At 73.7% G+C, this 57,671-nt stretch carries 43 protein-coding genes (2 of these 43 only partly in view); 26 read left to right on the forward strand and 17 right to left on the reverse strand.

Annotated elements, in window-relative coordinates:
- A protein-coding gene (locus tag H7H31_RS23440; RefSeq protein WP_187063215.1) for an ATP-binding protein crosses the window boundary here: on the reverse strand, nt 1-2,018 show its 5' portion. The gene continues 112 nt to the left of window position 1, outside the view; 2,018 of the gene's 2,130 nt are visible here — the first part of the coding sequence; it begins with the start codon at nt 2,016-2,018; the stop codon falls past the left edge of the window.
- Nucleotides 2,019-2,247: 229 nt separating this feature from the next.
- A complete protein-coding gene (locus H7H31_RS23445; RefSeq protein ID WP_187063206.1) occupies nt 2,248-3,894 on the reverse strand; it encodes a carboxyl transferase domain-containing protein in 1,647 nt (548 codons plus the stop codon).
- A 116-nt stretch (nt 3,895-4,010) separates the two neighbouring features.
- Between H7H31_RS23445 and H7H31_RS23450 the strand changes: the two genes are divergently transcribed.
- From H7H31_RS23450 to H7H31_RS35180, 4 genes are all read left to right on the forward strand, one after another.
- Nucleotides 4,011-4,637: an SACE_7040 family transcriptional regulator gene (locus tag H7H31_RS23450; RefSeq protein WP_187063216.1), complete on the forward strand. Its 627-nt coding sequence runs from the start codon at nt 4,011-4,013 to the stop codon at nt 4,635-4,637.
- Between the two features lie 348 nt (nt 4,638-4,985).
- On the forward strand, nt 4,986-6,230 hold the full coding sequence (locus H7H31_RS23455) for a helix-turn-helix domain-containing protein (protein ID WP_187063207.1): 1,245 nt from the start codon (nt 4,986-4,988) through the stop codon (nt 6,228-6,230).
- 276 nt (nt 6,231-6,506) lie between these two features.
- On the forward strand, nt 6,507-6,905 hold the full coding sequence (locus tag H7H31_RS23460) for a hypothetical protein (RefSeq protein ID WP_187063208.1): 399 nt from the start codon (nt 6,507-6,509) through the stop codon (nt 6,903-6,905).
- Nucleotides 6,902-7,183 (forward strand): DUF7848 domain-containing protein, encoded by a 282-nt coding sequence (locus H7H31_RS35180; RefSeq protein ID WP_443728874.1) that lies wholly within the window; start codon nt 6,902-6,904, stop codon nt 7,181-7,183. Before H7H31_RS23460 ends, H7H31_RS35180 begins: the two co-directional genes overlap by 4 nt.
- Nucleotides 7,184-7,281: 98 nt before the next feature.
- Here the strand turns inward: H7H31_RS35180 and H7H31_RS23465 are convergent, their stop codons facing one another.
- Nucleotides 7,282-7,524 (reverse strand): helix-turn-helix transcriptional regulator, encoded by a 243-nt coding sequence (locus H7H31_RS23465; RefSeq protein WP_187063209.1) that lies wholly within the window; start codon nt 7,522-7,524, stop codon nt 7,282-7,284.
- 416 nt (nt 7,525-7,940) lie between these two features.
- On the opposite strand from H7H31_RS23465, the gene H7H31_RS23470 reads away from it, so the two are divergent.
- Both H7H31_RS23470 and H7H31_RS23475 read left to right on the forward strand, forming a co-directional pair.
- The gene (locus tag H7H31_RS23470; protein ID WP_187063210.1) at nt 7,941-9,098 is read left to right on the forward strand and encodes an acyl-CoA dehydrogenase family protein; all 1,158 of its coding nucleotides are present in this window, start codon (nt 7,941-7,943) and stop codon (nt 9,096-9,098) included.
- Between the two features lie 19 nt (nt 9,099-9,117).
- Complete coding sequence (locus H7H31_RS23475) at nt 9,118-10,014, forward strand: acyl-CoA thioesterase (RefSeq protein ID WP_187063211.1); 897 nt, start codon at nt 9,118-9,120, stop codon at nt 10,012-10,014.
- A 51-nt stretch (nt 10,015-10,065) separates the two neighbouring features.
- Here the strand turns inward: H7H31_RS23475 and H7H31_RS23480 are convergent, their stop codons facing one another.
- Nucleotides 10,066-10,875: a phosphatase gene (locus H7H31_RS23480; protein WP_187063212.1), complete on the reverse strand. Its 810-nt coding sequence runs from the start codon at nt 10,873-10,875 to the stop codon at nt 10,066-10,068.
- Nucleotides 10,876-11,279: 404 nt separating this feature from the next.
- Between H7H31_RS23480 and speB the strand changes: the two genes are divergently transcribed.
- The 4 genes from speB (at nt 11,280) to H7H31_RS23500 (ending at nt 18,115) form a co-directional block, all read left to right on the forward strand.
- Nucleotides 11,280-12,254 (forward strand): agmatinase, encoded by a 975-nt coding sequence (gene speB, locus H7H31_RS23485; RefSeq protein ID WP_187063213.1) that lies wholly within the window; start codon nt 11,280-11,282, stop codon nt 12,252-12,254.
- Between the two features lie 649 nt (nt 12,255-12,903).
- On the forward strand, nt 12,904-13,293 hold the full coding sequence (locus H7H31_RS23490; protein ID WP_187063214.1) for a hypothetical protein: 390 nt from the start codon (nt 12,904-12,906) through the stop codon (nt 13,291-13,293).
- Between the two features lie 5 nt (nt 13,294-13,298).
- The gene (locus H7H31_RS34660; protein ID WP_187118072.1) at nt 13,299-16,556 is read left to right on the forward strand and encodes a substrate-binding domain-containing protein; all 3,258 of its coding nucleotides are present in this window, start codon (nt 13,299-13,301) and stop codon (nt 16,554-16,556) included.
- Nucleotides 16,557-16,696: 140 nt separating this feature from the next.
- Nucleotides 16,697-18,115, forward strand: a complete 1,419-nt coding sequence (locus H7H31_RS23500) for an extracellular solute-binding protein (RefSeq protein WP_232110043.1) — start codon at nt 16,697-16,699, stop codon at nt 18,113-18,115.
- A gap of 24 nt (nt 18,116-18,139) precedes the next feature.
- Here the strand turns inward: H7H31_RS23500 and map are convergent, their stop codons facing one another.
- The gene (gene map / locus H7H31_RS23505) at nt 18,140-18,907 is read right to left on the reverse strand and encodes a type I methionyl aminopeptidase (RefSeq protein ID WP_187063247.1); all 768 of its coding nucleotides are present in this window, start codon (nt 18,905-18,907) and stop codon (nt 18,140-18,142) included.
- 186 nt (nt 18,908-19,093) lie between these two features.
- Between map and H7H31_RS23510 the strand changes: the two genes are divergently transcribed.
- Nucleotides 19,094-19,381 carry a helix-turn-helix transcriptional regulator gene (locus tag H7H31_RS23510; RefSeq protein WP_176161771.1) on the forward strand — a complete coding sequence of 96 codons (288 nt, stop codon included), beginning with the start codon at nt 19,094-19,096 and terminating at the stop codon, nt 19,379-19,381.
- A 252-nt stretch (nt 19,382-19,633) separates the two neighbouring features.
- Nucleotides 19,634-23,941, forward strand: a complete 4,308-nt coding sequence (locus H7H31_RS23515; RefSeq protein WP_187063239.1) for an ABC transporter ATP-binding protein — start codon at nt 19,634-19,636, stop codon at nt 23,939-23,941.
- A 61-nt stretch (nt 23,942-24,002) separates the two neighbouring features.
- Here the strand turns inward: H7H31_RS23515 and H7H31_RS23520 are convergent, their stop codons facing one another.
- The gene (locus tag H7H31_RS23520; protein ID WP_187063240.1) at nt 24,003-24,461 is read right to left on the reverse strand and encodes a hypothetical protein; all 459 of its coding nucleotides are present in this window, start codon (nt 24,459-24,461) and stop codon (nt 24,003-24,005) included.
- A 168-nt stretch (nt 24,462-24,629) separates the two neighbouring features.
- Here H7H31_RS23520 and H7H31_RS23525 point away from each other — a divergent pair, with 168 nt between their 5' ends.
- The gene (locus tag H7H31_RS23525) at nt 24,630-26,081 is read left to right on the forward strand and encodes a S28 family serine protease (protein ID WP_187063241.1); all 1,452 of its coding nucleotides are present in this window, start codon (nt 24,630-24,632) and stop codon (nt 26,079-26,081) included.
- Nucleotides 26,082-26,200: 119 nt separating this feature from the next.
- Here H7H31_RS23525 and H7H31_RS23530 read toward each other — a convergent pair whose 3' ends face one another.
- The gene (locus H7H31_RS23530) at nt 26,201-27,109 is read right to left on the reverse strand and encodes a LysR family transcriptional regulator (RefSeq protein ID WP_187063242.1); all 909 of its coding nucleotides are present in this window, start codon (nt 27,107-27,109) and stop codon (nt 26,201-26,203) included.
- Between the two features lie 188 nt (nt 27,110-27,297).
- Here H7H31_RS23530 and H7H31_RS23535 point away from each other — a divergent pair, with 188 nt between their 5' ends.
- Nucleotides 27,298-28,326, forward strand: coding sequence for an EamA family transporter (locus H7H31_RS23535; RefSeq protein ID WP_187063243.1), 1,029 nt, complete (start codon nt 27,298-27,300; stop codon nt 28,324-28,326).
- Here the strand turns inward: H7H31_RS23535 and H7H31_RS23540 are convergent.
- Both H7H31_RS23540 and H7H31_RS23545 read right to left on the reverse strand, forming a co-directional pair.
- Nucleotides 28,283-29,161, reverse strand: a complete 879-nt coding sequence (locus H7H31_RS23540) for a sugar phosphate isomerase/epimerase family protein (RefSeq protein ID WP_187063244.1) — start codon at nt 29,159-29,161, stop codon at nt 28,283-28,285. The two genes, H7H31_RS23535 and H7H31_RS23540, sit on opposite strands and share 44 nt — an antisense overlap.
- A 309-nt stretch (nt 29,162-29,470) precedes the next feature.
- Nucleotides 29,471-30,646, reverse strand: a complete 1,176-nt coding sequence (locus H7H31_RS23545) for a LacI family DNA-binding transcriptional regulator (RefSeq protein ID WP_187063245.1) — start codon at nt 30,644-30,646, stop codon at nt 29,471-29,473.
- Between the two features lie 714 nt (nt 30,647-31,360).
- Between H7H31_RS23545 and recD2 the strand changes: the two genes are divergently transcribed.
- Together recD2 and H7H31_RS23555 are read left to right on the forward strand one after the other, a co-directional pair.
- On the forward strand, nt 31,361-33,652 hold the full coding sequence (recD2, locus tag H7H31_RS23550; RefSeq protein WP_232110044.1) for an SF1B family DNA helicase RecD2: 2,292 nt from the start codon (nt 31,361-31,363) through the stop codon (nt 33,650-33,652).
- Between the two features lie 102 nt (nt 33,653-33,754).
- Entirely contained in the window at nt 33,755-35,044 is a 1,290-nt protein-coding gene (locus H7H31_RS23555; protein WP_187063246.1) for a citrate synthase, read from the forward strand.
- 233 nt (nt 35,045-35,277) lie between these two features.
- On the opposite strand, the gene H7H31_RS23560 is transcribed toward H7H31_RS23555, so the two are convergent.
- From H7H31_RS23560 to H7H31_RS23590, 7 genes are all read right to left on the reverse strand, one after another.
- Nucleotides 35,278-35,841, reverse strand: a complete 564-nt coding sequence (locus H7H31_RS23560; RefSeq protein WP_187088719.1) for a TetR/AcrR family transcriptional regulator — start codon at nt 35,839-35,841, stop codon at nt 35,278-35,280.
- Nucleotides 35,842-36,214: 373 nt separating this feature from the next.
- On the reverse strand, nt 36,215-37,759 hold the full coding sequence (locus tag H7H31_RS23565; RefSeq protein WP_217202186.1) for an MFS transporter: 1,545 nt from the start codon (nt 37,757-37,759) through the stop codon (nt 36,215-36,217).
- Nucleotides 37,760-38,665: 906 nt separating this feature from the next.
- Entirely contained in the window at nt 38,666-38,923 is a 258-nt protein-coding gene (locus H7H31_RS23570; protein WP_187061307.1) for a heavy-metal-associated domain-containing protein, read from the reverse strand.
- A gap of 401 nt (nt 38,924-39,324) precedes the next feature.
- Nucleotides 39,325-39,525: a helix-turn-helix transcriptional regulator gene (locus H7H31_RS23575; RefSeq protein ID WP_176161759.1), complete on the reverse strand. Its 201-nt coding sequence runs from the start codon at nt 39,523-39,525 to the stop codon at nt 39,325-39,327.
- A gap of 188 nt (nt 39,526-39,713) precedes the next feature.
- On the reverse strand, nt 39,714-40,730 hold the full coding sequence (locus tag H7H31_RS23580; RefSeq protein ID WP_187061308.1) for a Gfo/Idh/MocA family protein: 1,017 nt from the start codon (nt 40,728-40,730) through the stop codon (nt 39,714-39,716).
- Between the two features lie 72 nt (nt 40,731-40,802).
- Nucleotides 40,803-41,822, reverse strand: coding sequence for a Gfo/Idh/MocA family protein (locus tag H7H31_RS23585; RefSeq protein WP_187061309.1), 1,020 nt, complete (start codon nt 41,820-41,822; stop codon nt 40,803-40,805).
- 191 nt (nt 41,823-42,013) lie between these two features.
- Nucleotides 42,014-42,937, reverse strand: coding sequence for a sugar phosphate isomerase/epimerase family protein (locus H7H31_RS23590; RefSeq protein WP_187061310.1), 924 nt, complete (start codon nt 42,935-42,937; stop codon nt 42,014-42,016).
- A 275-nt stretch (nt 42,938-43,212) separates the two neighbouring features.
- On the opposite strand from H7H31_RS23590, the gene H7H31_RS23595 reads away from it, so the two are divergent.
- The 5 genes from H7H31_RS23595 (at nt 43,213) to H7H31_RS23615 (ending at nt 50,045) form a co-directional block, all read left to right on the forward strand.
- On the forward strand, nt 43,213-44,268 hold the full coding sequence (locus tag H7H31_RS23595; RefSeq protein ID WP_187061311.1) for a 5-dehydro-2-deoxygluconokinase: 1,056 nt from the start codon (nt 43,213-43,215) through the stop codon (nt 44,266-44,268).
- Between the two features lie 139 nt (nt 44,269-44,407).
- Nucleotides 44,408-45,295 (forward strand): Cgl0159 family (beta/alpha)8-fold protein, encoded by an 888-nt coding sequence (locus tag H7H31_RS23600; protein WP_187059538.1) that lies wholly within the window; start codon nt 44,408-44,410, stop codon nt 45,293-45,295.
- A 238-nt stretch (nt 45,296-45,533) separates the two neighbouring features.
- On the forward strand, nt 45,534-46,544 hold the full coding sequence (iolB, locus tag H7H31_RS23605; RefSeq protein ID WP_187118073.1) for a 5-deoxy-glucuronate isomerase: 1,011 nt from the start codon (nt 45,534-45,536) through the stop codon (nt 46,542-46,544).
- Nucleotides 46,541-48,418: a 3D-(3,5/4)-trihydroxycyclohexane-1,2-dione acylhydrolase (decyclizing) gene (iolD, locus tag H7H31_RS23610; RefSeq protein WP_187059843.1), complete on the forward strand. Its 1,878-nt coding sequence runs from the start codon at nt 46,541-46,543 to the stop codon at nt 48,416-48,418. The genes iolB and iolD overlap by 4 nt, the downstream gene beginning before the upstream one ends.
- A 133-nt stretch (nt 48,419-48,551) precedes the next feature.
- A complete protein-coding gene (locus H7H31_RS23615; RefSeq protein WP_187059622.1) occupies nt 48,552-50,045 on the forward strand; it encodes a CoA-acylating methylmalonate-semialdehyde dehydrogenase in 1,494 nt (497 codons plus the stop codon).
- Nucleotides 50,046-50,192: 147 nt separating this feature from the next.
- Here the strand turns inward: H7H31_RS23615 and H7H31_RS23620 are convergent, their stop codons facing one another.
- Complete coding sequence (locus tag H7H31_RS23620; RefSeq protein WP_187060016.1) at nt 50,193-52,853, reverse strand: GDSL-type esterase/lipase family protein; 2,661 nt, start codon at nt 52,851-52,853, stop codon at nt 50,193-50,195.
- Between the two features lie 392 nt (nt 52,854-53,245).
- Here H7H31_RS23620 and H7H31_RS23625 point away from each other — a divergent pair, with 392 nt between their 5' ends.
- From H7H31_RS23625 to H7H31_RS23640, 5 genes are all read left to right on the forward strand, one after another.
- Nucleotides 53,246-53,734, forward strand: a complete 489-nt coding sequence (locus H7H31_RS23625) for an iron chaperone (RefSeq protein WP_187060017.1) — start codon at nt 53,246-53,248, stop codon at nt 53,732-53,734.
- Between the two features lie 321 nt (nt 53,735-54,055).
- Nucleotides 54,056-54,544, forward strand: coding sequence for an ATP-binding protein (locus H7H31_RS23630; protein ID WP_187063631.1), 489 nt, complete (start codon nt 54,056-54,058; stop codon nt 54,542-54,544).
- 381 nt (nt 54,545-54,925) lie between these two features.
- Nucleotides 54,926-55,054 carry an LPFR motif small protein gene (locus H7H31_RS34665; protein WP_254391327.1) on the forward strand — a complete coding sequence of 43 codons (129 nt, stop codon included), beginning with the start codon at nt 54,926-54,928 and terminating at the stop codon, nt 55,052-55,054.
- A 273-nt stretch (nt 55,055-55,327) separates the two neighbouring features.
- Nucleotides 55,328-56,635 (forward strand): ATP-grasp domain-containing protein, encoded by a 1,308-nt coding sequence (locus tag H7H31_RS23635; RefSeq protein WP_232110045.1) that lies wholly within the window; start codon nt 55,328-55,330, stop codon nt 56,633-56,635.
- Nucleotides 56,636-56,698: 63 nt separating this feature from the next.
- Nucleotides 56,699-57,671, forward strand: the start of a protein-coding gene (locus tag H7H31_RS23640) for a CocE/NonD family hydrolase (RefSeq protein ID WP_187063632.1). The gene runs 1,172 nt beyond the window's last position; only the first 973 of its 2,145 coding nucleotides appear in the window; its start codon is at nt 56,699-56,701; the stop codon falls past the right edge of the window.

The raw sequence follows: 57,671 nt of genomic DNA on the forward strand, positions 1-57,671 counted from the left end.
ACGTCCAACTCGGTGACCGTGCCGTCGTGGGCGGCGGCGATGACGTGCTCCATCTTCATCGCCTCCACGACGAGCAGCCCCTGCCCGGCGCTGACCCGGTCGCCGACGGCGGCCTTGACCACGGTGACGGTGCCCGGCATCGGCGCGGTCAGCGCGCCGGCCCCGGCGCCCGCGACCCCGCCGCGCAGCGCGGCCTCCACCGGGTCGTGGTCGGTGACCCGCCAGGCGTCGCCCTCGCGGGCCAGCCACGAGCCGGCCGCCCCGGCCTCGGCGGCGTGCGTGAACGCGTACGTCACGCCCGCCCACTCCACGAGCGTCCGGGACGCGCCGGACAGCTCGCCGGTCGCCGCGCCCGTCGGGAGCAGCCGGGCCGCGACGGGCTCCGCGTCGCCCACCGTGACCTCGGCGTCGTGCGCCCGGCCGCGCACCCGCACGGTCACCGGGTCGTGGCCCGGCACGCGCAGCGGATGCGCCGTCGGCGCGTCGCGCCCGCCCAGCCGCCAGCCGGTGGGCACCGAGAACGGGTCCGTCCAGGCGCCCGGCTCCGCCGCCGGCTCCAGGGCCGCCTGCCGCAGCAGCGCCGCCGCCCCGTACACCTCCGGCGGTATCGACGCCGGCGTCAGGGCGGCCGCCTCCCGGTCCACCAGGCCCGTGTCAAGGGCGCCGGCGACCACGTCGGGGTGGGCCAGCAGCCGGCGCAGGAAGCCGGTGTTGGTGTCCAGACCGAGGATCGTCGTCTCGGCGAGCGCCGACCGCAGCCGCCGCAGCGCGGTGGCGCGGTCCGGTCCGTACGCGATGACCTTGGCCAGCATCGGGTCGTACGCCGTGCCGACCTCGGTGCCGGCCGACAGGCCGGAGTCGACCCGCACGCCCTCGCCGGTGGGCTCGCCGAGGGCCGCCACGGTGCCGGCCGAGGGGAGGAAGTCCACCCGCTCGCCGTCGGCCGTGGCGCGCACGGTCTCGGCGCAGATGCGGGCCTCCACCGCGTGCCCGGTCAGCGTGATGTACCGCTGCGAGAACGGCAGTTGCTCGCCGGCCGCCACCCGGAGCTGCCACTCGACCAGGTCCAGGCCGGTGACCAGTTCGGTGACCGGATGCTCGACCTGGAGCCGGGTGTTCATCTCCATGAAGAAGTAGTCGCCCGGGCCCTGACCGTCCCCGCCGCCCGACCGCGCGTCGCCCGGCACGATGAACTCGACCGTGCCCGCCCCGGTGTACCCGCACGAGCGCGCGGCCTGCACCGCGGCCTGGCCCATCGCGGACCGGGTGGCCTCGTCGAGGAACGGGCTCGGCGCCTCCTCGATGATCTTCTGGTGGCGGCGCTGGAGCGAGCACTCGCGCTCGCCGAGGTGGATGACGTTGCCGTGCCCGTCGGCCAGGATCTGGATCTCGATGTGCCGGGGCTGGTCCACCCAGCGCTCCACCAGGAGCGTGTCGTCGCCGAAGGAGCCGCGCGCCTCGCGGCGGGCCGCCGCGATCTCGTCGGCCAGCAGCGCCTCGTCCCGCACCAGCCGCATGCCCTTGCCGCCGCCGCCCGCCGAGGGCTTGAGCAGCACCGGGGTGCCGATCTGCCGGGCCGCCTCGATGAGTTGCTCGTCGCTGAGGCCGCTGCCCGACGAGCCGGGCACGACCGGCACGCCCGCCGCCCGCACCGTCTCCTTGGCCCGGATCTTGTCGCCCATCAGCTCGATCGCGTCGGCCGGCGGGCCGATGAAGACCAGCCCCGCGTCGGCGCACGCGCGGGCGAACGCGGCGTTCTCGGCCAGGAACCCGTACCCCGGGTGTACCGCCTGGGCGCCGCTGCGCGCCGCCGCGTCCAGCAGCCGCTCGATGGACAGATAGCTCTCGGCCGCCGCCGCCGGGCCGATCCGCACGGCCGTGTCCGCCTCGCGCACGTGCCGGGCGTCCGCGTCCGCGTCGCTGTAGACGGCCACCGACCGCACCCCGAGTTCGCGCAGGGTACGGATGACCCGGACCGCGATCTCGCCTCGGTTCGCGACCAGCACCGTGTCGAACATCGCCGCTGTCACCCGCTCCGCCTCCCGCCCGGCCGCGCGGCCGGGGCTGTGGTGGGCCGCCACCTGACCGGCGGCCCGCTGTGTCGTCTGAGTGCCCGCCCGGGCGCCACCCGCCGGGGTCCGCGCCCCGCCCGTCGTCGGCGCGGTGCCGGCCGGGCCGGGGGCAGCGCCCGTCGTGGGGTCTGCTGTGGGCTCCGCCGTGGGGTCCGTACGCGTCATGACGCTCCCCTCACATCCGGAAGACGCCGTAGCCGGTGGCCGCGTCCGCGCTCGCGAAGCCGGGGGTGCCGGGCAGCGGCGCGTTGGCGCAGGCGGTCAGGGCCAGGCCGAGCACGGTGCGGGTCTCCAGCGGGTCGATGACCCCGTCGTCCCACAGCCGCGCCGTGGCGTAGTACGCGTTGCCCTGCGCCTCGTACTGGGCGCGGACCGGGGCGCGGAAGGACTCCTCGTCCTCCTGGCTCCACTGCTCGCCGCGCGCCTCCAACTGGTCCCGCTTGACCGTCGCGAGGACCGAGGCGGCCTGCTCGCCGCCCATCACCGAGATCTTGGCGTTGGGCCACATCCACAGGAAGCGCGGCCCGTAAGCCCGCCCGCACATCGAGTAGTTGCCCGCCCCGTAGGAGCCGCCGATGACCACCGTCAGCTTCGGCACCCGGGCGCAGGCCACGGCCATCACCATCTTGGCGCCGTGCTTGGCGATGCCGCCCGCCTCGTACTGCTTGCCGACCATGAAGCCGGAGATGTTCTGCAGGAAGACCAGCGGGATGCCGCGCTGGTCGCACAGCTCGATGAAGTGGGCGCCCTTCTGGGCGGACTCGGAGAAGAGGATGCCGTTGTTGGCGATGACGCCGACGGGGTGGCCGTGGATGCGCGCGAAGCCCGTCACCAGCGTCGTGCCGAACTCGGCCTTGAACTCCTGGAACTCCGAGCCGTCCACCGTGCGGGCGATCACCTCGCGCACGTCGTAGGGCGTACGCGAGTCCGTCGGCACCGCCCCGTACAGCCCCGCCGGGTCCACCGCCGGCTCCCGGACCGGCTCCACCGACCAGGGCAGCGGGCCGCGCTCGGGCAGCGTGGAGACGATGGAGCGCACGATGCGCAGGGCGTGCGCGTCGTCCTCGGCGAGGTGGTCGGTGACCCCGGAGGTCCTGGAGTGCGTTTCGCCGCCGCCCAGCTCCTCCGCCGTGACGACCTCGCCGGTGGCCGCCTTCACCAGCGGGGGGCCGCCCAGGAAGATCGTGCCCTGGCCGCGGACGATGACCGCCTCGTCGCTCATGGCCGGCACGTACGCGCCGCCGGCCGTGCAGGACCCGAGGACCGCGGCGATCTGCGGGATGCCCGCGCTGGACATCCGGGCCTGGTTGTAGAAGATCCGGCCGAAGTGGTCGCGGTCGGGGAAGACCTCGTCCTGCATCGGCAGGAACGCGCCGCCGGAGTCCACCAGGTACAGGCACGGCAGCCGGTTCTCCAGGGCCACCTCCTGCGCCCGCAGGTGCTTCTTGACCGTCATCGGGTAGTACGTGCCGCCCTTGACGGTGGCGTCGTTGGCGACCACCACCACCTCGCGGCCCGCGACCCGGCCCACGCCCGCGATGACGCCGGCGGCCGGCGCCGCCCCGTCGTACATCCCGTCCGCCGCGAGGGGCGCCAGCTCGAGGAAGGGCGAGCCCGGGTCCAACAGCGTGTCCACCCGGTCGCGCGGCAGCAGCTTGCCGCGCGCCGTGTGCCGCGCGCGGGCGCGCTCGCCGCCGCCCAGCCGCGCCGCCGCGAGCTTCTCGCGCAGTCGCGCCGCCAGCTCCCGGTGCGCCGCCTCGTTGGTCCGCCAGGCGTCAGACGTCGGATCGACGCTGCTGGCCAGCACTGGTGCCTGCCCCATGCCGTCGAGCTCCCTTGCTCGTGAGTGTGAGCCGTGGTTAATGAGCGTTAACTGTGCCTCTCAGGTTAACGGCCACTAACGTCGCTGTCTAGAATGGAAGGGTGAGCGAACCAGCCCTGACCACGCAGGCCCCCGCCCCCACCCGGCGGGAGCAGATCCTCGCCGAGGCCGCCCGGCTCTTCGCCGAGCGCGGCTTCCACGGGGTGGGGGTGGACGAGATAGGCGCCGCGGTCGGCATCAGCGGCCCCGGCCTCTACCGACACTTCGCGGGCAAGGACGCGATGCTCGCCGAACTGCTCGTCGGCATCAGCGAGCGGCTGCTCGCCGGCGGCAAGCAGCGCGTGGCCCGGGTGATGCGGTCGGCGGAGCCCCCGGCGGGGGGCGCGGCCGGGCCCGCGGCGGACCCCGCGGCCGTGCTCGACTCGCTCATCGACGGGCACATCGACTTCGCCCTCGACGACCGCCCGCTGATCACGCTGCACGACCGCGAGCTGGGCCAGCTCCGGGAGAGTGACCGCAAGCTGGTGCGCCAGCTCCAGCGCCAGTACGTCGAGCTGTGGGTGGACGTCGTCCGCGCGCTGCGCCCGGACGCCTCGGAGGGCCAGGCCAGGGCCGCCGTGCACGCCGTGTTCGGACTGCTCAACTCCACGCCGCACCTGGGCGCGGCCCACTCCCTGCCCGGCCGCTCCGCCACCGCCGCCCTCCTGCGCCGCCTGGCCCACGGGGCGCTGGGGGCGCTCTAGCCGCCCTGGCCGCTCCCGTAGGCTCGTCCCCGTGCGGGTGTGCCGCGTGGAGCGGCCGGGTCGTACGCCCGCCACCCGCCCCTCGTCCCGAATGTCGCGGGTTCGAGTCCCGTTACTCGCGCGCCCGGGGCGCTCCGTGGCGTGGGTGGCCGGGCGGCCCGATGGGCAGGATGTCGAGCCGCTCGAGCTTGGTGCCGGCGGCGCGCTGGAGGGCAGGGAGGGCGTGAGGCGGGTCCACGGCGCCGGAAGCGCATGCGGCGTCAACGCGGCGGCCCTCGCCAGTGTCGGCCAGGGGTTGTTGGTGCGTACCGTTTCGAATGCGACCACGAAACGGAGGGTGCCGCGAGTATGCCGTCCCAGCCTGCCCCCGATCACATCGGCGCGCGTGTACGTATCGCCCGCCTCGCCGCCGGCCTCACCCAATCCGCGATGGGTGACTTCCTGGACCGATCCGAGCACTGGGTGCAGGATGTCGAGGCTGGCCGGCTCGCCCTCGACCGGTACAGCTTGATCATCGCCATTGCCGACCTCACCGACGTCGACATCGTCTGGCTTCTCGGCCAGCCGTACCGGCTGCGCCACAGCCCCGAGCAGGCGCACGCCTACGTACCTGCCCTGCGCTCGGGTCTGCGTCGTTCGGGGCTCATCCTGTCCGGGCATCCGGGCCTGGCTCCGCAGGCCGTGCCCGCAGACACGCGGTCTTTACGTGAGCGCACCGTGACGGTGAACCTTCGCCGACAGGCCGCCGACTTGCCGGCGGTCGCCCGCCTCCTGCCGGCCCTGGTCGAGGACCTGAACACGGCGCTACTCGTGGAAGAGGGAGTCGGCCGGGCGAGGACGCTACGGCTGATGGCCGACGCCGCCCGCACCGCCCGCATGTGCCTCAACAGCTTGGGCTACCCCGATCTGGCATGGGTGGCGGCCGAGGTCGCCGCCGGCTGCGCCACCGCCCTCGACGACCCGGCCGTGAAGGCCGCTGTCGCCTGGGACCGGTGTGGCGCACTGCTCCACCAGGCCGCCATCCCCGAGACGCTGGCCGTCGCAGAGGCGGCCCTGCGTGACCTGGAACCGCTCGCCAGCCGCCCCCACCCCGAGCCCGCGGTGCTGTCCCTGCGCGGAGCGCTGATGCTGCGCGGCGCGATCGCCGACGCTCGCGGATCGCGCCCCGACGGCGCCTGGGCCCGCATCCAGGAAGCGTTGGCGGACGCCGACCGGCTCGGCCCGACCTGGCACGACATCGACGCGCAGACCGTCTTCGGCCGGGGAACGGTCGCCGTGCACGCGGCCGAGGTCGGCGTGGAAGTCGAGGAACCGGACCGCGGACTGACCGCCGTCCCGGAAGCCGACATCAGCGCGGTGCCGTCGAAGGAGCGGCGCACGCACTACGAGATCGACCGCGCCAGGGCGTACCGAAAGATGGGCAAGCTGTCGGCGGCGACGCTGACGCTCCGGGCTGCCGGCCAGGGCGCGCCCTACTACACGTACGCCGACCCCATGGCGCGAGCACTGGTCGCCGACCTCGCGCACGTCGGCGTGCCCTCCCAGGCGGCGGTCCTGTCCTCGCTGATCAGGAACATGGAACTGGTGCGCTAGCCGTCACTGAGAAGAGCCCCCGGGATTCCTGGGGGTCGAGTCGAGCCGGATACGCGAAGCTTCATATGTGAAGCACCACGCCGGACGATCACCATGGGAGACAGCATGGACGCGCTGCTACCGGCCACCTGTGACGCCATCACATACGCCCGCGCGTACACCGAACGCCTCGGGTGGCCCGTAGCGCCCGGGCATCGGTACCGCCCTCGCCGGGGCTGCACCTGCGGGGTCCCGGAGTGCCCCACCCCCGGGGCGCATCCGCCCGCGCGCTGGACCGTGGCCACCAGGGCCGACGAGCTGCCCGAGGAGGAGTTCGGTCAGCCGGGGGTCGGGGTGATCGCTCCCGCTCTCGGCTTCGGCGCGGTCACTCTGCCCCGGGCGATCGGCATGATGGCGATGGTCTCGATCGACCGGCGGATGCGGGCCCCGTGCCTTGTCGGTCCCGACTCCGTCACCCTGCTGGTGCAGCCGGGCACCGCGTCGGTGCTCGGCAGCGTGTCGGCGGCCACGGTGCTCACGGGCGCGGGCGAGTGGCTGGCCCTGCCGCCCTCGCACGGCATGCGCTGGGACACGCCCCCTTGGGACGAGCGCACCGGCCACCCGCTGGCACTCCCGCACGGGCACTCCCTGGTGCGGGACGTGCGCGAAGCAGTGCGCATCGGGAGTGGCGAGTGACGCGCAGCCCCCATCGCTACGTCGAGATGGTGATCGACACCGACGAGAGCCGCCCTCCGTCAGCAGTCCGCGCCGCGTGTGTCACATGCGGCGAGCGGTCACCGGAACCCGAGGAGGGGCAGGATCTGGAGCGGCAGTACGTCGCCGCTCAGGACTGGTGCGCACGTCACACGGGCCGCGATCACGCCGACGGCCGCCACACTCGGTTCACTGCGACCGCCGTCCTGCGCTGGGTCGTCACTCCCACGGAGGACATAGGCCCGCTCGCCGGCTCCTGAGCCGGCCGGCCATGGCGTGCGAGGCGCGCCCGCCCCGCCTTCGCCACAGCCGGCCCCAGGCCGCCGCCGCGCCCGCCCCGAGGTCGGCGGCGGCCGACCTACTCGCTGTCGCGTACGAGGTCGGTGAGCGAGACACCGAGGCCATCGGCGATGAGGGCGAGCACATCGATGGTGGCCGCGTGCGTCGCCAGCTCCGTCCGGTACATCGTCTGCCTGCTGATGCCGGCGCGCTCGGCCAGATGCTCTTGCGACCAGCGGCGCTCCTCCCGCAGGGCCCGGATACGCGCGCCGACCCGGTGGCGGGTGGCATGGGCGCGGGCGTGGCGGGGATCGTCTTGCACGCATGCAAGCCCAGGGCACCAAGATCGCTATGTCTGCATCACATATGAAGCAATAGTCGTCGTAAGGCAACGCAGGCTCCGTCGCAGGACGCCACCCTTAGGCGTCCCGCGGTGCTCCCGTACGCTCCCCCTCGCGGGGGGCGGGCGTGTCGGGCGGAACGGCCGGGCTTCATGTCCCGCAACCCCGTTGCGCCTCTCGTATGTCGCGGGTTCGAGTCCCGTTACTCGCGCGCCCGGGGCGCTCCGTGGCGTGGGTGGCCGGGCCGTCGCCACGGCACCCCCTGGACAGCCCCCGCAACCCGCAGGTAACTTTTCTGAGCGAGCGCTTAGTCAACCTGCGGGGCCGGCGACCGTGCCCGCGCGAGCCCCGGGCGGGTGTCGGCCGGGGGAGGGTTTTGCCGCACTGAGGAGGCAGCGTGCGCCGTACGGTGTTCAACGAGGACCACGAGGCGTTCCGGCAGACGATCCGCGACTTCGTCGCGGCCGAGGTCGTGCCGGTCTACGACCAGTGGATCGAGGCCGGCCAGGTCCCCCGCGAGTTCTACAAGAAGCTCGGCGAGCTGGGCGTCTTCGGCATCGAGGTGCCCGAGGAGTACGGCGGGGCCGGCGAGACCAGCTTCAAGTTCCACGCGGTCATCACCGAGGAGTGCGCCCGGGCCGGTGTCAGCTTCGGCGGCTCCAGCGTGCACACCGCGCTGTGCCTGCCGTACCTGCTCGCGTACGCCACCGAGGAGCAGAAGCGGCGCTGGCTGCCGCCGTTCGTGACCGGCGAGATGATGACGGCCATCGCCATGACCGAGCCCGGCACCGGCTCGGACCTCGCGGGGATGAAGACGACCGCCAAGCTGTCGGCCGACGGCACGCACTACGTGCTCAACGGCGCCAAGACGTTCATCACCGGCGGCGTCCTCGCCGACCGGGTCATCGTCTGCGCGCGCACCGCCCAGCCGACCCCCGAGGACCGGCGGGCGGGCATCACGCTGCTCGTCGTGGACGCCAGGTCGAAGGGGTACGCGGTCGGCCGCAAGCTCGACAAGCTGGGCCTGAAGACCTCCGACACCGCCGAACTCTCCTTCTCCGACGTCAGGGTGCCCGTCGAGGACCGGCTCGGCGAGGAGGGCAAGGCGTTCTCCTACCTCGGGCAGAACCTGCCGCAGGAGCGGCTGGGCATCGCCGTCGGCGCGTACGCTCAGGCCGCGGCGGCGATGGAGTTCGCCAAGCGGTACGTGCGCGAGCGCGAGGTCTTCGGCAAGCCGGTGGCCTCGTTCCAGAACACCAAGTTCGTGCTGGCCGACTGCAAGGCCGACGTGGACGCCCTGCAGGCGGTCGTGGACCGCGCGCTGGACGCGCACGACGCCGGCGAACTCTCCGCCGCCGACGCCGCGTCCGCCAAGCTGTTCACCACCGAGCGCGCGGCCGTCGTCATCGACAAGTGCCTGCAACTGCACGGCGGGTACGGCTACATGATGGAGTACCCCATCGCCCGCCTGTACGCGGACACCCGCGTCAGCCGCATCTACGGCGGTACCAGCGAGGTCATGCGCTCCATCGTGGCCAAGTCCATGGGCCTGTAGGCGGGTTCGAGCGACCGCCATGAGCGAAGCACTGGAGGACCTGCTCGCCCTGCTCGACCTGGAGCGGATCGACCGGGACATCTTCCGCGGCACCAGCCGCCCGTCTCTCGTGCCGAGGGTGTTCGGCGGGCAGGTGGCCGCCCAGGCGCTGGTGGCCGCGGGCCGCACGGTGCCGGCCGACCGCCCGCCGCACTCGCTGCACGCCTACTTCCTGCGCCCCGGCGACCCGGGCGCCCCGATCGTGTACACCGTCGACCGCATCCGTGACGGGCTGTCCTTCACCACCCGGCGCGTGGTCGGCGTCCAGCACGGGCGGCCGATCTTCCACCTCTCCGCCTCCTTCCAGCAGGTCGAGGACGGCCTGGAGCACCAGGCGGAGATGCCGGCCGCGCCCGACCCGCTGACCCTGCCGACCACCGAGGAGATGCTGGCCCAGCACGCGGACCGGTTCCCCGATCCCACGGTGCCGCCGCGCCTGGCGGCGGCCCGGGCGGCGGTGGACCTGCGGTACGTGGCCGACCCGCCGTTCGTCAGCGCCGGCCAGGTGCGCGAGCCGCGCTCGCGGGTGTGGTTCCGGACCAACGGCAAGTTGGCCGGCGCGCATGACGACCCGCTCCTGCACGTGTGCCTGGTCACCTACGTCTCCGACATGACCCTGCTGGACTCGATCCTGCTCGCGCACGGCCGGGGCGGCTGGGTGATCGGGGACGTGGTGGGCGCCAGCCTGGATCACGCGATGTGGTTCCACCGCCCGTTCCGCGCGGACGAGTGGCTGCTGTACGACCAGGAGAGCCCGTCCTCCTCCGGGAGCCGCGGGCTCGGCCAGGGCCGCATCTACACCGCCGACGGGCGGCTGGCGGTCTCGGTGATCCAGGAGGGGCTGATCCGCACGCCCCGCGCCCCGCGCCGGCCGTAACCCCGGGTCCGGGCCGACGGTGCCGCGCGGGGGCTGACGGGGTGCTGGTGGTTACGGGAGCGCCGCCAGGCCCGCCGCGTCGAGCAGGTAGGCCGTCATCGGGTCGTAGAAGCGCGGGTTGGTGACGTGGTCGTCCAGTGGCACCGTGACCGCCAGCGTGCCCTCGGCCTCGCCGATGAAGAGGGCCGGGTCGTTGCAGTCCGCGTAGCCGACGGCGTCGATGCCGCGCTGGCCCGCGCACCCGGCCCAGCCGTGGTCGGCGACCACCAGGTCGGGCAGCGGGCGGCCCTCCCTGGTCAGGCCGTCCAGGATGGCGGCCATCGGCTCGGGGGAGTGGGTGTGCCAGAGCGTGGCGCCGCGCTCCAGCATCGCCACGTCCGCGAACTGGAAGACGAACCCCTCGTCGGCCTGGAGCCCGCCGGGGATCTCCACGATCTCGCAGCCCGCCGCGCGCAGCCCCGCCGCGACGCCGCGGTGCACGTCGATGAGGCCACCCGGGTGACCGGTCGCGAACAGCACGCGGCTCTGGCTCTCCGCGGCCTTGCGCAGCACGGCCGCCTTGCGGTCCAGCGCGTCCACCGTGAGCTGCGGGTCGATGGTGTCCTGGCCCGTGCGGTACTCGGGGTCGTCGATCACCCCGCACCGCTCGGCCATCACGGCCAGCACGTCCTGTTCGTCGCTCCAGCGGTCACCGAGTTCCAGACCGAGCCAGTAGTGACGGTCGCCGTTTGCCAGCTTGCGGTAGTGGGAGAGGTTGTTCTCGCGTGGGGTGGCGACATTGCCCGCGATGCGGGTGCGCACCAGATGGTCGACCAATGCGGCCCGGTCGGGCACGGGGCTGGGTATCGGCATGCTGACCATTGTGCCGCGCGCGGCCCGAGATGGGCTGAACGTCTGATCAATACGCGGCCTCATCGGGCCGGGGCGCGCCCCGCGCCGGGCGGCGCCGGCGCTCGCATGACCGGCGTCATGGACACCGTGGCGTAAACGACCCGGGGCCCGCTTCGAAACGTACATGTCGGAGCGGAGCGCGCGGGTCGTACCCTCCAGAAGCCGCGCCGGTACGCCGGTGGGTCACCCCTCCACAGCGTCCGCGCGAGTCCGCCGGCGCGGACGCCGGAGGCACGCGCGCGGGGGCGCTGCGCGGGGGAGACCCGGGCCGGCCCGCGCGACCCGCGAGCTACGCCGTCCGGATGAGCCACGTCGCCGCAAGAGCCGCGCGCCCGACCGGGCCGCGCCGCCCCCAAGACAGGAGAGGCCGTCGTATGAGCAGCGCCACCCCGGAGCCCGTGGGCCCCGTCGACTCGTCCCGCGTGCCCCGTTTCGCCGGGCCCGCCACCTTCGCGCGGCTGCCCCGCCTCGACGAGGTGGGCGGCGCGGCGGACGTCGCCGTGGTCGGCGTCCCGTTCGACAGCGGGGTCTCCTACCGGCCCGGCGCGCGGTTCGGCGGCAACGCGATCCGGGAGGCGTCGCGGCTGCTGCGCCCGTACAACCCGGCGCAGGACGCGTCGCCTTTCGCGCTCGCACAGGTCGCCGACGCGGGCGACATCGCGGCCAACCCGTTCCACATCAACGAGGCCGTCGAGACCATCGAGGCCGCGGCCGACGACCTGCTGGCCACCGGCGCCCGGATGATGACCCTGGGCGGTGACCACACCATCGCGCTGCCGCTGCTGCGTGCGGTGGCCAAGCGGCACGGCCCCGTCGCGCTGCTGCACTTCGACGCGCACCTGGACACCTGGGACACCTACTTCGGCGCCGAGTACACCCACGGCACGCCGTTCCGGCGCGCGGTCGAGGAGGGCATCCTCGACACGTCCGCGCTCTCGCACGTCGGCACGCGCGGCCCGCTGTACGGCAAGAAGGACCTGGACGACGACGCCAAGATGGGCTTCGGCATCGTCACCTCGGCCGACGTGATGCGGCGCGGTGTGGACGAGGTCACGGACCAACTGCGGCAGCGCATCGGCGACCGCCCGCTGTACGTCTCCATCGACATCGACGTGCTCGACCCGGCCCACGCCCCCGGCACCGGCACCCCGGAGGCGGGCGGCCTCACCTCCCGCGAGCTCCTGGAGATCCTGCGCGGCCTGGCCGACTGCCACCTCGTCTCGGCCGACCTGGTCGAGGTGGCCCCGGCGTACGACCACGCGGAGATCACCTCGGTCGCGGCCTCGCACACGGCGTACGAGCTGACGACGATCATGTCCCGCCAGATCGCGGCGGGCCGCGCGGAGTAGCCGCCTGGCGGCGGGCGGGCGGGCGGTTCCCGGGCCGGGCCTGGGGGATTCCGACTGCCCGCCGCCTGGCCGTGCCCCGCTCGCCCACCGCGCCGCGCCGGCAGGCGGACCTACCTCGGGACCAGGTCGTCGTCCCGCGCTCCGCCCCAACGTGTCCCCGCCCCCGACGACCGGCCGATGGAATGAGGCGCCGCCGGCCCGGGTTCGCCGCGAAGGTGGAATTTCCCCGCGGCGTGGATCGGAATCGTACTTTCCCTTTAACGGGAAAACAGTGACGGGCGAATGGCAGAGCGATTCCGCGCGGGACCGGGCCGGAGGCCGGGCGGTGCGCGAGTCGGAGTCGGAGCGGTGCGCATTGCGGCACGCCTTCTTTCCGGTGGTCGGGCGATGTACCGTACGAGATCGGCCAGTGGCGGCGACATCGCTGCTCAGGACGGGTAACTCAGGGAACGCGGGGGCCACTTGCGTCACAGGGGGAACGTGCGCAACAACGTGCCAGTGATCGGGGCTTTTCCGTCGCCGCGCATTCCGCGCGCCCGGCGATAAGGTGGCCGCGAATGCGCGACAAACGCCCCACCGTAACAGCATGGTTACGTTCTTCGGCGCACTTCTCTGAGATCTCATAAGGGCGGTGCGAGTATGGGCGCTTATGACGCAGAGAAATGAGCAGCGGCGACCAGCGTTGCGGCTCCGGCTGAGTGGACCCGACACCGATCGGGAGACGGCCGCGCTCCGCGCGTGGCTGGAGCGGGAGCAGCTCCTTGAGCAGTGGACGCGGCAGGGCGCGGTCCGCATCGAGATGCGGACGGTTCCCGTCGAGGACGGCGACGGCCACCCGATGGGCGACGCGAACGAGTTGTTGATCGTGGCGCTGGGCCTGCTGGCCCAGCCGGCCCTGGCCGACCTGTACGACGCGGTCAAACGGGGCGTCAGGACCTGGAGCGAGAACCGCCATCAGGTGGAAGGCGGCACACCGCCCCAGGTCATCGACGAGTGGACGGACGACGCCTCGGACTCCGATGCGGAGGGCGGGGAGTAGGGCTCATGCCGGCATGCGACCCCCGGGGCGGGGGCAACCGGGCGCTGCTCGTAGGTGTGCCCGAGTACGCGCACAAGGCCGGGAAGTACCCCGGCGTGGTGCCGGGCGACCTGCTCGCGGTCCGCACCAGCCTCGTGGAGTTGGCCGCGACGCTGCGGGCCGGCGGCGTGTTCGCCCCGGGCGCTGGTCGCGACCGCCTCGACCACGTCGGTGAGGGCCACGACGGTGCCGGCTTCGCCGGTGAGGGCCACGCCGGTGAGGGTCACGACGGTGCGGGTCGCGACGCTCGCGACGGTGGGAGCGGTGCCGGTGGCGGCGGGTGGGGCGCCGGCGTCGTGTCGGTGGAGCCGTCCGGCACGGACGACTTCCACGTGCTGCTGGGGCAGGCCGCCGCCGAGACCCGGGGCGTGTTGCTGTTCTACTTCGCCGGGCACGGCGCCGTCCCGTTCTCCGGTGACGAGCTGTGGCTGCAACTGCCCGGGGCCCGCACCGTGCCGGGCGAGCAGCAGGTCTTCGTCGGTTCGGTCCCGCTGACCACGGTGCTCAGCGTGCTGGCCACCTCGCCGGCGCGGCAGATCGTGGTGATCCTGGACTGCTGTTTCGCGGGCAACGCCGCGCGCGTCCTGGAGGGGTTCGAGCAGCGGCGGCGGTTCTTCCTGGTGGCCGCGGTCCAGGCGAACCGACGGATCGACGCCGGGCCGGCGGAGACACCCACGCCGTTCACGGAGGCGCTGCTCGACGTGTTACGCGGCGCGGCCCCGGGGCGCCCCGTGACCTTCTCCACCCTCGGCCCCGCGCTGCGGAAGCGGATGGCCGGCCACCGCACCCTCTCGGGCGAGCCGTGGGTGCCGCAGCTCCGACAGGGCGACCCCGACGCGGACGTCGTGCTGGCCCGCGCCGACGACGAGCCCGTCCCCGCGCCCCCACCCGACGCGACCCGCCCACCCGCCGTACGACAGGACGCGCGCCAACCCGCGCCTTCGGCCCCACCGCCGCCCGACCTCGACCTCGATCCCGATCCCGATCCCGTCGCCGTCCCCGATCCCGGCCGCAATCTCGACCCCGATCCCGGCCGCGATCTCGACCCCGATCCCGGCCGCGATCTCGACCCCGACCCCGGCCGTGGCCTCAGCCCCGCCCCCGGGGCCTCCCCCCAGCCCGCGAGCGCCCAGCCCGCGGGCCCGCACCCCACGGGCGCCGAGCCCGCCCTGGCCGAGCCCGCGACCACCGGCCCCGCGACGACCGGCCCCGTGACCACCGGCCTCGCGACGACCGGCCCCGCGACCACCGGCCCCGCGACGACCGAGCCCCCGACAGCGGAACCCTCGCCAGCCGAGCCCTCGCCGCCCGGCGGTCGGACGCGCCGGCGCTGGACGCCCCGCCCCGCACCGCGCAGGGCGGGCCGCCGCTGGGCGGGCCGCCGCTGGTCGCGCCCGCGCTGGTCGCGGCGCTGCGCGGTGGCCACGTCGGCCGCCGCCGCGGCGCTGGCCCTGCTGGGGACGCTGCTGCACGCGGCCGGCGACGGCCCCGCCGCGCGGGCGTGCGCCCCGCCGCAGGAGTTGCGCGTGTTGACCGATCCCGATCTGCACCGGGTCGTGCGCGACGCCGCCCAGGCGTACACCCTCTCCCGGGCGAACCACCCGGACGGGGCGTGCGCCCGGGTCGGGATCACCGTGTACGCGGCCCGTACCTCGGATGTGATCACCGCCTTCCACGACCTGTCCAACGTGTGGCAGAAGCCCCCGGGCCAGGCCGCCCGCCCCACCGACGGCGCTCCGACCGACGGCGCCAGCGCCACGGGCGCGCCCACGGGCGGCGCCTCCGCCGGCGCCGCCGGTGAGGGCGCTGAGCCGTCCGCCGCGCCGCTGGACCCGCAGCGCGACGTGGGGGCCCAGCCCGACCTGTGGATTCCGGCGAGCGCGGCGGATGTGGAGCGCGCCCAGCAGGCCAGTCAGGACGTACGGTTCGGCAACCAGTCACGCCCCATCGGCTACTCGCCCACGGTCCTCGCCCTGCCCGCGCCGCCCGGCAGCCGCGAGACGGGCCCGCGGAGCGGCCGGCTGGCGGACCTGGTCGACGCGTTCCTGGACGGCGGGGACGGCCGGCACGTACGGCGGCCCGATCCCGAGTCGGCCGACGCGGCCCTGTTCGCGACGCGCGCGCTGTACGGGGTCCAGCAGGCGGGCGCCGTGGAGCGGCGGTTGACGCACGCCGGGCCGCTGGCCCCCGACGGGGCCGGGTTGCTGTGCGCGCTGGCCGGGGACCGGGAGGCGGACCGCCGCACCGCCGCGGTGGTGCCCGAGTACCTGCTGCGCTCCGGCGCCCTGGAGTGCGGGGCCCAGACCCGGGTGCCGCGCCGGGTCGTCTACCCGGACGACGTGCCGGCCCTGGCCCCGGTGACCGTCTCGCTCGCCTGGGAGGGGGCGGACCAGGACTCCGCTACGGCGGACGTTCGCGCCGCGGGGATCGGGAGCTTCAGCGACTGGCTGGTCGGCTCCGAGGGGCAGCACACGCTCCGGGAGGCCGGCTTCTGGAGCAAGGACGAGGAGCCGCCGCCCGGCGGCGAGCGCGTGACCGGCGGGCCGGGCGTGCTGCCGTCGCGCACCGGGCCCACCGGCGCGGACCTCGGCCGCGTCCTGGAGCGCTACCGCGCGGCGAGCGGCCCCGGGCGCGTCCTCTACCTGCTCGACACCTCCCCGTCCATGACCGGCGTGTGGGACGACCCGGACGGCGGGCCGGCGCTGCTCGCGCGCTCCATGGAGGGGCTCGGGCCCCGGGACGAGTACGGCGCGTGGCGGGTGGCCGCGCCCGACGGGGCCGAGCGCCCGTACGACACCGGCCTGTTGGCGTTCGGCACGCACGAGGACCGGGCCACCGCCGAGCGCGAGCTGATGGAGCGGGTACGGCCGACGGAGCACGAGGCCGACCCGTACGGGGCGCTGCGGGACGCGGTCGCCGAGGTGGCCCGGCGCGGCGCGGGCGACGAGCGGCCCGGCGTGGTCGTGCTGCTCACCGACGACGAGGACAACGGGCGTAAGGGCGCGCGGGTGGACCTGGCCGGCCTGTTGGCGGCGGTGCGCGAGCACGGGGTGCCGGTGGCGGTGGTCTCCTTCAGCAGTCGCGGCTGTGACGCGGGCCAGCCGGACCGGCGGATCGCCGACGCCTCCGACGGCAGCTGCCTCGACCAGCGCGACGACCAGATGGCGGGGCTGCGCGACGCGGTGGCGCAGACCGCCGAGGGCGATCAGGGGGACGCCGCATGAGGAGACCACGGCGCACGGGGCGCGGCGTCGGCCGGCCCGGCGCGGCGCGCGCCGGGCGCGAGGGGCGTGCGACGCGGGCCGGGCACGCCGGGCGCGTGGGCCGGCCGCGGCCGGTGGCCCCGCTCGCAGCGCTCCGGACGGTGTTGGCAGTGTTGGTGGTGTTGGCGGTGTTGGCCACGGTCGGCGGCTGCACGGCGGGGGACGGCGGGTCGGGCGACGGGGCGGACGACGGCGCCTTCACCAGCGACGGCGACCCCAACGCCATCGTCATCGCCAGCGGCCGGGACATCACCGGCCGTGGCGGGGTGCGGCAGCAACTGGTCGACGCGTGGAACGAACGCAGCCGGCGCTCGGGGTCCCCGTTGCGGGCCCGGCTCGTGGAGCTGCCGGGCACCGCCGACCAGCAGCGCAGCCAGTTGCTCGGCGCGCTCCAGTCGGGCAGCTCGCACTACGACGTCGTCAACCTGGACGTCACCTGGGTGCCGGAGTTCGCCGACGGGCACCTGGTGCGCGAGCTGGACGACGCGCTGCTGGACGGCGACGTGCTGCCCTCCGTCGCGGCGACCGGTCGCTGGCGGGGCTCGACGTACGCCGTACCGTTCAACAGCGACGTCGGGCTCCTCTACTACCGCCCCGACTACCTCAGGGCCGCCGGCGTCAACGTGCCAGGGCTGGGCCCCGAGCCCACCACCTGGGTCGGCTTCAGGAACCTCAAGCAGGCGGTGCTGCGCGCGCACGGCCGAGGCGAACTCCCCGCCGCGTACGCGATGCCGTGGACCACCCAACTCAGCTCGTACGAGGGGCTCACGGTCAACGGCATCGAGGCGTTCGCCACGGTGGGGGCCAGCGGCGGCGACGCCCCGTTGGTGGACGACGAGGGGCGCTACGTCGGCACCGAGGAACAACTCCGCCTCGGGCTCGGTGAGTTCACCCGGCGTATCGACCGCGCGTACACCCTGGACAGCGCGCAGGAGTCCGACGAGGCCCGGCTGCTGGCCGACTTCGCCGCCGGCAAGACGGCCTTCCTGCGGCACTGGCCGTACGCGTACGGGGTGCTCCACCAGGACCTGCGGGACGGGCGGCTCGGGCTGGCCGCGCTGCCGGGCAAGGCCGTGCTCGGCGGGCAGAACCTCGCCGTCACGCGGCACGCGCCGGCGCAGAACCTCGACGCCATCGAGGACCTGCTGCGCTTCCTGACCGGCCGGAACAGCGAACGGTGCCTGCTCGAAGCGGGCTTCGCCGCGACCCGGGCGAGCGCCTACGAGGAGGGCGGGGCGCGCTGTCCGCGCGGCCCGGCGCGTTCGGCCACGTCGTCCCCCACGGGCGAGGACGCCGACCCGATGCCGCGCACCGAGGACGGGCGGCCCCGGTCGTACGCCGTCGTGCGCAAGGCCCTGCACAGCGCGGTGCTCCGCCCCCGCACCCCGTTGTACGGCGCGTTCACCCAGGTGTTCGCCGACCACCTCAGCCAGCTGACCGGTGACGATCCGGACGCGCCGGAGAAGGTGGCGCGCGATCTGCACCGCGCGCTGCGACGCGCGCTGCCCGCCGACCGGTGAGCCGGCGCCCGCGCCGGGTGCGCCTCAGGGCAGGGTGAGGACGCGCGGCCCGTCGTCCGTGATGGCCACCGTGTGCTCGCTGTGGGTGGCGCGGCTGCCGTCGGTGGTGCGCAGGGTCCAGCCGTCCGGGTCGGCCACGTACGCGCCCGAGCCGCCGGCCAGGAACATCGGCTCCAGCGCGAGGACGAGGCCGTGCCGCAGCACGTAGCCCCGGCCCGGTCGGCCCGTGTTGGGCACGGGCGGGTCCTCGTGCATCTGGCGGCCGATGCCGTGGCCGCCGAAGTCGTCGGGGATGCCGTAGCCGGCGGCCCGGCCGACGCTGCCGATGGCGTGCCCGATGTCGCCCATGCGCGCGCCCGGCACGGCCGCCGCGATGCCCGCCGCCAGGGCCGCCTCGCCGGCCTCGATCAACCGCAGGTCGGCGGGGCGCGGGGTGCCCACGGTGAAGCTGACGGCGGCGTCGCCGGCCCAGCCGTCCACGATGGCGCCGCAGTCGATGCTGACCAGGTCGCCGTCGCGCAGCCGGTAGCCGTTCGGGATGCCGTGCACGATCGCGTCGTTGACGGACGCGCAGATCACGGCGGGGAACGGGCTCGGCGCGAACCGTGGCTGGTAGTTCAGGAACGGGGAGCCCGCGCCCGCGTCCCGCAGCACGTCGCGCGCCACCTGGTCCAGCTCGGTCAGCCGTACGCCGATCGACGCCGCCTTCCGCACGGCGCCCAGCGCCTGCCCGACGACGCGGCCGGCCTCGCGCATCGCGTCCAGCTCGCCGTCGGTCTTGATCTCCACCATCTCCGCAAGGCCCTTCATGAGTGGGTACGGCGGCCCGGCGCCGGGGCCCGCCCGCGCCGGCCCGGCCCGCTGTCGAGGAGCCGCAGGCACGACGGAGGGGGCGTCGCCGGTTCGCGGCACACCAATTTCAATACCGTTATAACTATACCGGCTAGCTTTACCGGTGGCGGTACTAGAATGGCCCGCATGGTGCGCACACCCCTCACTCCGCTGGAACGCGAGCGCGGTCGTCACCTCGGCGCGCTGCTGCGCCAGGCGCGCGGCGAACGCAGCATGACCGACGTCGCCGCCGCGGCCGGGATCTCCGCCGAGACCCTGCGCAAGATCGAGACCGGCCGGGCGCCGACCCCCGCCTTCTTCACCATCGCGACGCTCGCCGTGACCCTCGGGCTGCGGCTGGACGATGTGGCGGCGCACTGCGCCGCCGTGGAGCTGGCCGCCGACGAGTCGCCCGTGGGCGCCGCGGCGGCCTAGCGCCGCGCCGGCTCATCGCCCGTCCGCCGCCGGACGGCCCCGCCGGCGACCCCCGCCCGTGGCCGGTGCGCGGGCGGGGTCCTCGTGGCGCGCCCGTATGGGGGCGCGGCCGGGCGCGCGCGGGGGCGCGGGCGCGTTCATCGATCACTTGTGCGCCTCCCGTGCACGCGCCGCTTTGTAACGGCGGAATGAAATCCGCACGCCACGGCGTTGCAGCCTTCCGGTGATGACCATGAGACGGGGAGGCCGGGAGTGACAGCGACAGCCGCGACGACCAGCGCAGGGCAAGAGGGCTGGGCGCGCAGACTGACCCGTTACTGCTGGCGGTACCGGCGCAACGTGGTCCTCGCGCTCGGCGCGTCCCTCGCCGGAATGGCCGTCACGGCACTCGTGCCGCTCGTGCCGAAGCTGATCATCGACGACGTGATCGTCGCCGGCGACCGGCCGCTGGCCCCCTGGGCGGTGCTGCTGGTCGTCGCCGCCCTCGCGATCTACGGGCTGACCTACCTCCGCCGCTTCTACGGCGGCCGGCTCGCCCTCGACGTGCAGCACGACCTGCGGACCGAGATGTTCCAGTCCATCTCGCGCCTCGACGGCCGCCGACAGGACGAGCTGAGCACCGGTCAGGTGCTCGGCCGTGGCACCAGCGACCTGCAACTGGTGCAGGGCCTGCTGTTCATGCTCCCGATGATGATCGGGAACGTGCTGCTGTTCATCATCTCGCTGGTCGTCATGGTGGTGCTGTCCCCGCTGCTGACCGTGGTGGCGCTGGCCGTGGCCCCCGCCCTGTGGTTCATCGCCTCCCGCAGCCGCGACCGCCTCTTCCCCGCCACCTGGTACGCGCAGGGGCAGGCGGCGGCCGTGGCGGGCGTCGTGGAGGGCGCGGTCACCGGCGTCCGGGTGGTCAAGGGCTTCGGCCAGGAGGAGCAGGAGACCGGCAAGCTCCGCCAGGTCAGCCGCCGACTGTTCGCCGCCAGGATGCGCACCATCCGCCTCAACTCCCGGTACACGCCGGCGCTGCAGGCCGTGCCCGCGCTCGGGCAGGTCGCCATGCTCGCGCTCGGTGGCTGGATGGCCACCCGTGGCGAGATCACCCTCGGCACCTTCGTCGCCTTCTCCACCTACCTGGCGCAGTTGGTGGGCCCGGTCCGGATGCTGACCATGATGCTGACCGTGGGCCAGCAGGCCCGCGCGGGCGTCGAGCGCGTCTTCGAGCTGATCGACACCGAGCCCGGCATAGCCGAGCGGCCGGATGCCCGCCAGTTGCCCGCCGACGCGCCCGCGACGGTCGAGTTCGACCACGTCACCTTCGGCTACGGCGCCACCGAGGACGCCCCAGGCGAGGACGCGAGCACCACGGACGCCACCGCCGGCGCGGGCGCCGCCGCGGGCGACCCGGACGCCGCGAAGGAGACGGACCCCGACGCGCCCGGCCCCGGGCCACGGCCCGTGCTGCGTGACGTGTCGCTGCGCATCGAGTCCGGCGAGACGCTGGCCGTCGTCGGCGCGTCCGGCAGTGGCAAGTCCACCCTGTCGCTGCTGCTGCCGCGCTTCTACGACGTGAGCGGCGGCGCGGTCCGCATCGGCGGGCACGACGTGCGCGATCTGACCTTCGACTCGCTGCGCGCCGCCATCGGCCTGGTGCCGGAGAACAGCTTCCTCTTCTCCGACAGCGTGCGCGAGAACATCGCGTACGGGCTGCCCGAGGCCACCGACGAGCAGGTCCGCACGGCCGCGCGGGCCGCGCAGGCCGACGGCTTCATCAGCGAGCTGCCGGACGGCTACGCCACCAAGGTCGGCGAGCAGGGCCTGACCCTCTCCGGTGGCCAGCGCCAGCGCATCGCCCTGGCCAGGGCGATCCTCACCGACCCGAGGCTGCTGGTCCTGGACGACGCCACATCGGCCGTGGACGCCCGCGTGGAGCACGAGATCCACGAGGCGCTGCGCGGCGTGATGGCCGGGCGGACGACGCTGCTCATCGCCCACCGCCAGTCAACGCTGGCGCTGGCCGACCGGATCGCCGTGCTCGACCGGGGCCACCTGGTCGACGTCGGCACGCACGACGAGCTGACCGAGCGCTGTGCGCTCTACCGCCGCCTGCTGACCGACCCGGACGAGCTGGGCGACGTGCCACGGGACGCGGCCGGCCGCGGCGTGCCCGGCCCCGGGCCCGACGGCGCCGCCCCCGGCGCCCGTGGCTCCGCCATCGCCGGCGCCTTCGGCGGCGAGGCGGCGGCGGCCGGGCTGCTGCTGCCCGCCGACCGCCCCGCCGCCGGGGCCTCCGACGCGACGGGCCCCGACGGCGGCCTCGACGGTGGCCCCGACGGCGACCCCGACGGCCGGGAATCCGGCCGTCACGGGAGCCACCACCGCAGTGCCCAGCGGCGCGCGGCCACCGGCGCCTCGGCCGAGCGAATACCCGACGCCGACGCGGAGGCCGACTTCCGGCTGGCCGAGGAGATCGAGGAGATATCCGAGATATCGGCGGCCGAGACGGCGTCCGGGAACATCGCCGCGGCCCACGCCGACGCCGTCGGGCGGGCCCGCCAGGAGCGCGCCGCCGCCGGTTCCGTCACCCCCGAGCTGTGGGTGCGTAAGGACGACGCCCCGCGCACGGCCGTGGACGCCGACGCCCCGGCCACCCCCGGCGCAGGCAAGGGCGCCGCGCCCGCCGCCCCGCCCGCGGCGACCACCGCCGGCGCGATGGCCGGGATGCCCGCGACACCCGAACTGCTCGCCAAGGTGGCCGCCCTGCCGCCCGCGACCGACGCCCCCGGCGTCGACGAGCAGGCCGCCACCCGGGCGGAGAGCAGCTACGGGCTGCGCCAGTTGCTGCGCGGCTTCGGCAAGCCGCTCGCGCTGTGTCTGCTGCTCGTCTCGGTGGACGCCCTGGCCGGGCTGCTGCTGCCGGTGCTGATCCGACACGGCATCGACGAGGGCGTCCAGGAGATGGCGCTGAACGCGGTGTGGGCCGCCTCCGGGCTCGCGCTGTTGGTGGTGCTCGTGCAGTGGACGGCGCAGGTCAGCGAGACGCGGATGACCGGCCGCACCGGTGAGCGCGTGCTGTACTCGCTCCGCGTCAAGATCTTCGCGCAGCTCCAGCGGCTCGGCCTCGACTACTACGAGCGCGAGTTGAGCGGCAAGGTCATGACCCGGATGACCACCGACGTGGACGCGCTCTCCACGTTCTTGCAGACCGGCCTGGTCACCGCGCTGGTCAGCCTGCTCACCTTCTTCGGCATCCTGGTCGCGCTGCTGGTCATCGACCTGGAACTGGCCCTGGTGGTCTTCGCGACGCTGCCGCTCCTTGTCATCGGCACCGTCTTCTTCCGCCGGCAGAGCGTCAAGGCGTACGAGCTGGCCCGCGACCGGGTCAGCGCCGTCAACGCGGACCTCCAGGAGAACGTCGCCGGGCTGCGCATCGTGCAGGCGTTCCGGCGCGAGGAGAGCGGGCGCCAGCGGTTCGCCGAGCGCAGCGACGCGTACCGGCAGGCCCGGGTGCGCGGCCAGTGGCTGATCTCGATCTACTTCCCGTTCGTCCAGCTCCTGTCGTCGGTGGCCGCCGCGCTGGTGCTGATCGTCGGCGCCGGCCGGGTCAGCGACGGCACGCTCACGGCGGGCGCGCTCGTGGCGTACCTGCTCTACATCGACCTGTTCTTCGCCCCCGTGCAGCAGCTCTCCCAGGTGTTCGACGGCTACCAACAGGCCACCGTCTCGCTGCGGCGCGTCCAGGAGCTGCTGCGCGAGCCCACGACGACACCGCTCACCCAGGCACCGCGCGAGGTGCGGGAACTGCGCGGCGACATCGCGTTCGAGGACGTGTCCTTCCACTACGGCCCCGCCGACCAGCCCGAGAAGGCGCTGTCCGGCGTCAACCTGCGCATCCCGGCCGGCCAGACCGTCGCCTTCGTCGGCGAGACCGGCGCGGGCAAGTCCACCCTGGTCAAGCTCGTGGCCCGGTTCTACGACCCGTCGGCGGGCCGGGTGACCGTGGACGGCGTGGACCTGCGCCAACTGGACCTGGCCGGGTACCGGCACCGGCTCGGCGTGGTGCCGCAGGAGTCGTACCTCTTCCCCGGGACGGTGCGCGACGCCATCGCCTACGGCCGCCCCACCGCGTCCGACGCCGAGGTGGAGGCCGCGGCCCGGGCGGTCGGCGCGCACGAGATGATCGCCCTCCTCGACGGCGGCTACCTGCACGAGGTCACCGAGCGCGGGCGCAACCTCTCCGCGGGGCAGCGCCAGTTGATCGCGCTGGCCCGGGCCGAACTCGTCGACCCCGACGTGCTGCTCCTGGACGAGGCGACGGCCGCGCTCGACCTGGCCACCGAGGCGCTGGTCAACCAGGCCACCGACCGGCTCGTCGGGCAGCGCACCACGCTGGTGGTGGCCCACCGGCTGACGACGGCCGCGCGCGCCGACCGGGTGGTCGTGCTGCATGACGGCCGGGTGGTCGAGGACGGCACCCACGAGGAGCTGCTGGCCCTGGGCGGTCGCTACGCCCGGCTCTGGCACGCCTTCACGGGCAGCGACATGGCCACCGCCGGCGCGCTGGGCTGAGCCGCCGCCCCGGGTTCGGCCGACCGGGGCGGCGCGTCACCCCACTGGCGGACACGGCCGGCTACGGCTCCATGCCGCTGGCCCGCGCGATGGCCTCCACCTCGCGGCGGTCCGCCTCCCGCTCGGCGGCCTCGGCGGCCACCCGCTGCTTGTGCCGGCGCAGGAAATCGGGGTCGTCGGCCCGTTCGCGGGGGACGAGCACCTTCATGCCCTTCGCGTGCGGGCTGTCCCCCAGGTCGACCACGACCCGCTCGTCGTGCGAGGTCAGCAGGCCGAACAGCACGAGCAGTTCGGCCTGGAGGGCGGGCGTGAACAGCTCCCGCTCCTCGGGCCCCATGCCGAGTTCGTACGTGCCGCCGCGCACGGCCGGTGAGACACTCAGCTCGCGGAGCAGCCGCATCAGCAGTTCGAGGGAGCGCGGGTCGACGCGCTGCTCCAGCTCGCTCAGGTACCGCCGCAGTCGTTCGGCCCGTTCGCTCGGCTCGGGGCCGCCCGGCCCCTGGCTTTCCTCTCGGTCCATGCCGACCAGCATGAGTCATCTCATGCGAGGAGGGGAGGGGGCGGCGTGGCGCATCGGGTGTCGGGCGGGCGCGAAGGAGCCCCCGTCGATGGCATGAGCTGGGGCTAGCCCCCGGGCCCGACCGCTTGTAGGTTCACGGCGACCACTGCGAACTCCTGGGAGATCAGCATGCACAAGTCGCTCAGATCGCTGCTCGCGCTGGCGGTGCTCATCGGCACCGTGGGCGTGGGCAGCGTTTCGGCAGGGACGGCCACCGCCGCGCAGCCGGACGAACGGAGCACCACGGCCGCGCAGTCGGAGGACATAAAGGACCGCATCCTCCGCATACCGGGGATGAGCTTCATAGAGGAGAAGCCGTACGACGGGTACCGCTTCTTCGTTCTCAACTACGAGCAGCCGATCGACCACCGGCGCCCGTCGAAGGGGACGTTCAAGCAGCGGATCACGCTGCTGCACAAGTCCGTCGACCGCCCCTCGGTCTTCTTCACCTCCGGCTACAACGTGAGCACGACGCCGCGCCGCAGCGAGCCGACGCAGATCATCGACGGCAACCAGCTCTCCATGGAGTATCGCTTCTTCACCCCCTCGCGCCCGCAGCCGGCCGACTGGAAGAAGCTCGACATCTGGCAGGCCGCCAGCGACCAGCACCGCCTCTACAAGGCCCTCAAGCCGATCTACGGCAAGAAGTGGCTGGCCACCGGCGGCAGCAAGGGCGGCATGACCGCCACCTACTTCCGCCGCTTCTTCCCCAACGACATGGACGGCACCGTCGCGTACGTGGCCCCCAACGACGTGGTCAACAGGGAGGACTCGGCGTACGACCGGTTCTTCGCGCGGGTGGGCAACCGCGAGTGCCGCGCCAGCCTGACGGCCGTGCAGCGCGAGGCGCTTGAGCGCCGCGACCGGCTCGTGGCCCGCTACGAGAAGTGGGCGGACGAGCAGGGCCGCACGTTCAAGGTGATGGGCAGCGCCGACAAGGCGTACGAGAACGCCGTGATCAGCCTGGCCTGGGCGTTCTGGCAGTACAGCCTGGAGAAGGACTGCGCGGACGTGCCGGCGCCGACCGCCTCCGACGACGTGCTGTACAACTACATCGACAAGATCTCCGGCTTCGACTCCACCACCGACCAGGGCCTGGAGGGGTACACGCCGTACTACTACCAGGCGGGGACCCAACTGGGCTGGCCGACGGTGCGGTACGGCCAGTTGAAGGACCTGCTGCGCTACCCGGGCATCGACGCGCCGCGGCACGCCGTGCCGGCCGAGATCCCGATGACGTTCGACCCTCGCACGATGCGGGACGTGGACTCCTGGGTGCGCCACAACGGTGAGCAGATGCTGTTCGTCAACGGCCAGAACGACCCGTGGGGCGCCGAGCCGTTCCGCGTGGGCAAGCGCAACGACTCCTACGTCTACACGGCGCCGGGCGCCAACCACGGCGCCAACATCGCCGCGCTGCCCGCCGAGCAGAAGGCGAAGGCCACCGCGCGCGTCCTGGACTGGGCGGGCGTCCAGCCGGCGGCCGTGAAGTCCGGTGACCAGACGGCGAAGCCGCTGGCCCCCTTCGACAAGCAGCTCGACCGCCGGGACGTCTCCCGCGAGTCCCTGCTGCGCCCGTAGTCCCGTAGTCCCGTAGTCCCGTAGCGCCGGGCCGGTGGGCGGACGTCCGCTGTCGGCGTTGTGGGCGCTGTCGGGACCGAGGGGGCGCCCGGTTGATGCCGGGCGCCCCCTCGCGTGGTTCAGGCGGCGTCGCGACGCGGCCAGTGCTCCTGGAGGAGGCGCACCGCCTCGGTGATGGACGGGCGGCGGGCGGCGCCGGGGCGCCACAGCGCGTACAGGCGGCGCAGCGGCGTCGGTTCGAGCGGTACGACGGACACGCCGTCCGGCACCGGGCCGCGGCCGAGCCGGGGGACCAGCGCGATGCCGAGGCCGGCGGAGACCAGCGCCAGTTGCGTGTGGTACTCGGCGACCTGGTACGCGAGGTCCGGCTCGTGGCCGGAGGCGCGCAGCGTGCGCACCAGCCAGTCGTGGCACACGGTGCCCGGCGGCTGGCAGATCCACCGCTGGTCGGTCAGGTCCGCGCGGCCCAGCACGCGGCGGCCGGCGAGCGGGTGGTCGCGGGGCACCAGGATGTCCGACGGGTCGTCGCCGATCACGACCCGCTGCACGCCCTCGGGGGCCGGCAGCGGCGAGATGTCCCAGTCGTGCGTGACGGCCAGGTCGATCACCCCGCGGGCCACCAGGTCGGGCGACAGGTGCGGGTCCACCTCGGTCAGCCGGGCGTCCAACCCCGGGTGCCGCGCGGTGAGTTCGGCGAGCACGGAGGGCAGCAGGCCGCGCGCGGCCGAGGCGAACGCGCCCACCACCAGGCGCCCCGACGGCTGCCCGCGCCGCTCCTCCAACGTGGTCTCCGCGCGTTCCACGATGGCCAGCAACCGCTGCGCCGTGTCCGCCAACTGCTGGGCCGCGTCGGTCAGGGCGATGCCTCGGCCCCGCCGTTCGAGCAGCGTGGTCCGCGTCTCCCGCTCCAGCTTCGCTATCTGCTGCGACACCGCCGACGGGGTGTAGCCGAGGGCGACGGCCGCCGCGCTGACCGACCCGTGCACGGCCACCGCGTGCAGGGCCCGCAACCGGGCCAGGTCCAACATGGTTCTCCCCAGGGGCTCGGCGCCGCGACGACGCCGCGACGGCTGCGACGGCTGCGACGGCGGTGCGCCGCGCGCCACGGCGCGGCTCGCCCACGGCCGTGACGGCTGCTGCTTGTAGCACTGCTTCAACCAATCATGCAGATACTCGCGCTGGTGCTACAAGGTTCACTGCGTCGATGCTCGAACCCATGCGACCCGCTCACCTCGCCCTGGCCGTGCTGATCACCGCCGCCTGGGGCGTCAACTTCGTCGTCATCGAGGTCGGCCTCGACCACTTCCCGCCGCTGTTGTTCTGCGCGCTGCGGTTCACGGCCGCCGCGCTGCCCGCCGTGTTCCTCGTGGGCCGACCCCAGGTGCCCTGGCGCTGGGTGATCGGCGTGGGGCTGGCGCTCGGCCTGGCCAAGTTCGGCCTGCTGTTCGTCGGCATGAACCAGGGCGCGCCGGCCGGCCTCTCCTCGCTGGTGCTCCAGGTGCAGGCGGTGTTCACGGCCCTGTTCGCCGCGTTCGCGCTCGGCGAGCGCCCCGGGCCGGTGCGGCTGCTCGGCATGGGCGTCGCGCTGGGCGGCATCGCGGTGGCGGCCGTGGACGAGGGGACGTCGGGGCCGGTGCTCGGCTTCGCGCTGGTCGTGGCCGCCGCCGCGTTCTGGGGCGTCTCCAACGTACTGACCCGCAAGGCCGCTCCGCCCGACGGGCTGCGGTTCATGGTCTGGGTGAGCGTCGTCCCGGTGCTGCCGCTGCTGGGCCTGTCGCTGGTCTTCGAGGGCCCGCAGCGGGACCTGGAGGCGCTGCGCGGCCTCGACTGGAGCGGCCTGGGCGCCATCGCGTTCGTGGCCTGGGGCACCACGCTCTTCGGCTTCGGCGCCTGGGGCTTCCTGCTGCGCACCTATGACGCGTCGGCGGTCGCGCCGTTCTCGCTCCTGGTGCCGGTCTTCGGCATGTCGTCCGCGGCGCTGCTGCTGGGCGAGGGGATCAGTCCGCTGCGCTGGCTGGCCGCCGCGCTCCTGGTCGGCGGCGTCGCGCTGACCTCGTTCGCGGGCGCCAGGGGCGGCGGGCGCCCCACCGCCCCGCCCAAGGGACCGGACCCGACCCCGGAACCGGCCCCGAAGCCCGCCCTGAAACCGGGCCCGGATCCGGTCGCGGCACCGGACCCGATCGCCTCGACCCCGGCCCCGGCTACGGGTGCTGGCCCGGCTCCCGCCGCTGGCTCTCCCGCGTGACGGAGCCCGTGCCAGCGGCGGCGGCCAGCAGCCCGCGCAGGTGGTCCCGGCCCGCGTCGAGCAGCGTGGGCAGCTCGGCCGCCTCCGGGTGCCAACGCTTCTCGTACTCCCAGCTCACCCAGCCCTCGGCCGGCGCGTCCTGCGCGGCGTCGGCGAAGTTGGCCCGTACGAGCGCGGTCAGGATCGCGGCCAGCGGCAGCGCGCCCCGGCCGAGCGGCAGCGGGGACGTGTCCTCGGCCGAGGCGACGTCCTTGACCTGCACGTATCCCAGGTGCGGGGCGAGCGCGGCGTGTGAGGCCACCGGGTCCTCGCCGCCGAGCCAGGTGTGCAGCACGTCCCAGACGGCCCCCACGCTCAGGTGCCCGACCAGGCCGAGCACCCGGCAGGCGTCGGCCGCGGTGCGGTGCGAGTCGTGGGTCTCAAAGAGCAGCCGTACGCCGAGGTCGTGCGCGTACGGCGCGACGGCGGCCAGCCGGCGGGCGGCCGTGGCGTCGGCCTCGGCGGGGTCCTGGTCGCCGCCGCCGGGGAAGACGCGCACGTACGGGGCGCCGAGGTCGCGGGCGAGCGCGAGGTGCTGGCGCAGCGCGTCGAGGACCGGGCCGTCGTCGCCGGCCTCGGCGACCCGTACGTAGCCGGCGACGGCGAGCACGGTCAGCCCGGCGGCGCGGAACCGCGCCGCGACGTCGGCCCGTTCGGCCGCGCCGATGCCGACATGGACCGGTTCCTCGGGGTGGGCCCGCAGTTCGACGCCCTGGTATCCGTGGTCCACGGCGAGTTCTACGACGTCGGGGATCGGCAGGCCGGGCACGCCGAGGGTGGAAAAGGCGAGCTTCACGCGGGCTCCTGAGCGGTCGGTGCGCACGGGCGGGCACGGCGACGCTAGGCAGCGAACGCGACCAGGTCAAACCCGCCACGGGGGCCGGGCGGCCCCTTTTCCGGCTTCCCGCATTCCCGAGCGAGATGCCCTCTCCAAAGCGGGGTCCTTCGGGTGTCCTTCGTGCCCGAGGGGCGCCAGTCCCCTGCGACGCGGAGGACCCCCCTCCTGCCCGACAGGCGTCCTCGACCGTGGCCACCTGGGCGAGCGCCGCCCAGCGCCGCCCGTCGAAGGCACCCCCGCCCGAGGGCCGCCCTGGTCGGGCGCGGCTCAGCGGCCGGGGGCGGGGGGTGGTGCGGTCGAGTCGCGGATCATCAGCTCGGCGCGGATCATGGCCACCCCGCCCGGCGGCGGGGCCTCCCGCCCGAGCGCCAGCCGCCCCGCCCGCGCGCCCGCCTCGTACAGGGGCAGCCGTACGGTACTGAGCGCCGGGGCCGCGTCCGCGCTGAACGGCAGGTCGTCGAAGCCGGTGACCGACACGTCCCGGGGGATGCTGAGCCCCATGTCGCGCAGCGCGGCGCAGGCGCCGAGCGCGACCGTGTCGTTGGCCGCGACCAGCGCGGTGATGCCGGGCTCGCGGCGCAGGAGTTCGCAGGCCGCGTCGTAACCGCTGGCCCGGTCGTACGCCCCGTGCACGACCAGCGGCGGTTGTTCGGCCGCCGCCACCGGGTCCCCGTCCGGCTGGGCCTCCGGTGCCTGGGCCGGGAGGCCGTGCGCGGCCAGCGCGGCGAGGTGTCCCTCAAGCCGGTGGCGGGTGGTGGTGCGTTCGGCGGGGCCCGCGATGTAGCCGACGCGGCGGTGGCCGAGGGTGAGCAGGTGCTCGGTCAGCCGCCTGGCGCCGCCCCGGTTGTCGAAGGTGAGCGCGAGCGCCCCCGGCACCGGGGGCCTTCCGCACAGCACCACCCGGGTGCCGGCGGCGACCAGCCTGGCCACCTTGGCCGCCAGCCGCTCGGTGTGCTCGGGGCCGTCGGCCGCGCTGCCGGTGAGGACGACGGCCGCGGCGCGCTGGCGCTGGAGCAGCGTGAGGTAGGTGAGTTCGCGCTCGGGGGAGCCGTTGGTGTTGCACACGACGGCCAGCTTCTCGGCCGCCGTCGCCGGGCCGGCGGGACCCGTCGCGGCCCTGCCCTGCGGTCCGCCGGGCGCCTGGCCCGGCCCCCACGCGTCGGCGGCGGGCGGGGCGGCGGGGCCCATCTCGGACTGGATGGCCCCCGCCATGATCCCGAAGAAGGGGTCGGCGATGTCGTTGACGAGGATGCCGACGAGGTCCGAGTTGGCCGCCGCCAGCGCGCTGGCCGGCCCGTTGACCACGTAGTCCAGGTCGTCGACGGCCCGCAGCACCCGGGCCCGAGTGGCCTCCGCGACCGGGTAGTTCCCGCTGAGCACCCGGGAGACGGTGGCCGGTGACACCCCGGCGCGCGCCGCTACGTCGGCCAGGGTCACCGTCATCGCTTCCGCTCCATCCGCCGTCCTTCGCCCTCGCGAGCACCGCCGCCGCTGTTGGCTGGCGTCCGTCCGTTGGCGTCGCTGTCCGTCGCCGCTGTTGTTCGTCTGTTCGGTTCCGCTGCCGCCGTCGCCGAGGTGGTCACCGCGCCCCAGCCCGTTCGTAACGCCACCGCTCGCGCCGCCACCGTTCGTACCGCCGCGGTGGCTGTCGTGGACCGTTGGTGTTATGCCCCGGCGCAAACCGCCCGTCGCTGACGGCACCGCGCACTCGCGGCGGCGAACCGGGAGTCCGCCGACGCCGCCGCGGCAGCACGTCGGGGCCCGCGTACCCCGGGGCACCGCAGGGTAGCCGGGTCGGGCCCACGGGCGGGAACCGGGTCGGCCGGGCCCGCCGCGAGCCCCCGACCGCTCGCCACTCGGCACGGATGAAAAACAGCGGGAAATCGTGCAACCCTTCCCGCCCGCGACGGGTCGTATGTGTCATCGGGCTTCCGCGGAGGGGAATCTGGGGGGATTTCGAGCGGAGCCAGTGGAGGGGGAAGCCTGAGGGGCCCGGTCCGTGGACCGGGCCCCTCGTGGCGTACGGGCCCGCGCGCGGCGGCCGTCGCAGGGCGGACTTCGGGGGTGGGCGGCGAGCGTACGGCCCTTGTGGGGCGGCCCGTTCGGAGTTATCCACAGGCTCGCACGGGTGTCGGACGGCGGCGGTACGGTCGCCTCATGTTCAAGCTCGCGGTGGTCGAAGGGGTCCTGGAGCGGATCACCTACGCCAATGAAGAGAACGGCTACACGGTCGCGCGGGTCGACACGGGGCGCGGCTCCGGTGACCTGCTGACGGTGGTGGGCTCGCTGCTCGGCGCCCAGCCGGGCGAGTCGCTGCGCATGGAGGGCCGCTGGGGCTCCCACCCGCAGTACGGCAAGCAGTTCACGGTGGAGAACTACACGACGGTGCTGCCCGCCACCGTCCAGGGCATCCGCCGCTATCTGGGCTCCGGGCTCATCAAGGGCATCGGGCCGCGCATCGCCGACCGGATCACCGAGCACTTCGGCGTGGAGACGCTGGACGTCATCGAGCAGCACCCGGAGCGGCTGATCGAGGTGCCCGGGCTCGGCCCCAAGCGCACCAGGATGATCGGCGCGGCCTGGGAGGAGCAGAAGGCCATCAAGGAGGTCATGGTCTTCCTCCAGGGCGTCGGCGTCTCCACCTCCATCGCGGTGCGCATCTACAAGAAGTACGGCGACGCCTCCATCTCCGTCGTGCGCAACCAGCCGTACCGCCTCGCGGCCGACGTCTGGGGCATCGGCTTCCTGACCGCCGACCGCATCGCCCAGGCCGTCGGCATCCCGCACGACAGCCCGGACCGCGTCAAGGCGGGCCTGCAGTACGCGCTGTCCCAGTCCACCGACAACGGGCACTGCTACCTGCCCGAGGAACAACTGATCGCGGACGCCGTCAAGTTGCTCCAGGTGGACACGGGACTGGTGATCGAGTGCCTGGGGGAGCTGGCCGAGGACCCGGAGGGGGTGGTCCGGGAGGCGGTGCCCGGGCCCGCCGACGGCGAACCGGTCACGGCCGTGTATCTGGTCCCCTTCCACCGCGCGGAGCTGTCGCTGGCCGGCTCGCTGCGCCGGCTGCTGCGCGGCGACGAGGACCGGATGCCCGGCTTCCGGGACGTCGACTGGGACAAGGCGCTGGCCTGGCTCGGCCGGCGCACCGGCGCGGACCTCGCCCCCGAGCAGCGGGAGGCGGTCAGGCTCGCGCTGACCGAGAAGGTGGCGGTGCTCACGGGCGGCCCCGGCTGCGGCAAGTCGTTCACGGTGCGTTCCGTGGTGGAGCTGGCCCGCGCGAAGCAGGCCAAGGTGGTGCTGGCGGCGCCCACGGGCCGGGCCGCCAAGCGGCTCGCCGAGCTGACCGGCGCCGAGGCGTCCACGGTGCACCGACTCCTCGAACTCAAGCCGGGTGGCGACGCGGCGTACGACCGGGACCGGCCGCTGGACGCCGACCTGGTCGTGGTGGACGAGGCGTCGATGCTGGACCTGCTGCTGGCCAACAAGCTGGTGAAGGCCGTGCCGCCGGGCGCGCACCTGCTGCTCGTCGGCGACGTGGACCAACTCCCCTCCGTGGGCGCCGGCGAGGTGCTGCGCGACCTGCTCGCGCCGGGCAGCCCGGTCCCGTCCGTGCGGCTGACCCGGATCTTCCGGCAGGCCCAGCAGTCCGGCGTGGTCACCAACGCGCACCGGATCAACTCCGGGGTGCCGCCGATCACCGAGGGCCTGCCGGACTTCTTCCTCTTCGTGGAGGACGACACGGAGGAGGCGGGACGGCTCACGGTCGACGTGGCGGCCCGCCGCATCCCGGCGAAGTTCGGCCTTGACCCGCGCCGCGACGTGCAGGTGCTCGCGCCGATGCACCGCGGCCCCGCCGGCGCGGGCACGCTCAACGGGCTGCTCCAGCAGGCCGTGACCCCCGCCCGCCCGGACCTGCCAGAGCGGCGCTTCGGCGGCCGGACCTTCCGCGTCGGGGACAAGGTCACCCAAATCAGAAACAACTACGAGAAGGGGGTGAACGGCGTCTTCAACGGCACCGTGGGCGTGGTCACCGCGCTCGACAACGAGGAGCAGCGGCTGACGGTGCGCACGGACGAGGACGAGGAGGTGGGGTACGACTTCGACGAACTGGACGAGTTGGCGCACGCCTATGCCGTGACCATCCACCGCTCGCAGGGCAGCGAGTATCCGGCGGTGGTGATCCCGGTGACGACCGGGGCGTGGATGATGCTCCAGCGCAATCTGCTCTACACGGCGGTGACGCGGGCGAAGCGGCTCGTCGTGCTGGTCGGCTCGCGCAAGGCGTTGGGGCAGGCCGTCCGCACGGTTTCCGCGGGGCGCCGCTGCACCGCGCTCGACCATCGGCTCGGCGGCGAAGCCCCGCGTTCCGCTTCCGCCGGGTTTCCGGAATCGGCAGTAAGGGGGCAGGATGGACACGATGGCGGCACTGAGTGCCGCAATTAGGCCCGATGGCCGACCCCGAGTGCACGTTCATCGTCCAAATGGGGGAAGGTAGAGCTAGTCAGGGCACCTCGAAGAAGAGGCACAACGTCGGTGAGGGATGACGTGAGCGACAACTCTGTAGTACTGCGGCACGGGGACGGCGAATACAGCTACCCGGTGATCGAGAGCACCGTCGGCGACAGCGGCTTCGATATCAGCAAGCTCCGCGCCCAGACCGGTCTGGTGACCCTGGACTCGGGATACGGCAATACCGCCGCGTACAAGTCCGCGATCACCTACCTCGACGGTGAGCGGGGCATCCTGCGCTACCGCGGTTATCCGATCGAGCAGCTCGCGGAGCGGAGCACCTTCCTGGAGACGGCGTTCCTGCTGATCAACGGGGAGCTGCCGACCGTCGACGAGCTGGCTACCTTCCGTAACGAGATCACCCAGCACACGCTGCTCCACGAGGACGTGAAGCGGTTCTACGACGGCTTCCCCCGCGACGCCCACCCGATGGCGATGCTGTCGTCCGTGGTCAGCGCGCTGTCCACGTTCTACCAGGACAGCCACAACCCGTTCGACGAGAAGCAGCGCCACCTGTCGACGATCCGGCTGCTGGCCAAGCTGCCGACGATCGCCGCGTACGCGTACAAGAAGTCCGTCGGTCACCCGGTCGTCTACCCCCGTAACGACCTGGGTTACGTCGAGAACTTCCTCCGCATGACATTCTCGGTGCCGGCCGCCGAGTACGACCTGGACCCCGTCGTGGTCAACGCCCTGGACAAGCTGCTGATCCTGCACGCGGACCACGAGCAGAACTGTTCGACCTCCACGGTCCGGCTGGTCGGATCCTCGCAGGCGAACATGTTCGCGTCGATCTCGGCGGGCATCAGCGCGCTGTGGGGCCCGCTGCACGGCGGCGCCAACCAGTCGGTCCTCGAGATGCTGGAGAGCATCAAGAACTCCGGCGGCGACGTGGACACCTTCATCCGCAAGGTGAAGGACAAGGAAGACGGCGTGAAGCTCATGGGCTTCGGGCACCGCGTCTACAAGAACTTCGACCCCCGGGCGAAGATCATCAAGTCGGCGGCGCACGACGTCCTCTCCGCCCTCGGCAAGTCCGACGAGCTGCTCGACATCGCGCTCAAGCTCGAAGAGCACGCGCTGGCCGACGACTACTTCGTGGAGCGCAAGCTCTACCCGAACGTCGACTTCTACACCGGCCTCATCTATCGGGCGATGGGCTTCCCGACCGAGATGTTCACCGTGCTCTTCGCGCTCGGCCGGCTCCCCGGCTGGATCGCCCAGTGGCACGAGATGATCAAGGAGCCCGGCTCCCGCATCGGCCGCCCCCGCCAGATCTACACGGGCGTCGTCGAGCGCGACTTCGTCCCCGTGGAGCAGCGCTAACCGGAGGCAGTGGGGCGGCGGGGCGCCATCCGCCCGCCGCGTGCGGACGCGCACCCCGCCCGCCCCGACGCCCCGCCGACCCGCCACGCCGGGCAGGCCCCTTTGCGGCCCGCCCGGCGTGCCGCTGCCCGGCCCGCGCGGCGGGCGGGTCGGCCCGCGCCACCCGTCCGAGCAGGGCATCGTCCCACCCGTCCGAGCAGGGCAACGCCCCACTCGCCCGGCGGGGCAACTCCCTACTCGGGTGAGCAGGGCAGCAGCGCGCGCAGCATCTCGTCGAACTCCGTCACGCCGGGCGGGTCGTCGGTGAGCAGCGCCTGCAGCAGGAGGCCGTCGATGGCGCCGACGACGATGCGTACCCGCACCGGGTCGTCGGTGTACTTGCGGGCGAAGTCCGCCGCCGCGTCCAGCCAGACCTGGGTGACCTCGCGCAGCTCGGGGCGCCGGGCGGCCTGGAGGTAGAGCTCGTACTCGGCCAGGAGCCGACCGGGCTCGGCGGCCACGTCGGCCATGAGCTGGGCCAGCATGCGGCGGCTGTCGAGGCCGCCGTCCGTCGCGAGGGCCAGTCGGCGCATGCGGGCGGCGTCCTCGTGCATCACGCTGGTCAGCGCCGCGCACAGCAGGTCGTCGATGCTGCGGAAGTAGTAGGTGGCCGACGCGTTGGGCAGCTCGGCCTCGCGGGCCACCGCCCGGTGGCTGACGCCCGAGGCCCCGTCCCGCTCGACCACCCGCAGCGCCGCCTCGATCAGCGCCTGCCGCCGCCGCTCGCCCTTGACGCGCCGCCCGTCCGTCGCGGGCACGCCCCCCTCGGCCCGCCCGGCCCGGGCCCGCCCCGCAGCCGCCTTCCGCCGCGCACCATCTCCAGAGGCCGCGCTTTCTTCAGGGTCCGTACCTTCTCCCGGGCCCGCGTCATCCCCGGTCGCGGGGTCGCCGGGGCCGGCGGGCTCGCCCGATCTGGCGGCGCGGCTCGACCCGGCGGCATCGCTCGACCCGCCGGAGTCGTCCGGGCTGAGAACGCTGCCCGGGCCCGCGATGGCAGGGGGTTGGCCCGCCACCGCGGGGTCGGGCGACCGGTGGGTGTCGGCGGTGTCGTCGCCGTCGCCGGACTGGTGCGCGGCTTCACGCTCGTTCAGGGCAAGCTCCCGTGGCCCGGGCGGCCGGAACGCGGTGCGTTCAGCCGCAGTCGACGTAGCACTGCTGCCGCTCGTCCGCCTCCCGCGCCGCGTGCGCGCCGGGGTCGTCGGGCGACGCGGGGTCCGACGCGCCGGAGCCGGTGAGTACGGCGTCCGCGCCCCCGGCCCGGCCCGCATCCACGTGGCCCGCGACCTCCACGCCCTGACCAGGGAGGTCGGGGCCGTGGTGCGCGGCGGTCACCCCGTCCGAGAGGTCCGCGCCGCGCGGGGCGCTCCCCGGGCCCGAGTCGGTACGGTCCGTGGCGGCAGCCACCGTGACGGTACCCCCATCGCCTCCCGGCGCGGCGTCCTGGCCGGCCTTCGGCGCGAAGTCGCCGCCGGGCGGCGGCGGGACCGGCCTGGCGGAGACGGCGGCCACCAGCGGGCGGTAGCCCAGCGCCGCGACGGCGACGCAGAGGGCACCCGCCGTGATGGCCACGGCGAAGCCGCCGCGCGGGCCGAACGCGTCGACCATCGCGCCGGAGAGCGAGGAGCCCAGCGCGACGCCGATGGCGAGCCCCGTCGAGGCCCAGGTCATGCCCTCCGTCAGCCGGTGCGCGGGCACGATGCGCTCGATCAGGTTCATGATCGTGATCATGGTGGGCGAGAAGAAGACGCCCGCGAAGAAGACCGCGACCGTCAGCCCGACGACACTGTTCACCAGCAGGAACGGCAGCGTGGTGGCGGCCGTCCCGAGGATGCCGAGAACCAGCAGGCGCGGCAGCGGCATGCGCGGGGTCATGGCCCCGAAGGCGAGGCCGGTGGCGCAGGACCCGACGGCGTACACGGCCAGCACCAGCCCCGTCGCGCCGGGCTGTCCCTGCTCGTCGGCGAACGCCACGCTCACCACGTCCACCGTGCCCACGATCGCGCCACCGGCGACCAGCGCGAGCACCAGGACCCGCAGCGACCCGTCGCGCAGCGCCGACCGCTCCACGGTCTGGGCCGTGCCCCGCGCCGGCGGCTCCGTGTCGCGCCGCATGACGAACAGCGCGACGCCGACGGCCAGCAGACCGCCGGCGACCAGCGGTCCGGCCTCGGGGAACAACGTCGTGCACAGCAGCACCGAGAGCGCCGGGCCGGCGATGAACGTGACGTCCTCGATCACCGCCTCCAGCGCGTAGGCGGTGTGCAGCCTGGGGGAGTCGCGGTACAGCTCGGTCCAGCGGGCCCGGACCATCGCGGCCATGCTCGGCATGGAGCCCGCGAGCGCGGCGAGCACGAACAGCGTCCACACGGGCGCGTCGTAGTGCGCGCAGAGCAGGAGCAGTCCGAGCGCGACCACGCTCACGCCGGTGACGGGCAGCAGCACCCGGCCCTGGCCGTACCGGTCCACCAGCCGGGAGACCTGGGGGCCGATGAGCGCCATGGCCAGCGTGAACGTGGCGGCGACGGCGCCGGCGACGCCGTACTGACCGCGCAGCTCGGACAGCATCGTGATGAGGCCGATGCCGGTCATCGACAGCGGCATCCGGGAGACGAAACCGGCGGCCGTGAAGGCCCGTGCGCCCGGCGCGGCGAAGAGCGCGCCGTAGGGATTGGCCATCGCTACTCCTGACAGAGAAAGTGAGACGATCGTCCAAGTTTCTATCACGGACTCGGCCTTGGCGGGTGGGCTCGCGTGACGTGAGCGCGTCGCGGCGCCGGGTGTCGGGGTGGGCCCCGGGCGGCGTCGACGGGGCGCGGCGTGAAGAAACGGAAACCGGCCTGCGCGGGCGCGGTGTGGGACGCGTCGGGGTGCTGGCCCGCGCTCTGGCCTGGCCTCGCGCGGGGCTGCGGCTAGGTCTACGGGCGGCGCGGCGGGCCCGGATCAGGACGGGCCGGGCATGCGAAAGCGCCCCGCTACCGATCCCCCCACGGGTCGGAGCGGGGCGCCTTCTGTTCCCCGGTTCGGATTCCCCCCACGGGATCCGGCCGGGAGCCTTGCTGGCCACGAGGGCCAGGCGCCCGCGATCTGCCGGGACGCGTACATGCGGGAGGGCCGCTCAAAGCTCCCCGGTACGTCGCCCCGGCCACGCGCAGTCTGGAAACGTCCCCCAAGACGTCCCAGCACCACCCAGTTAGACTCGCGACCCCCGCGAATGGTTACCCCGCTTCTCGTGTGATCTGCGTCTCTTGCCATATAGGGGCGTAGTTGGGCAAGGGTCTCCATTTGAATTTCCGGGCGCTCGCGTATGGGTGTTGTGCACCCTATGAGGATTTCGTGAAGACGTTCGAGTGGATATCTCGCCGCAACCAGCCCCGAGGTCCGCGTCGCGTCACGATCCGGCGGCGGCCCGCATGTGTGAAGCGCTCCCGCGACCACCCGGCGGGGTGGCGGTCGCCGCGTCGGGAACCCGCCACGTCGGAAACCCGCCCGGGCGCGGACGCGCGGAGGCCGGGCCGCGCGGAGCGCCGCTGGGCGGCTCCGTGCGGCCCGGCCTCGGGAGGTGCCGGTGGCGCGGGGCGGCGGTCAGGCGGCCCGGCCGGTGAGCTCGTAGCCCGCCTCGTCGATGGCGGCGCGGACGGCCTCGTCGTCGAGGGCGGTGGTCGAGACGACGGTCACCTGGCCGCTGGCGGCCTCGGCCTTGACGGACGTGACGCCGTCCAGCGCCGAGACCTCTTCGGTGACCGCGCCTTCGCAGTGGCCGCAGGTCATGCCCGTGACCGTGTACACGGTGGTGATGCCGTCGGCGGAGTGGCGCGATTCGGTGGGCGTCTCGGAGGTCATGGGTTCTCCTTTGGGGAAGGTGGCCTGCTGGTGTCGGGGCCCCGGAGTCTCGTCCGGCGCCCCCACAAGCGTCATGTTATACCCCAGGGGGGTATGGCGACAGAGGGGCTCGCCACGGAAACGCGTACCGCCTCAGAGTGGCACCCGGTGTCGCCGCCCGCGCCCGCCGCCGGCCTCGCCTCGGCCTCGTGGCACCGCCCGCCGCCGGCCCCGCCTCGGCTCCGACTCCCCCCGCCGTCGCCCCGACTCCGCCCGCGACGCGCCCCCGGGGCGCCGCCTCCCCGCACGCGTCATGCGAAGGCCCCGCACGCCACGTGGCGGGGTGCGGGGCCTTGATGGGCATGGGCTTCGGTGTGGGCGTTCGGCGTGGGGCAGACCCGGGCGGCGGTGCGCGCCGGGCGTCAGGTGTCGCGGCGCGAGCGGTTGCCCGGCCGGCGCAGCACCCAGGCCCGGATGGTGTCCGCGAGCCAGTAGGGCTTGCCGCCCTCCACGACGTCGGGCGCCGGCAGCAGCCCGTGCTTGCGGTAGGAGCGCACGGTGTCTGTCTGGACGCCGATGTGTGCCGCGATCTCCTTGTACGACCAGAGCCTGCGATCAGTCATGTCTCGCGCCTCCCAGAGCACCGCGACCACGGCGGGGAAACCGTCGGGGGAGTCGCGGTGTAACTGTCGTTGATCACTTGAGCTGCGCCCGGTGAACGACCCTGAGTGACCGTCCGCGAACACCTGTTGATGGTCTGTGACAGAAGGGCCGGATAAGCGTGACGAATGTGACCAAGAGGCGACGGACGCTACGAAACGTCACGGACGCGCTCATTGATTTCGGTGAGGCGTACGGGACGGTGCTCCACGCGTGAGAGTTCACACGCCTCGGCCACCAGGAGGGCGTTGAGCGCCTCCTCACCCGAGCACGGGTTGGCCACCTCGCCCCGTACCGCCCGGACGAAGGTCGCCAGCTCCGCCCGGTAGGCGGCCTCGAACCGGTCCCAGAAGCCGGCCCACGGGCGGGCCGGGCCGCCCGGGCCGGCGGGTTCGGCGGAGGCGAAGGGGGTGCGGGCGTCGAGCCCGACCACGAGTTGGGCGCGCTCGCCCGCGAGTTCGGTGCGCACGTCGTAGCCCGCGCCGTTGTAGCGCGTCGCGGTCGCCGTGACCAGCGTGCCGTCGTCCAGGGTGAGCAGGGCGGCGGCGGTGTCCACGTCGCCCGCGGCGCGGAAGAAGTCGGCCCCGCCCGCCGAGCCGGTGGCGTACACCTCGCGCACCTCGCGCCCGGTCAGCCAGCGCACGGCGTCGAAGTCGTGCACGAGGCAGTCCCGGATCAGCCCGCCGGACAGCGGCAGGAACGCGGGCGGCGGCGGGGCCGGGTCCGAGGTGACGGCGCGGATGGTGTGCAGCCGTCCCAACGCGCCCGCGCGCACGGCCGCACGCGCCGCCAGGTACCCGGCGTCGAACCGGCGTTGGAAGCCCACCTGGAGCAGGGTGCCGGCGACCTCCACCGCGCGCAGGGCGGCGATGGTGCGGGCCAGGTCCGTGGCGACGGGCTTCTCGCAGTAGGCGGGCAGCCCGGCGCGGGCCGCGCGGGTGACGAGTGCGGCGTGCGACGCGGTCGCGGTGGCGATCACCACGGCGTCCGGCCGCGCCGCGAACACCCCGTCCACGCTCGCCGCCCGCGCGCCCACAACCTCGGCGAGCGCGCGGGCCCTGGCCTCGTCGGCGTCGCCGATCACCAGGTCGCCGACGCCGTCCAGGGCGGCCAGCGTCGCGGCGTGGAAGGCGCCGATGCGGCCGGCGCCGAGGAATCCGATGCGCATGGGGCAAGTTCCCCTCCGTGGGCGGCGGCGATCGTGACGGGGCCGGTCGCCGTGGTGCCGGGCGACGGGGCGTCAGGCGTACAGGGCCGGGCGCTCGATGAGTGCGGTGGTGGTGCGCCGGCCGGTGGCCTGGGCGGTCACTCCGGCCTCGCAGACGGCCGCCGCGGCGTACCCGTCCCAACTGCTCGGGCCCTCGACCGTGCCGCGGCGGGTGGCGTCCACCCAGCGCTGCACCTGGCGGTCGTACGCCTCGGCGAAGCGGGGCACGAAGTCCTGCGGGATCGTTCCGCCCCAGCGCCCCGCCGAGTGGGTCACCAGGCCGGCCTCCTCGCCGGTGCGGGCGCTGCCGGACTCGCAGACCGCCTCGCAGCGCACCTGGTAGCCGAAGCCGCAGTTGACGAAGATCTCGACGTCCACGACCGCGCCGCCCGAGGTCTCGAAGAGCACGAGCTGCGGGTCGCTCAGGTGCGCGGGGGCGGCGGTGGAGGGCGCGGGCCGCAGCACGGTGACGGCGGTGATCTCCTGGTCGAGCAGCCAGCGGGTGGTGTCGATCTCGTGCACCACCGAGTCGTTGATCATCATCTGGCTGGTGAAGCCGGGCGGCGTGCTGGCGTTGCGGTGCTGGCAGTGCAGCATCAGCGGGCGGCCGAACTCGCCCGCGTCCAGGACCGACTTGAGGCGCATGAACCCGGCGTCGTAGCGGCGCATGAAGCCGACCTGTACGCGGCGGTGGCCCAGGCGCTGTTCGGCCTCCAGGACCCGCAGGGCCGCCGCCGGGTCCGGGGTGAGCGGCTTCTCGCACAGCACGGGCAGGTCGTGCGCGAACGCCTGGAGCAGCGCCGCCTCGTGGGCCGGCCCCGGCGAGGCGATGAGGAGGGCGTCCACGTCGGGGGAGGCCATGGCCGCCGCGGGTTCGGTGTACGCGGCGCAGCCCTCGACGCGCCCCGCGACGGCCTTGGCCCGTTCCGCGTCGACGTCCACGACCGCGGCGACCCGGGCGCCGTGGATGACCTCGTCGATGCGGCGTACGTGGTCGGCGCCCATGCGGCCGGTGCCGATGACGGCGACCCCGAGCGGTGGCTGCTGCGGCATGTGCTGGTGCTCCTCTGTGGTGCGGGTGTGGTGCGAGTGCGGTGCGTGCGGGTGTGGGGGAGGTGTGGGTACGAGGGCGGGTACGGGCGCGTGCGCCGTGGCCCGCAGGCGCGTACGCGGGGCGGACGCGCGGGCGTACGGCGGAGGCGGCGGAAGCGGAAGCGGGGGCGACGGCGGGGGAGCGGGGCCGGTCAGGCGCCGCAGCCGCGGAGGTAGCGGCGGGTGCGTTGGGCGATGGGGAAGGGCTGGTCGGGCGGGCACGGGTACATGTCCTGTTCCACGATCGCGAACAGGTCGATGCCGAGCCCCTGGGCCGCGGTCAGCACGGGCTCCAGGGCGGGTACCCCGGCGGGCGGCTCGCACATCACCCCGCGCTGGACGGCGGGCCCGAACGGCACCCCCTGTTCGACCACGGTCGCCAGGATCGCCGGGTCGACCTGCTTGAGATGCAGGTAGCCGATGCGGTCGCCGTACGTCTCGATCAGCTTCACGCTGTCGCCGCCGCAGTAGGCGTAGTGCCCGGTGTCCAGGCACAGGCGGACCAGGTCGGGGTCGGTGGCGTCGAGGAAACGGGCCACGTTGGCCTCGCCGTCGATGTGCGTGTCGGCGTGCGGGTGGACGACGATCTGCAGGCCGTACGTCTCCCGCACCTGGTGGGCCAGGCGCTCCATGCCGGTGGTCAGGTCGCGCCACTGGGCCGGGGCCAGCTCGGGGCTCTCGATGAGTTCGGCGGTCTTGTCGTCGCGCCAGAACGCCGGGATCACGACCAGGTGGCGGGCGCCCATCGCGCGGGTCAGCTCGGCCACCTGGGCGACGTGCCGCCAGGTGGCGTCCCAGACGGCCGGGCCGCGGTGCAGGGCGGTGAAGACGGTGCCGGCGGAGACGGTGAGGCCGCGCCGGGCGGTCTCGTCGGTCAACCGCGCCGGGTCGGTGGGCAGGTAGCCGTACGGGCCCAGTTCGATCCACGCGTACCCGGCCTCGGCCACCTCGTCCAGGAAGCGCCGCCACGGCACCTGGCGCGCGTCGTCGGGGAACCAGACGCCCCAGGAGTCGGGCGCCGAGCCGACGCGGATGCGGTCCAGGGCGGTGGGGAGGGGCTGGTGGGCAGCGGCCATGGGCGCGCGCTCCTCTCGCCGGTCGGCGCTGACCGGACCGTGGGGTTCCCGGCGGGGCCGGGGCGTATCGGGGACGGACGGCCTCGCTGGGTAGCTTTCCCGCCGCCCCACACCCTGTCAAGGCTTCGTCCTGACATAAGGACGTCACGTCAAAACGACCCCGCGTCGCGCGTCCTCGGAGAAGACGTCAGTATGTCAGGACAAAATGTTGACAGGCTGCGTGAGCCGCCGTTAGACCTGTTGTTGAGTTTGCCGGCCGGAGCGGAAGGGCGAGCATGACGCAGCCGTACGACCTGATCACGATGGGCCGGATCGGAGTCGATATCTACCCGCTCCAGACGGGCGTGCCGCTGGCGCGCGTCGAGACGTTCGGCAAGTTCCTGGGGGGCTCGGCGACCAACGTCGCCGTGGCGGCGGCCCGGCTCGGACGCCGGGTGGCCGTGATCACCCGCACCGGGGACGACCCGTTCGGCACCTACCTGCACGAGGCGCTGCGCGACTTCGGCGTGGACGACCGGTGGGTCAGCGCGGTCGCCGCGTACCCGACGCCGGTCACCTTCTGCGAGATCTTCCCGCCCGACGACTTCCCGCTGTACTTCTACCGCCAACCCAAGGCCCCCGACCTGGAGATCCGGCCTGAGGAACTGGACCTGGACGCGGTGCGGGCGGCCCGGATCTTCTGGATGACCGGCACCGGCCTGTGCGCGGAGCCCAGCCGCGCGGCGACGCTGACCGCCCTCGCCGCCCGCTCCACCGACCAGCCGGCCGCCTCTCGACCGGCCTCCGGCCAGCCGGCCGCCTCCCGACCGGCCCCCGGCCAGCCGGCCGCTCCCGGCGCCGCCGACCTCGGCGGCGCCCACGCCCCGCGCGCCACGGTCTTCGACCTCGACTGGCGGCCCATGTTCTGGCGCGACCCGGACGAGGCCAGGCCGTACTACGCCAAGGCGCTCCAGCACGCCACGGTCGCCGTCGGCAACCTCGCCGAGTGCGAGGTGGCCACCGGCCAGCGGGAGCCGCGCGCGGCGGCCGACGCGCTGCTGGCCGCCGGCGTGGAGCTGGCCGTCGTCAAGCAGGGCCCGGCCGGCGTCCTCGCCGTGCACCGCGACGGCACCACCGCCGAGGTGCCGCCGGTCCCCGTCGAGGTGGTCAACGGGCTCGGCGCGGGCGACGCGTTCGGCGGCGCGCTCTGCCACGGGCTGCTGGCGGGCTGGGAGTTGGAGCGCGTCATGCGGTACGCGAACGCCGCGGGCGCCATCGTCGCCTCCCGCCTGGCCTGCTCGTCCGCGATGCCCACGCCCGACGAGGTGACGGACCTCCTCGCCACCCCGTAACGGCCCCCCGGGGCGGCCCCCTCACCCGCGCCCCCGCCCAGCCCCCGCGCACGCCCCACCCCTCGGCCCCGCACGCACGCCCCGCACGTACGCCACCCGCCCGCGGCCCGTTCTGACCAGTTGAGAGTGAGCGACCCCCTTGACCATTCGTATCTCCGACCTCGCGCAGGTGCGGGCCCGGCATCCCGAGGCCATCGCGGAGGCCGCCGCGCGCCGGGTTCGCAGGCCGCTCGTCGGGGCCGGCGGGCGGCTCATGATCATCGCCGCGGACCATCCGGCGCGCGGCGCGCTCTCCGTCGGCGGCCGTGAGCTGGCCATGGCCAACCGCAGGGAGCTGCTGGAACGGCTGTGCCTCGCGCTGTCCCGGCCCGGCGTCGACGGGGTCCTCGGCACCGCCGACATCCTGGAGGACCTGCTGCTCGTCGGCGCCCTTGAGGACAAGGTGGCGATGGGCTCGATGAACCGGGGCGGGCTGGCGGGGGCCGCGTTCGAGCTGGACGACCGGTTCACCGGGCACCGCGCCCAGGACCTGGCCCGGCTCGGCTTCGACGCCGGCAAGCTGCTCCTGCGCATCGACTACGACGACCCCGGCTCCCTTGACACGCTGCTCTCCGCCGCCCGCGCCATCGACGACATGGCCGCCCACCAACTGCCGGTCTTCGTCGAGCCGTTCATCTGCCACCGCACGGCGGGCAAGGTCGGCACCGACCTCTCCGCCGGCGCCGTCGCCCACTCCCTGGCCATCGCCTCAGGACTCGCCGGCACCTCCGCCTACACCTGGCTCAAGGTCCCGGTCACCGACGACCCGCGCGACATGGCGCGCGTCATGGAGACCTCCACGCTGCCCGCCGTACTGCTCGGCGGCGACGTCGGCCAGGGCGCGCGGGACCAGGAGCGGGCGTACGAGAAGTGGCGGCACGCGCTCAAGCTGCCCACCGTGCAGGGCCTGGTGGCCGGGCGCGCGCTGCTCTACCCGGTCGACGGTGACGTGGCCGCCGCCGTCGACACCGCCGTGGGGCTGCTGTGACCCCACCGCCGTCGCCCCACCGACGAACCCCCGCTGGCGCCGCCCCGCCGGCGACCCCCGTACGGCCCTCGCTCGATCCCCGTACGACCCCCGCTCGCCCCCCGTACGACCGCCGGAGGACCCGTAGCACCGTCGCCGTAGCCGCCGCCGCGCAGAGCCGCCGCACCCGTCGTACGACCGATGTACGACCCTCGTACGACCGCCGCCACCACCGCCTTCCGCAGGAGACGCCGAGCCCATGACCCCCACCGCCCCCCGCACCTTCCACCTGCCGGCCGGCAGCGCGGCCGATGGCCCGTACGCGCTGGCCATCGACCCCGAACGAGCCGGCTGGGGCTACTCGTCGCTGCGCGTTCTCGACCTGCCGGCCGGCGGCGAGCACGCGTGGGAGACGGGCGACAGCGAGTGGATCGTGCTGCCGCTGGCCGGCGCCTGCACCGTGGCCGTCGACAGTGACAGCAACGACAGCGGCGACAACGGCGACAACGGCGACAACGGCGACAACGGCGACAACAACGGCAACAACGGCGCACTCTTCACCCTGCACGGCCGGGAGAGCGTGTTCAGCGGCGTCACCGACTTCGCCTACCTGCCGCGTGACGCCCACGCCCGTATCACCAGCGCCGCCGGCGGCCGGTTCGCGCTGACCGGGGCCCGCTGCGAGCGCGCGCTGCCCGCCCGTTACGGGCCCGCCGCGGACGTGGCCGTGGAGCTGCGCGGCAGCGGCGCCTGTTCCCGACAGGTCAACAACTTCGCGGCGGCCGGGGCTTTCGCGTGCGACAAGCTCATCGCCGTGGAGGTGCTGACCCCCGGCGGGAACTGGTCCTCCTACCCGCCGCACAAGCACGACGAGTTCCGCCCGGGCCAGGAGTCCGAGCTGGAGGAGATCTACTACTTCGAGGTCGCCGCCGCGCACGGCACCCCGGGGCTCGGCTACCAGCGGGTGACGCCCTCCGGACCGGGCAGGGAGACCGACGTGCTCGCCGAGGTGCGCACCGGCGACGCCGTGCTCATCCCCGACGGCTGGCACGGCCCCTCCATCGCGGCCCCGGGGCACGATCTGTACTACCTCAACGTCATGGCGGGCCCCGGCGCCGAGCGCGCCTGGCTGATCTGCGACCACCCCGAACACGCCTGGATCCGGGACACCTGGCCCAGCACCCCCGTCGACCCCAGACTGCCGCTGTACGCCGCGCCCCACGCCGACGGCACGGGGCTCGCCACACCACCCCCGGGAGAGGCCCGATGAGCACCCGCCGGCTGACCGTAGCCCAGGCCCTGATCGCCTTCCTGGCCGCCCAGCACACCGAGCGCGACGGGCACACCCGCCGCCTGATCAACGCCTGTTGGGGCATCTTCGGGCACGGCAACGTCGCCGGCGTCGGCCAGGCCCTGCTGGAGTCCGGCCCGACCGCCATGCCCTACCTCCAGGGCCGCAACGAACAGGCCATGGTGCACGCCGCCGTCGGCTACGCACGGCAGTGCGACCGGCTCGCCACGCAGGCCGTCACCACCTCGATCGGCCCCGGCGCCACCAACCTCGTCACCGGCGCGGCGCTGGCCACCATCAACCGGCTGCCCGTGCTGCTGCTGCCCGGCGACACCTTCGCCACCCGCCCCGCCGATCCGGTTCTCCAGCAACTCGAAGTGCCCTACGCCGGCGACGTCTCCGTCAACGACGCGCTGCGCCCGGTCAGCCGCTACTTCGACCGCGTCACCCGCCCCGAGGCGCTGATGCCGGCCGCGCTGGCGGCCATGCGGGTGCTGACCGACCCGGCCGAGACCGGCGCGGTCACCCTCGCGCTGCCGCAGGACGTGCAGGCCGAGGCGTACGACTGGCCCGAGGAGTTCCTCGCCGAACGCGTCTGGCACGTGCGCCGCCCGGCGCCCGACCCCGCCGCGCTGGCCGAGGCCGCCGAGGCCGTCCGCCGGGCCCGCCGCCCGCTGCTCGTCGCCGGCGGCGGCGTGCACCACAGCGAGGCCGAGGACGCGCTGCGCGCCCTCGCCGACGCCACCGGCATCCCGGTCGCCTCGACCCAGGCCGGCAAGGGATCGCTGCGCCACGACCATGCGGCCGACGTCGGCGGCGTCGGCCACACCGGCACCGCCGCCGCCAACGACCTGGCCCGCGCCGCCGACCTCGTCATCGGCGTCGGCACCCGCTACTCCGACTTCACCACCGCCTCCAGCACCCTCTTCGCCGACCCCGCCGTGCGCTTCGTCAACCTCAACATCGCCTCCTTCGACGGGCACAAGCTCGCCGCGCTGCCGCTGCTCGGTGACGCCCGCGCGGGCCTTGAGGCGCTGACCGCCGCGCTGGCCGGGCACCGGGTGCCGGCGGCGTACGAGGCCGAGTACGCGGCCGGCAAGCGGCGCTGGGAGCGGGTGGTCGAGCGGGCGTACGCCGCGCCGGACGCGGCGGCCCGGCCCACCCAGACGCAGGTCATCGGCGCGCTGGACGCGGTCGTCGGCGACGACGACGTGGTGATCAACGCGGCCGGCTCGCTCCCCGGCGACCTGCACAAGCTCTGGCGCGCCCGCTCCCGGCGCCAGTACCACCTGGAGTACGGCTACTCCTGCATGGGCTACGAGATCCCGGCCGCCATCGGCGTCCGCCTCGCCGCCCCCGACCGGCCGGTGTGGGCGCTGGTCGGCGATGGTACGTATCTGATGCTGCCGACCGAACTCGTCACCGCGGTCCAGGAGGGCGTCGACATCAACGTCGTACTGATCCAGAACCACGGCTACGCCTCCATCGGCGGCCTGTCCGACGCGGTCGGCGCCGAGCGGTTCGGCACCGCCTACCGCTACCGGGCCGCCGACGGCTCGTTCACCGGCCCGCCGCTGCCGGTGGACCTGGCCGCCAACGCGGCCAGCCTGGGCGCCCGGGTGCTGCGCGCCGCCACGGTCGGCGAGCTGCGCGCCGCGCTGGCCACCGCGCGCGAGACGGCGGGGCCCACATGTGTCTACGTGGAGACCGAAACGACCGACACAGTGTCCAGCGCGCCCGGCACCCACGCGTGGTGGGATGTTCCGGTGGCCGAGACGGCGACCCGACCGGCGGCGGCCAGCGCACGCGAGGAGTACGACCGCCGGGCGACCGCCCGCCGCCACCACCTGTGACCCCGCCCCACCCGCCGCACCCGACCCGACTCGCCAGCCGTCCCCCCACAGCCCGCGCACCCGCGACCCACCCCCGACCCGCGGCGCCCCGCTCCCGCCCCGCGTGCCGCCTCACGAGAAAGGTCTCCCTGGTATGCAGACCATCGACCACTGGATCGACGGCAAGCCCGTGGAGGGCACGTCCGGCACGTACGGGCCGGTCACCGACCCGGCCACCGGCGTCCAGACCACGCGGGTGGCGCTCGCGTCGGCGACCGAGGTGGACACGGCCGTCGCCGCGGCCAAGGCCGCCTACGCCACCTGGGGCACCTCGTCGCTCGCGCAGCGCACCGCGGTCCTCTTCCGCTACCGCGAGCTGCTCGACGCGCACCGCGACGAGATCGCCGACCTGATCACCGCCGAGCACGGCAAGGTGCACGCGGACGGCCTCGGCGAGATGGCCCGTGGCCTGGAGATCGTCGAACTGGCCTGTGGCATCCCGCAGTTGCTCAAGGGCGAGCTGTCCTCGCAGGTCGCCACGCGGGTCGACGTGGCGGCGATCCGGCAGCCGCTGGGCGTGGTGGCCGGCATCGTGCCGTTCAACTTCCCCGCCATGGTGCCGCTGTGGATGTTCCCGCTGGCGATCGCGTGCGGCAACACGTTCGTGCTCAAGCCGAGCGAGAAGGTGCCGTCGGCGGCGTACCGGCTGGCCGAACTCGCCGCCCAGGCCGGCCTGCCGGACGGCGTGCTCAACATCGTCAACGGCGACCGGGTGGCCGTCGACCGCCTCCTGGAACACCCCGACGTGGCGGCTGTCAGCTTCGTGGGCTCGACCCCGGTCGCCCGGCACATCCACGCCACCGCCACCGCCAACGGCAAGCGCGTACAGGCCCTGGGCAGCGCCAAGAACCACATGCTGGTCCTGCCCGACGCGGACCTGGACGCCGCGGCCGACGCGGCGGTCTCGGCGGCGTACGGCTCGGCCGGCGAGCGCTGCATGGCCGTCTCCGCGGTCGTCGCCGTCGGCGCCACCGCCGACCCGCTCATCGAGAAGATCACCGAACGCGCCGCCAAGATCAAGATCGGCCCCGGCGGTGACCCGACCTCCGAGATGGGCCCGCTGATCACCCGGGCCCACCGGGACCGCGTCGCCTCGTACGTGCACGGCGCGAGCGCCCAGGGCGCCGAAGTGGTCCTGGACGGCACGGACTTCACGGTCGAGGGCAAGGAGGACGGTTTCTGGATCGGCCTGTCCCTGCTCGACAAGGTCTCCGTGGACTCCGACGCCTACCGCGACGAGATCTTCGGCCCGGTCCTGTCCGTGCTGCGGGTGGATACCTACGAGGAGGGCGTCGAGCTGATCAACGCCTCCCCGTACGGCAACGGCGTCGCGATCTTCACCCGCGACGGCGGCGCCGCCCGCCGCTTCCAACTGGAGATCGAGGCGGGCATGGTGGGCGTGAACGTGCCGATCCCGGTCCCGGTCGGCTACCACTCCTTCGGTGGCTGGAAGGACTCGATCTTCGGCGACCACCACATCTACGGCAACGACGGCGTGCACTTCTACACCCGCGGCAAGGTCATCACCACCCGCTGGCCCAACCCCGAGGACGCCGGCGTCGACCTGGGCTTCCCCAGCCACCGCTGACCCCACCCGAGCCCCGCTCACCCACCGGCCACCCCCGGCCAACCCCCGGCCACCCGGCCCGCCGCCGCAGCGCCCCTGCCGCTGGCGCGGGCCTCGCCGCCTCGCCCCGTCGACCCATCCCCCCGGGTCGGCGGGGCGAGGCGTTCCCTACGGGTGGAAGGACTTGAAGAAATCCGGGGTCAGCTCGTTGAGCCAGGCGTGGGTGACGCCGGTCCAACCGATGCGCAGGAAGTCGGCCTTGCCGTCGCCGTTGATGTCGGCGAGCTGGACGTCCTTCGTGGGGACCTCCGCGTCGCCGGCGATCCTGCCGATGTCCCGGTACTTTCCGCTCGCACCCGTGCCGCCCTCGTTGAGCCAGGCCCGTGCGCCGCCCCTGGCGGTGATCAGGACGCGGTCGGCGCGCTTGTCCCCGTTGATGTCGGCGTACCGGATCTGGCGGGGGTCCTGTAGGGCGTTACCGATCTTCAGGGGCTCGGTCCAGTCGAGGTACTTCTTGTCCTCCTTGACCTGGAAGCCCCGGTTCAGCCAGGCGGTCGTGGTGCCGTCCGCCTTGGTCAGCAGGTAGTCGTCGCGCCCGCCCCCGGTGACGTCGGCGAACCGGATCTGGGTGGTCGGGTCGATGGACGGCCGGTCGCCGGTGGAGCCCTTGGAGAAGACGCTGGCCACGCCGTCGTACTTGTTCATGCACATCCGCGAGCCCGCCGGGGCCTCGGCCTTCCAGGTGCTCAGGTGCACCTTGCCGTTCAGTTCGACCACCATGCAGTCGGGGAAGCCGTCGCCGTCGACGTCGCCGAACCGCAGCATGTTGCCGACCGCGCCGGGGCTCGGGGTGTAGGAGTTCTCCCCCTCCACGAAGGGCGTCCACGCGCGGCCCGACGGCCCGCTGTTCCACCAGAAGCGGATGTTCTGCTTGTCGTCCACCGCAACGAACTCGGCCTTGCGGTCCTTGTTGATGTCGACCATCCAGAACCGGCTGGAGGACGGGTACTGCTTGTTCTGGATGACGCCCCGGTCGTCCCAGCCCGCGCCCAGCCTGTTCGAGTCGTCGGCACCGCCCGGGTCCTTGCCCCTGCCGTGGTCCTCGAACCCGCAGGGGTGACTGCCCGCGTTGTCGGCCATGGCCTCGGGCCGGCTGGCTATCCAGCCGTTGCCCTTCGCCTTCCGGGCCGCACTGGCGAAGGCGTTGCCGAGCTTCTCGTGGCCCCCGTCGTTCGGGTGGATGCCGTCGTTGGCGATGTCCTCGGCGGTGAGGCCGCTCACGTCGGCGTACGCGACGTGCTTGCCGTCCGCCGCCAGCCGCTCGACCATCGCCGAGATCTGGGCGCTGAACGCCTTCCCGCGCACGTTCGTGGCGGCGTCGCGGAACTGCTGCATCCCGGCCACCAGCACGGTCGCCTTCGGCGAGTCGGTGATGACCTGCCGCACCAGACCTTCGAGCCGGCCGATCGCACCGCCCATCTGGTAGTCCTGAAGAACATCGTTGCCGCCGGCGAGCAGGGTGACGAGGTTGGGCTTGTACGTCTTCACCGCGCACTCCGCCTTGCCCGCGATCGTGTCGATCTTTGCCCCGGACCAGCCTTCGACGTCGCGGTCGCTCATCGTCCCCACCCGCACGGAGCCGACCCAGTCGACCCGGTCGACCTCTTTGCGGAACTCCCCGTCCGCCGTGTCCCGGTAGCCGTTGCCGTCCGAGCTTCCCTCACCGAGGGTGGAGGAGGACCCGAGCCCCATCACGCGCCACTCGGTGGGCTCCGGCGGATCGGGCGGGGCGATGCCGTTGTACGGGTTCCAGGTGTAGTCGAGGTCGGGCTGGGCGGGCTTACCGGGCCAGTTGAAGTAGTTGAACACCAGCTCGGCCGGGTTGGTGGCGAGGTAGCCCTTGCCGGGGAGGTCGGTCTCGTCGTCCCAGGCCCACGGCGCGCTGGCCGAGTTGATGCCGCAAACGTACTCGAAACCGCCGCACCTGACGCCGTGCGGGTTGTCGCTGAAGTCTCCGGCGAAATTGTTCGGCGTGGCGAACAGCGAGGTGTCGTTCCGCTTGTCCCACATGCCGTCCTTGGCGAACACGTCCGTCAGGGTGTACTGCACGTCCCGGTCGTTGGGGCCCTCGGGCTCCTCCGCCGTGCCGCCCGGCACGTAGAGCACCCCGTCCCCGTCCTCGTACTGCTCCCGCAACCGGTCCCGGGCGCCGAAGGACCACACGGCGTGGGTGTTCGCCTGTTGGGCGGTCCACGGGCGGCTGTGCCCGTCCCCGTGGGGACTGCTCTTCAGGGGAAGATCGCCGTCGACGCTCTCGGCCCCCGAGGTCCAGTCGCTGTCCTCGGGCACGTAGGAGTAGAAATCCGAGTGCGACACGGTGATCGCGGCCTTTAGCGTGCCGTGCCGGGAACTGTTGCGCTCCACGATGACGAGCACGCCCTCGGTGTCGTTCTCGTGCTCGCTCAGATCCTCTTGGTAGTCGTCCAGGGACCCGTCAGCCCAGTCGCGCGGATGGAAGAACGTGTAGAGCAGGTACGCGAAGCCCTTGGTCTCGACGACCGAGTAGTAGACGTGCGCGGGCAGCCTGGACTCGCTGGTGTTCTCCCAGTTGTTGCGCCCGTTGATGTCACCGTCGAAGTCATAGGAGGTGATGTAGTCGGACTTGCCGCCAAGCCCCGACTCACCGCTGGTGTCGACGTCCTGGAAGTGCACCGGCGCCCACCACTCGGCCAGTTCCTTCCGGTCCTGCGAGGGGGACGCCAGTGCCGCGGTGGGGCGGGTGATGGCGACACACCAGGTGGCGGCCAGCACGGTCAGCACGATTGCCACGCTGACGAAGGATCTCCGTCTGCCGGGTGGTATGAGCGAATAGCTCGTTGTCACTGTTCCTCCTGGAACCGTGGACAGGCACGCGTCCCGCCGGGCCCGGGAACTTCAGCGCGGGGCCGGCGGGCTGCGTAGGGGCGAGTCGGCCGCTCAACGCGACCAACCCTGCGGGAGCTTACGAGGAAGAAAGAGGGCTTTTCCCGCTGTGGGAAGGCAGGTAGTTGCAAGCTCAATGCGGTTGAAGTCGGTGACGGCGGGGCGGGTGCCGCTGCCGGTGGGCGCGCGCGTCGTACGCGCTGGTCAGCGCCGGCCCGCTGTCAGTGCGCCGGGTTAGGGTCCGGTCTCAAAGCGCGTACGACCCGGCCGTCCGCACGGCCCGCACGAAGGAGCCCGCCATGAGCAAAGCCGACAACACCTCCCACAACGCCTCCCACAACACCGCCGACGACGCCGCGCACGAGGGGTTCACGCCCGAGGAGCGGGCCGCGATGAAGGAGCACGCGCAGGAGTTGAAGAAGGCGTCGCGGCGCAGATCGCGGGCGGAGAAGGAGGCGGAGGCGGCGGCGGACGTGGTCGCGAAGATCGCCGAGATGCCGGACGCGGACCGCGTCCTGGCCGAGCGCGTGCATGCCATCGTCACGGCAAACGCTCCCACCCTGGCCTCCAAGCTCTGGTACGGGATGCCCGCGTACGCCCTCGACGGCAAGGTCGTCTGCTTCTTCCAGAGCGCGAGCAAGTTCAAGACCCGGTACGCGACGCTCGGCTTCAGCGACGTGGCCGCGCTGGACGAGGGCGCGATGTGGCCAGCCGCCTACGCCCTGACCGAGGTGAACGCCGAGGTGGAGGCGCGGATCGCGGAGTTGGTGCGCCGGGCGGTGAGCTGAGCCACGGCGCTGGTGGGTGAGGCGGGCGGCCCTGGCGAGCGGGGGCTCGTCCCGTGGTGGGCCCGAGCCGGGTGGGGCGGGGTGAGGCGGAGGGCGACGGGGTGGGCGCGCGCGGCTGTGGGCGCGCCCGTGGCGCCCGTGGGGGGAGTGCGGGGGAAACGCCCGCCTCTGGGGTGTGATGCGCCAACCGTCGCCCATGAACCGAATGCTGGCGTTTCCGCGTCCGGACATGCACCGCTGCGCACCATCGCCCGGGCACCAGGACGCCAGAGGGCGACGCACGGCGTAGCGGCAGGTAGCTCACCACGGAGGGGAAAGCTCATGTCCGCCGATGCACCAGTCGCCCCCACAGTCACCCGCACCCCGACCGCCGCTCCGACGACACCGGTCATAGCCGCCCCGCTGGGCACCTGGCGGTACACCCTGTACCTGCCGCACAGCCCGCTCGCTCCGAGCGTGGCCCGCGCCACGGTCCGCACCGTGCTCCGCGTCCACGGCCCGATCAGCCTCACCGACCGCGCTGAGCTGCTGGTTTCCGAGCTGGCCAGCAACGCCTTCCGGTACGCCCGAGGCCCGGCCTCGCTCCGGCTGGCCTGGCGGGCCGGCGTGCTGCGGCTCAGCGTGCGCGACACCAGTCCGGAACTCCCCGCCCCGCCGAGAACGGGCCCGTGGGACCTCACCCAGGAGGGTGGCCGGGGCTTGTGCCTGATCGGCGAATACGCCGACAGATGGAGTTGCTACCGGCTCGCGGGGCGCGGTCGGCAGGCGCGTGGAAGCGGCAAGGTCGTGTGGTGTGAGCTGATCGCCTAGCCGCCGCGCGGGCGCGAGCGGGGCCCGGGGGCGGCGCGCACGCGCACGGGCGGGCGCGCTCCCCGGGCCCCGCCCGCCGCGACCGCCGCCGCCGGGGCACACCGACGTGCGCCGGCGACGGGTGCCGGCCGTGTCGACCTGCGTCGTTCCGCCTTCCCGGTCGGTCCTTGCCGGCCCTCCCCGGCCCGTACCGGCCCCTCCCGGCCCGTGCCGTTCTGGGCGTTTCGTGGGGCCGATGCGGTCACGACGCGTTTGCGGAACCGGTTACGGGACACCCTCACTCTCACTCCGGCACACATCCACGTACCGCCCCCACCCGGGGGCGGCCTGGCCGGGAGAACCCGAGCTCAGAGACCTGTGAGTCCTGGGAGAGGAGCCATCATGTTCAAGGCCATCGCTGACGTACTGCGCTCGATCGGCGGCGCCATCGCCACCGTCGTGACCCTGCCCTTCCGCGCCATCGCCCGCCTCTTCGGCGGCGCGTCCGACAGCGCGCACGGGCGCCACTGACACCCCCCGCACTCCGCGCCCGGCGCGCTTCCGTCGCCCGCCACCCGGCGCCGAGCGCCCCACCCCGCGCGCACCTCGGGCCTCGCGCAAACCATGACACCCCTCACGCCACCACCAGTGTCGATCTGACATCGAGCGGGCCCGGCCGGGTACCCGGTCCCGACGCCGGCCTTACGGACACGCCGAGGAGGCGGAACGCATGCGGAAGACCGGAAGAACGAGGAAGTCGGGTGCGGGAACGCACGCCGACAACGCCGACGACAGGGAGCAGTGGTGAGCGGAAAGAACATCGTCGTGATCGGGGCGGACGAGGCCAACCTCCGGGTGCTACGGAACATGCCAGGCGCTGACGACCTCACGTTCCACGGCCTGTTCGAGCCGGACGAACTCCAGGGCGGCGAGGTGGACATGGCCAGCCTGGTGCAGAAGGCGATCGGCGCCATCGACGCCATCGACGGCGGCGTGGACGCGATCGTCGGCTACTGGGACTTCCCCGTCAGCGCGCTGGTGCCCCTCCTGAACGAGCACTACGGCACCCGTGGCACCAGCCTGGAGTCCATCGCCAAGTGCGAGCACAAGTACTGGAGCCGACTGGAACAGCGCAAGGCCATCGACGAGTACCCGGGCTTCGGCCAGGTCGACCTGGCGGCGGAGCGCCCCCAGCCCCCGGCGGGCATGAGCTTCCCGATGTGGGTCAAGCCCGCGGTGGCGTACTCGTCCGAGTTGGCGTTCGGCGTGGCCGACGAGCAGGAGTTCCAGGAGGCGGTCGGGCGCGTACGGGAGGGCATAGGCCGCGTCGGGCGCCCCTTCGACTACGTGCTCGACCGGCTGGAGCTGCCGCCCGAGATGATCGGCACCGGTGGCCAGGTGTGCCTGGCCGAGGAGTCGCTGAACGGCATCCAGGTCGCCGTGGAGGGTTACGTACACGACGGCCTGGTCACCGTCTACGGCGTACTCGACTCGATCGACTACCCGGACAGCCCCAGCTTCCTGCGCCACCAGTACCCCTCGACGCTGCCCGAGCCGGTGCTCGTCCGACTGCGTGACGCCTCGGCCCGCGTGATGCGGCAGATCGGCTTCGACAACGCGACGTTCAGCATCGAGTACTTCTACGACCCGCAGGCCGACGCGATCAACCTGCTGGAGATCAACCCCCGGCACTCGCAGTCGCACGCGCTGCTCTTCGAGTACGTGGACGGGGTGCCCAACCACCACTGCATGGTCCGCCTCGCGCTGGGCGAGGACCCGACCCTCCCGTACCGCGAGGGCCGGTACCGGATGGCGGCCAAGTGGTACTACCGCTGGTTCGCCGACGCCGAGGTGCGCGCCACGCCGAGCCAGGCCGACATCGAGCGCATCGAACGCGAGGTGCCCGGCGTGAGCATCGCCCTGGTCCCCACCCGGGGCGAGAACCTCTCCGACGCCCGCGAGCAGGACAACTACAGCTACGAGGTGGCCCACATCGTCACCGGCGGGGACAGCGAGGAGGAACTGCGTCAGAAGTACGACCGCTGCGTCGCGGCCCTGAACCAGCGGTTCGAGGTCACACCCCCCGAGGGCCCGGCCGAGCCGGGTCGCTGAGCGCCCCGCCAGCCGGACCGCCCGCGAGGCGACGCGGGCGCGAGGAAGGAGCGATCCCCACCCATGCGACACGTGAGCGACCTGCCGTACGCGACGAAGGAGGAGCAGCACCTCACCATCCGCATGTCCGACGGCGTGCGCCTGTCGGCACATGTCTGGCGACCCGTCTCCTCCGAGGACGAGCCGGTCCCGGCGATCCTGGAGTACATCCCGTACCGCAAGCGCGACCTGACCTCCGTACGCGACTCCGTCCACCACCCCTACCTGGCCGGTCACGGCTACGCCTGCGTCCGCGTCGACCTGCGGGGCACCGGGGACTCGGAGGGCGTACTGCGGGACGAGTACCTGGAGCGGGAGCAGGCCGACGCCGAGGAGGTGCTGGCCTGGCTGGCCGAGCAACCCTGGTGTGACGGCACGACCGGGATGATGGGCCTGTCCTGGGGCGCTTTCGCCGCGCTCCAGGTCGCGGCCCGCCAGCCACCGAGCCTGCGGGCCATCGTCATCGCGTCCTTCACGGACGACCGGTACGCCGACGACATGCACTACATGGGTGGCGCGCTGCTCTCCGACAACCTCGCCGAGGCGGGCACCATGTTCGCCTACGCCACCTGCCCACCCGACCCGGCCGTCGTCGGGGAGCGCTGGCGCGAGATGTGGCACGAGCGCCTGGAGAACACCGAGCCGTGGGTCCTGGAGTGGCTGCGCCACCAGCGCCGGGACGCCTACTGGCGGCGCGCGTCGGTCTGCGAGGACTACCAGGCCGTACGCTGCCCCGTGCTCGCCTCCAGCGGCTGGGCCGACGGCTACTCCAACGCCGTCACCCGGCTGCTCGCCAACCTGGACGTGCCCCGAAAGGGCCTGATCGGGCCCTGGTCGCACAAGTTCCCGCACCTGGGCGAGCCGGGGCCGGCCATCGGCTACCTCCAGGAGGTCGTGCGCTGGTGGGACCGCTGGCTCAAGGGCATCGAGAACGGGGTGATGGACGGGCCCATGCTGCGCACCTGGATGCAGGACACCGTGCCCCCCTCCACCTCGT

This window comes from Streptomyces buecherae (assembly GCF_014295035.1).
GTDB classification, from domain to species: Bacteria; Actinomycetota; Actinomycetes; order Streptomycetales; family Streptomycetaceae; genus Streptomyces; species Streptomyces youssoufiensis.

Excerpts from the sequence above, each read along its gene's own strand:
- H7H31_RS34665 (WP_254391327.1), top strand. The coding sequence starts at position 54,926 with ATGTTCAAGGCCATCGCTGACGTACTGCGCTCGATCGGCGGCGCCATC.
- H7H31_RS23520 (WP_187063240.1), bottom strand. The coding sequence starts at position 24,461 with ATGGACCGAGAGGAAAGCCAGGGGCCGGGCGGCCCCGAGCCGAGCGAA.
- H7H31_RS23595 (WP_187061311.1), top strand. The coding sequence starts at position 43,213 with ATGACGCAGCCGTACGACCTGATCACGATGGGCCGGATCGGAGTCGAT.
- H7H31_RS34660 (WP_187118072.1), top strand. The coding sequence starts at position 13,299 with ATGCCGGCATGCGACCCCCGGGGCGGGGGCAACCGGGCGCTGCTCGTA.
- iolB (WP_187118073.1), top strand. The coding sequence starts at position 45,534 with ATGACCCCCACCGCCCCCCGCACCTTCCACCTGCCGGCCGGCAGCGCG.
- H7H31_RS23475 (WP_187063211.1), top strand. The coding sequence starts at position 9,118 with ATGAGCGAAGCACTGGAGGACCTGCTCGCCCTGCTCGACCTGGAGCGG.
- H7H31_RS23530 (WP_187063242.1), bottom strand. The coding sequence starts at position 27,109 with ATGTTGGACCTGGCCCGGTTGCGGGCCCTGCACGCGGTGGCCGTGCAC.
- H7H31_RS23630 (WP_187063631.1), top strand. The coding sequence starts at position 54,056 with ATGTCCGCCGATGCACCAGTCGCCCCCACAGTCACCCGCACCCCGACC.
- H7H31_RS23525 (WP_187063241.1), top strand. The coding sequence starts at position 24,630 with ATGCACAAGTCGCTCAGATCGCTGCTCGCGCTGGCGGTGCTCATCGGC.
- recD2 (WP_232110044.1), top strand. The coding sequence starts at position 31,361 with ATGTTCAAGCTCGCGGTGGTCGAAGGGGTCCTGGAGCGGATCACCTAC.
- H7H31_RS23545 (WP_187063245.1), bottom strand. The coding sequence starts at position 30,646 with ATGACGGTGACCCTGGCCGACGTAGCGGCGCGCGCCGGGGTGTCACCG.
- H7H31_RS23575 (WP_176161759.1), bottom strand. The coding sequence starts at position 39,525 with ATGACTGATCGCAGGCTCTGGTCGTACAAGGAGATCGCGGCACACATC.
- H7H31_RS23615 (WP_187059622.1), top strand. The coding sequence starts at position 48,552 with ATGCAGACCATCGACCACTGGATCGACGGCAAGCCCGTGGAGGGCACG.
- H7H31_RS23570 (WP_187061307.1), bottom strand. The coding sequence starts at position 38,923 with ATGACCTCCGAGACGCCCACCGAATCGCGCCACTCCGCCGACGGCATC.
- H7H31_RS23455 (WP_187063207.1), top strand. The coding sequence starts at position 4,986 with ATGCCGTCCCAGCCTGCCCCCGATCACATCGGCGCGCGTGTACGTATC.
- H7H31_RS23535 (WP_187063243.1), top strand. The coding sequence starts at position 27,298 with ATGCGACCCGCTCACCTCGCCCTGGCCGTGCTGATCACCGCCGCCTGG.
- iolD (WP_187059843.1), top strand. The coding sequence starts at position 46,541 with ATGAGCACCCGCCGGCTGACCGTAGCCCAGGCCCTGATCGCCTTCCTG.
- H7H31_RS23625 (WP_187060017.1), top strand. The coding sequence starts at position 53,246 with ATGAGCAAAGCCGACAACACCTCCCACAACGCCTCCCACAACACCGCC.
- H7H31_RS23590 (WP_187061310.1), bottom strand. The coding sequence starts at position 42,937 with ATGGCCGCTGCCCACCAGCCCCTCCCCACCGCCCTGGACCGCATCCGC.
- speB (WP_187063213.1), top strand. The coding sequence starts at position 11,280 with ATGAGCAGCGCCACCCCGGAGCCCGTGGGCCCCGTCGACTCGTCCCGC.
- H7H31_RS23580 (WP_187061308.1), bottom strand. The coding sequence starts at position 40,730 with ATGCGCATCGGATTCCTCGGCGCCGGCCGCATCGGCGCCTTCCACGCC.
- H7H31_RS23480 (WP_187063212.1), bottom strand. The coding sequence starts at position 10,875 with ATGGTCAGCATGCCGATACCCAGCCCCGTGCCCGACCGGGCCGCATTG.
- H7H31_RS23510 (WP_176161771.1), top strand. The coding sequence starts at position 19,094 with ATGGTGCGCACACCCCTCACTCCGCTGGAACGCGAGCGCGGTCGTCAC.
- H7H31_RS23445 (WP_187063206.1), bottom strand. The coding sequence starts at position 3,894 with ATGGGGCAGGCACCAGTGCTGGCCAGCAGCGTCGATCCGACGTCTGAC.
- H7H31_RS23585 (WP_187061309.1), bottom strand. The coding sequence starts at position 41,822 with ATGCCGCAGCAGCCACCGCTCGGGGTCGCCGTCATCGGCACCGGCCGC.
- H7H31_RS23565 (WP_217202186.1), bottom strand. The coding sequence starts at position 37,759 with ATGGCCAATCCCTACGGCGCGCTCTTCGCCGCGCCGGGCGCACGGGCC.
- map (WP_187063247.1), bottom strand. The coding sequence starts at position 18,907 with ATGGTGGAGATCAAGACCGACGGCGAGCTGGACGCGATGCGCGAGGCC.
- H7H31_RS23490 (WP_187063214.1), top strand. The coding sequence starts at position 12,904 with ATGACGCAGAGAAATGAGCAGCGGCGACCAGCGTTGCGGCTCCGGCTG.